The sequence below is a fragment of the Shewanella sp. Isolate7 genome, from assembly GCF_022398425.1.
Lineage (GTDB): Bacteria > Pseudomonadota > Gammaproteobacteria > Enterobacterales > Shewanellaceae > Shewanella.
The window spans coordinates 1-43,263 of record NZ_JAKEVJ010000031.1 but is presented as its reverse complement, the minus strand read 5'-3'; the positions used below and the strand labels follow the sequence as shown (position 1 = coordinate 43,263).

Annotated in this window: 29 protein-coding genes and 3 pseudogenes; 10 read left to right on the top strand and 22 right to left on the bottom strand. The window is 53.3% G+C overall.

Annotated features, from left to right (window positions below; translation table 11 throughout):
• Positions 1-232: pseudogene (locus L1D47_RS09860) on the top strand (IS4 family transposase); the annotation flags it as partial.
• An 880-nt stretch (positions 233-1,112) separates the two neighbouring features.
• On the opposite strand, the gene L1D47_RS09855 reads toward L1D47_RS09860, so the two are convergent.
• The 13 genes and pseudogenes from L1D47_RS09855 to L1D47_RS09795 form a co-directional block, all read right to left on the bottom strand.
• The gene (locus L1D47_RS09855; protein ID WP_239884495.1) at positions 1,113-1,646 is read right to left on the bottom strand and encodes a cell division protein ZapC; all 534 of its coding nucleotides are present in this window, start codon (positions 1,644-1,646) and stop codon (positions 1,113-1,115) included.
• 158 nt (positions 1,647-1,804) lie between these two features.
• Positions 1,805-2,830 carry a quinone-dependent dihydroorotate dehydrogenase gene (gene pyrD / locus L1D47_RS09850; RefSeq protein WP_239884494.1) on the bottom strand — a complete coding sequence of 342 codons (1,026 nt, stop codon included), beginning with the start codon at positions 2,828-2,830 and terminating at the stop codon, positions 1,805-1,807.
• A gap of 62 nt (positions 2,831-2,892) precedes the next feature.
• Complete coding sequence (locus L1D47_RS09845; RefSeq protein ID WP_239884493.1) at positions 2,893-7,737, bottom strand: NAD-glutamate dehydrogenase; 4,845 nt, start codon at positions 7,735-7,737, stop codon at positions 2,893-2,895.
• Between the two features lie 264 nt (positions 7,738-8,001).
• Positions 8,002-10,305 (bottom strand): MMPL family transporter, encoded by a 2,304-nt coding sequence (locus L1D47_RS09840; protein WP_239884491.1) that lies wholly within the window; start codon positions 10,303-10,305, stop codon positions 8,002-8,004.
• A 12-nt stretch (positions 10,306-10,317) separates the two neighbouring features.
• Entirely contained in the window at positions 10,318-11,331 is a 1,014-nt protein-coding gene (locus tag L1D47_RS09835) for a hypothetical protein (protein ID WP_239884490.1), read from the bottom strand.
• 105 nt (positions 11,332-11,436) lie between these two features.
• The gene (locus tag L1D47_RS09830; RefSeq protein WP_041511392.1) at positions 11,437-12,801 is read right to left on the bottom strand and encodes a DUF1329 domain-containing protein; all 1,365 of its coding nucleotides are present in this window, start codon (positions 12,799-12,801) and stop codon (positions 11,437-11,439) included.
• An 18-nt stretch (positions 12,802-12,819) separates the two neighbouring features.
• Positions 12,820-14,868 (bottom strand): DUF1302 domain-containing protein, encoded by a 2,049-nt coding sequence (locus L1D47_RS09825; protein WP_239884488.1) that lies wholly within the window; start codon positions 14,866-14,868, stop codon positions 12,820-12,822.
• A 324-nt stretch (positions 14,869-15,192) separates the two neighbouring features.
• Entirely contained in the window at positions 15,193-15,408 is a 216-nt protein-coding gene (locus tag L1D47_RS09820; RefSeq protein ID WP_239884496.1) for a DUF2835 domain-containing protein, read from the bottom strand.
• Positions 15,409-15,524: 116 nt separating this feature from the next.
• Positions 15,525-18,086, bottom strand: a complete 2,562-nt coding sequence (gene pepN / locus L1D47_RS09815) for an aminopeptidase N (RefSeq protein ID WP_239884486.1) — start codon at positions 18,084-18,086, stop codon at positions 15,525-15,527.
• 72 nt (positions 18,087-18,158) lie between these two features.
• Positions 18,159-20,204 (bottom strand): carboxy terminal-processing peptidase, encoded by a 2,046-nt coding sequence (prc, locus tag L1D47_RS09810; protein ID WP_239884484.1) that lies wholly within the window; start codon positions 20,202-20,204, stop codon positions 18,159-18,161.
• Between the two features lie 31 nt (positions 20,205-20,235).
• On the bottom strand, positions 20,236-20,880 hold the full coding sequence (gene proQ / locus L1D47_RS09805) for an RNA chaperone ProQ (RefSeq protein WP_239884483.1): 645 nt from the start codon (positions 20,878-20,880) through the stop codon (positions 20,236-20,238).
• Positions 20,881-21,152: 272 nt separating this feature from the next.
• Positions 21,153-21,611 (bottom strand): annotated as a pseudogene (locus tag L1D47_RS09800) (GAF domain-containing protein).
• Between the two features lie 17 nt (positions 21,612-21,628).
• Positions 21,629-21,925 (bottom strand): YebG family protein, encoded by a 297-nt coding sequence (locus tag L1D47_RS09795; protein WP_239884482.1) that lies wholly within the window; start codon positions 21,923-21,925, stop codon positions 21,629-21,631.
• 244 nt (positions 21,926-22,169) lie between these two features.
• Here L1D47_RS09795 and L1D47_RS09790 point away from each other — a divergent pair, with 244 nt between their 5' ends.
• The 4 genes from L1D47_RS09790 to L1D47_RS09775 all read left to right on the top strand — a co-directional run bounded on the left by L1D47_RS09790 (position 22,170) and on the right by L1D47_RS09775 (position 27,208).
• The gene (locus L1D47_RS09790; protein ID WP_239884481.1) at positions 22,170-22,796 is read left to right on the top strand and encodes a paraquat-inducible protein A; all 627 of its coding nucleotides are present in this window, start codon (positions 22,170-22,172) and stop codon (positions 22,794-22,796) included.
• The gene (locus tag L1D47_RS09785; RefSeq protein WP_239884480.1) at positions 22,789-23,421 is read left to right on the top strand and encodes a paraquat-inducible protein A; all 633 of its coding nucleotides are present in this window, start codon (positions 22,789-22,791) and stop codon (positions 23,419-23,421) included. The genes L1D47_RS09790 and L1D47_RS09785 overlap by 8 nt, the downstream gene beginning before the upstream one ends.
• Positions 23,408-26,032, top strand: coding sequence for an MlaD family protein (locus L1D47_RS09780; protein ID WP_239884479.1), 2,625 nt, complete (start codon positions 23,408-23,410; stop codon positions 26,030-26,032). The genes L1D47_RS09785 and L1D47_RS09780 overlap by 14 nt, the downstream gene beginning before the upstream one ends.
• 156 nt (positions 26,033-26,188) lie before the next feature.
• Positions 26,189-27,208 (top strand): GGDEF domain-containing protein, encoded by a 1,020-nt coding sequence (locus L1D47_RS09775; RefSeq protein WP_239884478.1) that lies wholly within the window; start codon positions 26,189-26,191, stop codon positions 27,206-27,208.
• A 3-nt stretch (positions 27,209-27,211) separates the two neighbouring features.
• Here L1D47_RS09775 and L1D47_RS09770 read toward each other — a convergent pair whose 3' ends face one another.
• The 3 genes from L1D47_RS09770 to pdsO are packed head-to-tail and all read right to left on the bottom strand — an operon-like array spanning position 27,212 to position 30,972.
• Complete coding sequence (locus tag L1D47_RS09770; protein WP_239884477.1) at positions 27,212-27,886, bottom strand: class GN sortase; 675 nt, start codon at positions 27,884-27,886, stop codon at positions 27,212-27,214.
• Entirely contained in the window at positions 27,886-30,177 is a 2,292-nt protein-coding gene (locus L1D47_RS09765) for a marine proteobacterial sortase target protein (protein ID WP_239884476.1), read from the bottom strand. Before L1D47_RS09765 ends, L1D47_RS09770 begins: the two co-directional genes overlap by 1 nt.
• A 39-nt stretch (positions 30,178-30,216) precedes the next feature.
• Entirely contained in the window at positions 30,217-30,972 is a 756-nt protein-coding gene (pdsO, locus tag L1D47_RS09760) for a sortase-associated OmpA-like protein PdsO (protein WP_239884474.1), read from the bottom strand.
• A gap of 220 nt (positions 30,973-31,192) precedes the next feature.
• Between pdsO and pdsR the strand changes: the two genes are divergently transcribed.
• The 3 genes from pdsR (at position 31,193) to L1D47_RS09745 (ending at position 35,380) form a co-directional block, all read left to right on the top strand.
• Positions 31,193-31,885, top strand: a complete 693-nt coding sequence (gene pdsR, locus L1D47_RS09755; protein WP_011865589.1) for a proteobacterial dedicated sortase system response regulator — start codon at positions 31,193-31,195, stop codon at positions 31,883-31,885.
• A gap of 2 nt (positions 31,886-31,887) precedes the next feature.
• Complete coding sequence (gene pdsS, locus L1D47_RS09750; RefSeq protein ID WP_239884471.1) at positions 31,888-34,059, top strand: proteobacterial dedicated sortase system histidine kinase; 2,172 nt, start codon at positions 31,888-31,890, stop codon at positions 34,057-34,059.
• A gap of 118 nt (positions 34,060-34,177) precedes the next feature.
• Complete coding sequence (locus L1D47_RS09745; RefSeq protein WP_239884469.1) at positions 34,178-35,380, top strand: cystathionine beta-lyase; 1,203 nt, start codon at positions 34,178-34,180, stop codon at positions 35,378-35,380.
• 263 nt (positions 35,381-35,643) lie between these two features.
• On the opposite strand, the gene L1D47_RS09740 is transcribed toward L1D47_RS09745, so the two are convergent.
• Together L1D47_RS09740 and yegD are read right to left on the bottom strand one after the other, a co-directional pair.
• Positions 35,644-36,132: a CreA family protein gene (locus tag L1D47_RS09740; RefSeq protein ID WP_239884467.1), complete on the bottom strand. Its 489-nt coding sequence runs from the start codon at positions 36,130-36,132 to the stop codon at positions 35,644-35,646.
• 80 nt (positions 36,133-36,212) lie between these two features.
• Positions 36,213-37,595 carry a molecular chaperone gene (gene yegD / locus L1D47_RS09735; RefSeq protein ID WP_239884465.1) on the bottom strand — a complete coding sequence of 461 codons (1,383 nt, stop codon included), beginning with the start codon at positions 37,593-37,595 and terminating at the stop codon, positions 36,213-36,215.
• A 137-nt stretch (positions 37,596-37,732) separates the two neighbouring features.
• Between yegD and L1D47_RS09730 the strand changes: the two genes are divergently transcribed.
• A complete protein-coding gene (locus L1D47_RS09730) occupies positions 37,733-39,253 on the top strand; it encodes a nodulation protein NfeD (RefSeq protein ID WP_239884463.1) in 1,521 nt (506 codons plus the stop codon).
• Positions 39,254-39,262: 9 nt separating this feature from the next.
• A complete protein-coding gene (locus L1D47_RS09725) occupies positions 39,263-40,111 on the top strand; it encodes a slipin family protein (protein WP_239884460.1) in 849 nt (282 codons plus the stop codon).
• On the opposite strand, the gene L1D47_RS09720 is transcribed toward L1D47_RS09725, so the two are convergent.
• The 4 genes and pseudogenes from L1D47_RS09720 to L1D47_RS09705 form a co-directional block, all read right to left on the bottom strand.
• On the bottom strand, positions 40,077-41,105 hold the full coding sequence (locus tag L1D47_RS09720) for a DUF2955 domain-containing protein (protein ID WP_239884459.1): 1,029 nt from the start codon (positions 41,103-41,105) through the stop codon (positions 40,077-40,079). The genes L1D47_RS09725 and L1D47_RS09720 overlap by 35 nt on opposite strands.
• A 9-nt stretch (positions 41,106-41,114) precedes the next feature.
• The gene (locus tag L1D47_RS09715) at positions 41,115-42,173 is read right to left on the bottom strand and encodes an HlyD family secretion protein (RefSeq protein WP_239884457.1); all 1,059 of its coding nucleotides are present in this window, start codon (positions 42,171-42,173) and stop codon (positions 41,115-41,117) included.
• A 5-nt stretch (positions 42,174-42,178) separates the two neighbouring features.
• The gene (gene slyA / locus L1D47_RS09710; RefSeq protein ID WP_239884455.1) at positions 42,179-42,658 is read right to left on the bottom strand and encodes a transcriptional regulator SlyA; all 480 of its coding nucleotides are present in this window, start codon (positions 42,656-42,658) and stop codon (positions 42,179-42,181) included.
• 371 nt (positions 42,659-43,029) lie between these two features.
• Positions 43,030-43,263, bottom strand: a pseudogene (locus L1D47_RS09705) (IS4 family transposase); the annotation flags it as partial.

The window sequence follows — 43,263 nt, the reverse complement described above, 5'->3', positions numbered from 1 at the left end:
GGTGCAATTGGCATTTTGGTGGGTGGGACTCTTTGGTGAAGCGAAGCAATTGCAACGACATTTCCAGGCCAATACGGTGAAGAAACGTAATGTGTTATCGATAGTGCGGATGGGAAAAGAGCTGATGCGACGACGAGACAGATACCCAATGTCAGCCGATGACCTACTCCATGCTGCCAGGAAGCTGGCTGAGTTATCACTCATTTACGGCTGCTGGGGGTATGAATTATGAGGGGATCCTACAGTGCTCAGCGCATCTGGCTATGTTAGAAAAGCCAAGTTAACTTGGCGCGCCATGCTATCTAGAATTGCAAACTAGCATTTTAAATCAATAAACTTGTGACACCTGCAGTTAGGGAAGGTGCGAATAAGTCCCGTGCTTGCTCTGCGTGTGCTTAAAGTGGATAGATGCAAGGCACAGTTTGCAGCGAATGGCCCTAGTCCTTCGCAAGAACTGTAACGCAGCAAATACCGCTGTAAGCCTCGCCCTGCGGGGCTTTGATAGCAACACCATTTCGGCGTTATTCAACTTCAGCAGGCCTCGGCATGCCCTCAGTTGAATGCCTTGAACTGTCGCTGCTATCAAAGCCAGAGCTGTGCCGTGCTTGCTCTGCGTGTGCTTAAAGTGGATAGATGCAAGGCACAGTTTGCAGCGAATGGCCCTAGTCCTTCGCAAGAACTGTAACGCAGCAAATACCGCTGTAAGCCTCGCCCTGCGGGGCTTTGATAGCAACACCATTTCGGCGTTATTCAACTTCAGCAGGCCTCGGCATGCCCTCAGTTGAATGCCTTGAACTGTCGCTGCTATCAAAGCCAGAGCTGTGCGACGACTTGTTCGCACCTTCCTTAGGCCCACCTTACTCCCGCTAATTAATGAGATTTTATTTTAAGTTTTAATCTATCGATTCAAGACTCAACAAATGATCATAAAACAGACAGTTAAGTAGCAGTGATTAATAGGAGAAGAGATTAGAAAATAAAAGAGAGGCAAGCCTGATGGATCGAAAAAATGATTTACAGTCGATGATTGCAATAAAATAAATAGATCAAAAACATCAGCCATAAAAATAGGGAGCCTCTGCTCCCCATTCGATTAAATTTTGTCTTGCTTATTAAGCCGCAGCGATCTGACGATTCGCCTTTAAGGGATGTAATCTATCGTTCATCACCTTAATGCAATCGAATTGGCGCATCGCCTTGCTATCACTCAGGCGCAATTCGGGTGATAACAACATCACCAAGGAGGCCTGAATATTAGACTCAACCACCAGAACCTGCACGACTTCGCCTTGGCATTTCAACTGAAACACCTTGCCCAGTTCACTGTATACACAGACGGCAGAAGTCTCAAAAAACCACGACTTAGGCATCTGAGGCTTTAACAGAAAATGGGCCGCGGTAGCATTAAGTGCCAGCTGCACCCTTACCGCGTCGGCAATATTTAATGACTTACCAATACGCTCAATAAACTCAATATAGAATTTAGCGTGATCGACATTAAATTCCGTGGTTGCCAAGGCATCAGGAATAAGTGCTTTCGTTTTATAGGGAGTCAGAAATTCCATATCCGAACCTAACGAAACGCTTAAAACCCCATACGAATCGTTATATATCCATTGCCAATCCCTTTGTGGCATTAATAACATAACGTGTACCTATATACCTTAATACAGCTCGATAATAGATGATATTTCAGCCAATATCAAAAAAATATTACAAATATGATATAGATAACAACATGTTATTGCGATCAAACGCGATCTAATTAAGATCGCGCGATCGTTTTTAGATCTAAATTAAGATCTTATTTACTCTTGACGCGATATGCATCGACGATCTCTTTAATTAATTCTGGTCCACGATAAATAAACCCAGAATAAATTTGTACCATAGTTGCGCCCGCATCCAACTTATCTAACGCGTCGGCAGCACTACTAATACCGCCAACACCTATGATAGGCACCAGACCCTTCAAGCAATCGGCAAGCTGTTTAATCACTTTTGTTGACAATGAATTCAAAGGCTTACCGCTTAGTCCACCGGCCTCGTTAGAATTCACCAAGCCGCTCACCCCATCGCGCGTGAGTGTAGTATTGGTAGCGATAGCGCCATCGAACTCATTACGGATCAGAGACTCGGCAATCTTCTCTATCTCTTCTGGCTCAAGATCTGGCGCGATTTTCAACGCGATCGGCACATACTTACCGTGACGTTCGGCAAGATCTTTCTGCTTGGCTTTTAATGATCCCAATAGATCATCGAGTAAATCCCCATACTGCAAACTGCGCAGACCCGGAGTATTTGGTGAAGAGATATTTACCGCAATATAGGCGGCATAAGGGTAAACCTTTTCCATACAGATAAGGTAATCTTCTTTACCCTGCTCTACCGGCGTATCCTTGTTCTTGCCGATATTCACCCCAACCATGGCACCCGACTTAGCCGCCTTCAGGTTTGCCACCAGATTATCGACACCCTTATTGTTAAAGCCCATACGATTGATAATCGCCTTGGCGGGCTTTAAACGAAATAGGCGTGGCTGATCATTACCCGGCTGTGGACGCGGAGTCACAGTGCCCACTTCCACATGGCCAAAACCCATGGCGTGAAACGCATCGATACACTCGCCGTCCTTGTCCATACCGGCGGCTAGACCGACAGGATTAGGAAAGGTCAATCCCATAAACTCGACAGGGGCCGCTTGCAGCTTCTGTGCATAAAAGCAGTTTAATGGCGAATTCGCAGTTGATTTCAGACCGCCTATAGCAAGGTTATGCGCCTTCTCGGGATCCATCTGAAACATCACTTTCTGTGCGATTTTGTAAAACATGCATTCTCCTAGACCGAAAAAAGCCCCGGCGATTGCCAGGGCTCATAACTAATTTTTATTTTTTACGATTGACCTTCGCAATGAAGGATCAACAGATTCAGCTCACGTAGGGCGACTGAGAACTTCGCAAACTCGTGGGTCTGCGAGGTCTTAAAGTCTGCAAGCATGTGGAACCATCTCTCCAATAAGCCCTGATTGGATTCGACCCACTGATCGATAATGGCGTCAGCATCACAAACCGATGGGCAGGTACGTAGCACTGCAGAACTCAGTGAACGTTGTTGCCAATCGAGCTCTTCCCTAAATGCCGCTCTCGCCAGCGCTTGCCAGTGGTTCGCCACAGGCTGCGCACTGATCTGCTCGAGGAACCAGTGCAGGTCGATACGAGCACCTAACTTGTAGTAGGCCTCGGCAACCAAGGCCACAGGCTTGTCTTCCAGCTCGGCAATTTGCGAGATGTCCAGCGCCGAGAACAGTGTGCTCATGTTCACGACATCGGTCGCAACCTGATCTGGTACACCTTCTTTCACCAGCGCTGCAATCTCGGCACGGATGCCGTTGACTTCATCTTCCACCAGATACTGGTGAACATTCTGACGAAGCTCCTGGAACACTGGGCTAAAGAAGGCCACAACCTGCTCGATGCTTTGGTTACGGTTACGATGACGTAAGAACCAACGACACGCGCGGCGTAGATTACGACGCAACTGATGCAGCATCTCGCCTTGAACCACAGCAGGCACCACACCGTTTAACGCCGTGATCGATTTAGTTAAATCAGCTAAACCAAATACTTCACGGGCCATAGTGTAGCAGATAGCTGCTTCGGCGACTGAGGCACCTGTCTCATCTTGCATACGCTGAACGAAATTCAGCCCCATGTCGTTAACCAACTCGTTGGCCAGCGAGGTCGCGATGATCTCGGCGCGCAGCGGATGGTTAACCATACGCTCGCTGTACTTCTCTTGCAGTTGACGAGGGAAGTATTCGATCAGTAGCTGGCTTAGGAAAGTATCATCGGTAATTTCCGGCGTCAGCAGTTGCTCCTTCAATACCATCTTGGCGTAGGCCACCAGTACAGATAGCTCTGGGCGAGTCAGTGACTTCCCGTTTGCCAGGCGCTCTGCCAGCTCGTCATCACTTGGCAGGAACTCAAGTGCTCTGTCGAGCTTGTCTTCCTTCTCCAGATAATGGATGAAGCGGATCTGCTCTTTCAACTGCTCGGCGCCGCGCACCTGAGTCACAGAGATGGTGCGGGTCTGATCCTTACAGTCTTGCAGTACGATGCGGCTGACTTCGTCAGTCATCTCAACCAGCAGACGGTTACGTTGTTTAACTGTCATCTCACCTTCGGCCACCATGGCGTTAAGCAAGATCTTGATGTTAACTTCGTTGTCCGAACAATCCACACCACCAACGTTATCGACGAAGTCGGTGTTCATGCGGCCACCATTGGCAGCATATTCGATACGGCCAAGCTGGGTACAACCTAGGTTACCACCCTCACCTATGATGCGCGCCTGAACCTCGTTACCATTGACACGCAGTGCGTCGTTGGCGCGATCGCCCACCTCGGCATGAGTCTCGCTGGTCGCCTTGATGTAAGTACCGATACCACCGTTCCAGATCAGATCCACCTTCATCTTCAGCAGCTCTTTAAGCAGCTCGTTTGGTGTCATCGATGCCTTCTTGGTATCCAGCATCTTCTTCATTTCTGGCGTCAGTGTGATTGACTTGGCCGAGCGCAGGAATATTCCGCCGCCCTTAGAGATCAAGTCCTTGTTGTAATCTTCCCAGCTTGAACGTGGCATCTCGAACAGACGGGCACGCTCTTTATAGCTGCTGGCAGCATCAGGGTTCGGGTCGATAAAGATGTGCATATGGTTAAACGCAGTCACCAGACGGGTGTGCTCAGAGAGCAGCATACCGTTACCGAATACGTCACCGGCCATGTCACCAATTGCCAAACAGGTAAAATCTGTCGTCTGACAGTCGATACCAATTTCGCGGAAGTGACGCTTAACCGACTCCCATGCACCGCGGGCCGTGATACCCATCTTCTTGTGGTCGTAACCGTTACTACCACCCGATGCAAAAGCGTCGCCTAACCAGAAGCCGTACTCTTCAGAGATGGCGTTGGCGATGTCTGAGAAGGTCGCGGTGCCCTTATCGGCGGCCACAACCAGGTATGGATCGTCTTCATCGTGACGAACCACGTTCGCTGGAGGAACAATTTCGCCTTCGATGATGTTGTCAGAGATATCCAGCAGACCGCGGATAAACAGACGGTAGCACTCTTGACCTTCGGTGAAGAAGGCATCGCGGCCACCTTCGGTCGGCAATTGTTTACAGACGAAGCCACCCTTGGCGCCCACAGGTACAATTACAGTGTTCTTCACCTGCTGTGCTTTCACCAGACCCAGTACCTCGGTACGGAAGTCTTCACGACGATCGGACCAGCGCAGGCCACCACGGGCAACCTTGCCACCACGCAGATGTACACCCTCTACCCTTGGTGAATAGACGAAGATCTCAAACTTAGGCAGCGGACGCGGCATCTCAGGGATCTCTTCAGGTGAGAACTTGAATGACACGTAAGGCTTGTTGTTACCATCTGGCAGCACCTGATAGAAGTTGGTACGCAGAGTGGCGTTGATCAGATCCAGGTAACGACGGATGATACGGTCGTCATCCAGGCTAGACACCTCTTCCAGACGCATATCGATCTGTTCAACAAACTTTGACAGTGTGCGTGTCTTCAGCTTAGGGTTGAACTTACGGATAAACATCTTCACCAAGAGATCGGCAATTTGTGGATAGCTGCTGAAGGTCTCTTCGATATAGGCTTGACTGAAGGTCGCATCGATCTGACGCATATACTTAGCATAGGCACGCAGTACAGACACTTCGCGGCCAGAGAGGCCAGTTGCCAATACCAGACGGTTAAAGCCGTCATCTTCTAATTCTTTACGCCATACCTGAGACAGGGCCGTCTGGAATCTGTCTTGGCTATCGGCCAGATTATCAACCGCGGCGCCTTGTACTGTCATCAAGAAGTCTAAGATCCAGAAGGTTGAACCATCGGCGGTCATCACTTCATAGGGACGCTCGTTGATCACACGCAGACCGAAGTTTTCCAGCATAGGCAATACATCTGACAGATGAATTGGCTCATCCTTGTGGAAGAGTTTCAGGCGTACTTTATTGTCTTTTAAAGCCGTTTCCTGTGGCTGATAGAAGAGCATGCCAAGCTTGTGATCGTCATCTAATGCTTCCAGATGCTCGATATCGACGACGGCAGAGCTAGGCAACACATCTTCTTTATAGCTGCGAGGGAAGGCATTCACATAACGTTTAACCAAACGGTTACCCGACTCTTCGCCCTGGGCAGTGATAAGCGCTGTGTTTAACTTGTCTTCCCATGAACGCGCAGCTTCAATTAGATTGTTTTCGATGGCAGCCACATCTACATCCGTAATATTATTATCGACTTTAACTATATAGTGAGTACGCGCGAGCGTAGACTCAGAGAAATAAGTTGTAAATTCAACATCTTCTTTAGTGTTGAAGTGTTGCGCCAAAATACGTTGAGTATCTTCACGCAGCTTAGTGTTGTATCTGTCTTTAGAGACGTAAACCAGGCAAGAGAGGAAGCGACCGAAGCCATCCTTGCGCACAAACAGCTTAAGTTTGTCGCGATCTTGCATCTCCAGAACACCGTGAGCCATGCTGGCCAATTCTGATTCACGCGCCTGAACCAGCTCATCGCGTGGCAAGGTTTCCAGAATGTGCATCAAGGCCTTGTAGTCGTGCGAGTGCGGCGTCAGGCCTGAATCGTCCAGTACACGCTGCAGCTTCTCTGCCAGCAGCGGGATCTCACGAGGGCTGCGGTTATAAAGGTTTGAGGCATACAGACCGATGAATCTGTCTTCACCGATCACGTTACCCTGCTCGTCGAAACGCTTGATGCCGATATAGTCGACATAGGCTGGGCGATGTACACGGCTCTTCTCTGTGCTCTTGGTCAGAATAAGCAGGCTGTTGTCGAGCGCTTCTTTACGTGCGGTATCTGACAGGCTAGAGAGCATGAGTCCCTTAGAACTCTTAGGCTTACCCGGTACATTCATCAGACCAAGGCTGGTCTCGTTAACTGGCAACAACTCGAGATCACCTTCGACCTTGTGCAGGTCATAACGGCGGTAGCCCAGCAGGGTGAAATGATGGTTGTTGAGATAGGTCAGGAAGTTGATGGCCTCATCCAGATCACGCTTCTTACCCGGGAAAGGACGGTCGGCCAGCTCGGCGATGGTCTCGCTTAGCTTATTAGACATCGCCTGCCAGTCATTGACCGATGCAGCCACATCACCCAATACAGATTGGATCTCTTTCTCTAGGCTCTTGATATCGGCATCGCTGCTCAGTCTGTCGACTTCGATCAGGAACACGGCAACCTTGTCGTTGCTCTCATCCTTATCGTCGTTGTAGCTAACACCAGTGATCACGCCCTGATCACGCTTCACGGTTAACGGCGTGTGCAACATCATGTGAGTGGTGATGCCCATGCGGTTAAGCGCCATGCCTACAGAGTCAACAAGGAAAGGCATATCTGGTTGAATCACCTCGATGATTGAGTGGGATGATTTCCAACCATGCTTAGATTGACTCGGATTAAACACGCGAATATGGGTCTCGCCAACAGGCGTCTTGTTCGCGGCATTCCAAAGGCTGAGGACGGCGCCGTAAAGATCACTGTCATTGCGGTGCTGCAAGTCATCTTTCGACATATGGGCATAAATACAAGTTGCGAACTGTTCAACTTGTTTGGCTTGTGTATTGGGAACTTTCGAATGAATTAGGCTGACTACGTTCTCGAGTAGTACTGAAGGCATTGCATCTTTCAAGGCCATGTTGCTGTTTCCTTTAGGGTCTATGGCAGCGTTTTTGTAATTTTATGGATGCTTGAGCATATGACAGGCCAAATCTAATTATGTGACCTAAGTCATAGCGCGAAGTTTATTACTAAATGTGCCAATTTTCGAGAACTATTTTAGTGGTAGATCCTCATCCCTCGGGGTTTTGCGGCCATATCGGAGTGCATGATGAAAAAACAATCGTAAAGTGAGCGTAACTATGCAAAAAAAGAGAGAGCCAATGCTCTCTCTTTCAGTCTGCTATCGCGGCTTACGCCAGAAAATAGCGCCTATCGCAGGCAAAATAATTATTGCCCCCAACATATTCACCAAAAACATGAAAGTTAACAGTATGCCCATGTCCATTTGGAACTTAAGCGCTGAGAAGAACCAGGTACTGACACCAATCGCCAGTGTCAGGCCAGTGAAGATCACCGCACTGCCCCGCTCAATCAGCGCCTGATGATAGGCTGTCTGCACCGGCATACCGTCTCTGAGCTTAACCGCCATGGTCGACAGGATGTAGATACCATAGTCGACGCCGATACCGACGCCCAAGGCGATCACCGGCAGCGTACTCACCGCCAGGCCGATATCGAGCTGGGTCATCAGCGCCTGTGCCAGGGTCGATACCACATACAGGGGCAGGATAACGGCCACAGTCGCGCGAATCGATCTGAAGCTGATGAGACAGAGGACAAACACGGCGCCATAGACATAGAGCATCATAGGCAGCTGTGCCTCGGCAACCGCCTCGTTGGTCGCCGCCATTACCCCAACCGGGCCAGAAGCCAGCTTGAACTTGAGCTTGTCGTTATCCATCTTGGCAGACAGCGTCTTGACCTTATCGATCACCAGCTCAATGGTCTCCGCCTTATGATCTTTAAGGAACAGATAGACAGGCATCACAGAGCAGTTACCGTCTAGCAAACCCGAGGTGGTCGGGATCTGCCCTACCGCCTGCACCAGACTTGCGGTGGTGCGTGGCAGCACCTGCCACTTAGGGTTGCCTTCGTTGAAACCTGCGTTAACCCGCTTGGCGATAGACGCCAAGCTGGCGGTCGACTCGACACCTGGGGTATTAGCCACCTGCCATTCGAACTCATCGATTTGTGTCAACACATCATGGTAGGTACAGGCCTCGGGAAAGGCCTCGACGATCACCGTCATCACGTCCGTCGTAATAGAGAAGTGATCGGTAATATAGAAGGTGTCCTGGTTGTAGCGACTGTCGAAATGCAGAGCCGGCGCCCCACCCTGCAGATCGCCAATCTTCATCTTGCTTGCCTGCTGTAGCCCTAAGCCGTAGAGGGCAACGGTGGCAATCAACACGACCATCGCATACTTAGGTGTCGCGAAATGGGACAGCTTACGCCAAAGCGCATCCACCTTGCCGTTCGACTTCGTCGGCAGCGCCTTAACCTCGGTAAAGGAGATCAGCAAAGGCAGAAGCACTAGGTTGGTCAGGATGATGACCGCCACACCCAGAGATGCCGAGATCGCCAGCTCGCGGATAATGCCGATGTCAATAGCCAGCAGCGTCATGAAGCCCACGGTATCTGAGAGCAGCGCGACCCCACCAGGGATCAGCAGGCTACGGAAGGCGAGCGCGGCGGCCGCCTTAGTCGTTTCCCCCTCACCCACGCGGCGTCTGACGGCGTTGATCATCTGTACCCCGTGACTCACCCCGATGGCAAACACCAGGAAGGGGATGAGAATCGACATGGGATCCAGGCCAAAGCCAACCACGGTCAACAAGCCCAGCTGCCAGACCACGGCCACCAAACTACACACCAGCGGCAGCAGGGTCAGCTTGATCGAATGCGAGAAGAGATACACCATCACGGCGGTCACTAAGATGGCGATGGCAAAGAAGAGCACGACCCCCTTGGCCCCCTCGGCGACGTCACCGGCCATCTTGGCAAAGCCAATGATATGAACCTTTATCTTGTCATTTTCATATTGGCCCCGCAGCTCCTTCTCGAGCTGACTGGCAAAGGCCAAGGTATCGAGTGGCTCACCGGTTTGCGGATCGAAATCCATCAGCTGAGCAGTCACCATGGCCGCCGAGTAATCTTCGGCGATAAGACGCCCGACGATACCCGCCTTCTCGATATTACTGCGCACCACCTCAAACCCGGCAGGCGTGGTAGAGAAATCAGCCGGGATCACGGGGCCGCCTGCGAAGCCATCTTCCACCACCTCGGTAAATCGGGTCGATGGCGAATAGAGTGATTTAACCTGGGCACGATCGACACCTGGAATGAAGAACAGCTGGTCGTGTACCTGCTTTAAGGTATCGAAAAAGTTGGGGTTAAAGATGTTGCCACTGGTATCTTCCACCGCCACCATGATGCTATTTGCGCCGCCAAACTGCTTCTGATGCTTCAGATAAGTCTGCATATAGCTATGATTAAGCGGGATATTCTTAACGAACGCCGCATCCATCTTCAGATGGCTGGCCTGAAAGCCGAGAAACAGGGTTGCCAGCAAGAAGGCGAATATCACATAGGCCCGTTGCCGAAACAGGAAGGATTCTAATCCATTAACTAATTTATCTAACATGCCATGGCCTTATTATTTTTGTTGTAATGCAACTAAGCCTTTGGTACCGGCAATCCAAAGTGTACCTGACTTATCCTGGCCGATAGCCACCAGGTTTTCCCCCTGACGCTGGGTCACCATAGTCACGCCATCATCGGCGGTTACGTCGATCACCACGCCGCCATTGCCGACCAGCCTGACCTTATCGTCACTCAGCACTATTCCACCATTCAGCGTCGACTTGGAAGGCAGCTCAATCGCCTGCCACTGCTCTAGGTCGCCGGCGCTCTTAAACAGGTGCCCACGTAGACCAAGCACATAGATCCCCTGCTTGGCCACTAAGATATTAAACAGCGAGCCCTCATAGGGAAACTCGATGCGCTGCCAGCTAAGGCCATTGTCTTGTGACTCGGCCGCCAGACCAAGTTCACCCACCATCAACAGGCGGTCATCGGCTAGACGCACCACACGATTAAAGTGGGGTAATAAGGTACTGCGCTCTTTTAGATACAGGCTTTCATCTTCCGCCTTGAGTTCATCGAGATAGGCCTGATCCTCTTCGTATAAGAGCTCGGTATGAAACTCCTGCTGCCACTGATTACCGCCATCCTGGGTGCGATAGAAGAGTCCATAGGCGCCAATCGCTATGCCATGGTTGGCGTCGAAGAAGAACACATCCAAGAAAGGCTTTTCAATCTCGGGGGAACGCATCTGCTCCACCCAGCTCTTGCCCCCGTCCTGGGTATGTAAGATGGTGGCATCGTGACCCACTGCCCACCCCAGTTCTGGTGTCAGCAGCGTCGCTTTGGTCAGCAAGGCGCGACTCGGTGAGACCATCTGCTGCCAGCTGTCGGTAAAACGAAATAGATGACCACGATCGCCCACGGCAATCATAGTTTCTCCCTGCTTGGCAATATCCAATACCAGGGATTGTGTCGCCAGCGGCTGAATATCGGAAGATGCCACCTCGGTTGCCGCTTGGGCCCCGGCTAGCGTGACAAAACACAGAGAAGATAAAGCGACAAGCCGAAGCATGCTAAACCACATACAAACTTCCTTTCGTAAAATGAGGGGCCAACAGGCCCCTCTCCCCTAAGTTCTTAAAAAGTACTTAAAAATAAGTGCTTAAAAAAGTCCTTAACGAATGAGTGCTTAACGGATGCCAGCACGTCTCAATGCCGCTGGCGTAAAGTTCGCTTCGCTCAGCTTGGCATCGAAGTTATACATACGACCCTCATTATCCAGGCCCATGGCCAGGTAACGACGAGACTGCAGATCGTGGATCACTTCAAGTGTGGTCCAGTGAGTCGGCACTTCGTAGTAGTTGATGGCGTGTGCCACGGCTACACGATAAAGCTCATCACGGTTGTCATACATGTCCGCCATAGCCACCTGCCAAGAGTCCTCATCAAGATAGAAGACGCGGGTCTTGTAGATGTGACGCATACCATCCTTAAGCTGTGCCTTAACTTCCCATACGCGGTGCTTTTCCCAGCGCACATAATCTGGGTTGATATGACCAGGCTTGAGGATCTGCTCATATTTCAGCTTGTCTGAGTGCAGCTTGTAGTCGTTGTAAGGAATGTAGATCTCCTTCTTACCCACAAGCTCCCAGTTGTATCGAACCGGTGAGCCGTTAAACATGTCGAAATCGTCTGTGGTGCGCAGACCATCAGATACGGTGCCCGGCGTGTCGAAGGCAACGTTTGGCGCCTTGCGAACGCGGCGCTGTCCTGTGTTATAGGTCCAGGCCTGACGTGGCAGTGCTTCCTGATCCATGGTTTCTTTAACCAGTAGCGCAGTACCCGCAAGACGTGCTGGCTGAGTCACCACCTGCTTAAAGTAGAACAGGGTATTAGACTCTTTTAACTTATCCAGCGTCATCTCAGGGCGCGAATATTGAAAGCGGATCTCTTCGGCAGTTTCCACCAGGGTGTAACCACCAGATGCCGTTGGTGCCGCCTGACTACGGGCCGTCTCGACGTCTACGCCACGGAAACGCAGCACATGGTTCCAGATGGCTTCAAGACCATTTTGTGGCACCGGGAAAGGCACGCCAATTGAGGCACCAGAGATGCCGTTGCCGTCTGCCACTAGCTCTGCACGTGTGGCGTTGGCCTTGGTTGCGTCGTAGACAAACTGAGGTACAGAAGCGGTACGACGTGTCTGATAGACATTCATCTTGTAGGTATCAGGGTACAGTTCGAACAACTTCATCTGACCTGGGGTCAGGTAGTCTTTGTACTGCGCCTTGTTAGCATTGGTAATGGTAAATTCAATCTTGTCGTTCGGGAAAGGATCGGGATGATGCATTCCCTTCTCGTAGCCGGCGACAGGCTTGGTGATACCACCATCCCAAGCCGGAATAGAACCATCGGCGTTGCCCGCCTTTTCACCACCAAGTGGCGTGAGTTCGGTGCCAAGCTTGGCCGCCTGCGCCTCTGAAACTTTCGCAAAGGCAGTTGGAGCGGTCAATGCGACAATCACAGCTGCCGACAATAGTGTTAGTTTTTTCATTCTTATTGTCCTTGTGAATTAGATTGAATACTTGATGTTAAACGACACATAATCGCGATCTGACATCAGATTCGTCGTGCCGACACCACCGAAGAAGGAGTTGTATGAGAAATCTGCGCCCCAACGACTCTGATAATCGAAGTTCACGCCGATAGCGACGGACTTCTTACCTTCGGTGAACAGGAACATAGGATCTGGGGTGATCCCGTCAACATCATGGGAGAAGATGATGCGAGGCGACATGTTTACACCGGCAAATAGGTTGTTGTAATCGGCCTTAGCCACTAAACGATAACCCCAGGCAAAATCCGTTGGGAAAGGATTCGTTTCAGGGCCGTTATGAACAGCCTCGATGATACCTGGCATATCTGGGTTACCACCCGAACGCGCCGTGCCAGGACCATTGAGACGCAGCTCGTCGAAGCCTGGCATGTCATGGATCCACACGCCACCAACTTCGGCCAGCATCACTAGGTTATCCATGCCCAGTGTCGGACCAAACAGATGGGTAAAGGTTACCTGTGCCTGAGTGGTATCGCGGCGGATATAGCCTTCTGCGGCTTCACCTGAACCAATACCCTTCACCTGTGAGATACCGTCTAGATCTGGACGAAGCCCGGCATTTGCCAGCTGCTGTGGCATAGCAGCAAACAGGAGTTCAACGTCATCAATCTGCAGTGGCTCATCCTGACGATGGGCAATTTCACCGGCAACGGAGGTATCGCCGATCAGGGTATTGAAGCTAAAGCCGTATAGCTTGATATCTTCTGGGTATTCGATCTGCGCCTTGGAGAAGGTTTCCAGACCCAGCAAGGTTTGACGATCCACAGTGCCGCCGGTTGCCCCAAGGGCTGCTAGGGTCGCTAAGTCTTGACCAATCGCTTCCTGGGTAAAGTTCGCCGCTGTGCCGCTGATCAGCGGACGACGGCTATGATAGTTCATGTAGTAGAAGCCAAACTCAGTCTCGCCCAGCTCAGGTGCGTAATAACCCAGCTTGATACCGTACTGACCCGAATCGCTGGCGCTCGCCTGATCTTGCATCAGGGTCACCTTAGTCGGGTAGGCTAACGCCAATGAACCCAGTGTCGCCGCGTCATACTGACCCGATGCCACCATGGTCGCCAGCTTCTGATACTCGTCTATCAGGAACTCTAGGTTGATGTCAGGGTTGGCATTAAAGCCGAGCTGGGCATTTTGTGCATAGCCGCCGTAACCGGCAAAATCGTTGGTCGAGAAGTATGAGCCTGGGGTTGGCACCCAAACTGGCTCCCAATCATATTGATAGAAGGCTTCGACAGAAAGAGACTCTGTTACACCCAGTGACGCCCAAATCATGCCTTGTGGCCTAAAGGCTTCTTTAAGCTCGGCACCCGGCGCATTGAGGATGTTAAGATCGACCGGGTTGATCACCCCTATACCGTGCGGAATTAATGTGCTTTCGCCCCATGACACCACCTGGTTACCGATACGAACGCTCAGTGGGTTAGCACCGTCGTTGAAATCGAAATCGCCATAGATGAAGGCATCTAACAGGCGCACATCTTTACACTGTACCTCAGAGGCTTCCGAGTCGGCGCAAGGATCATACTCCTTGCCGGTTATCGGGTCGCTGTAGCCATAACTGCCGTTGTTGGCCTTCTGATCGTAGAAGTACATGCCACGGGCAAACAGACCGAAATTTTCATACTTAAGTGACAGTTCATGCAATCCCTTGAACACCATTGAGGTTACGTCACCCTGAGAATAGAGCATGTTACTCAAGTCACCGTTGCTCGAGTAAGAACCCGGCTGAGCCCAAATCTCGGCCGAAGTATATTTAGTGTTACCGAATGCAGAATAATTTGACCAGTCGAAGCGCGGGTGATTCACCTTACCAATCTGATTATCCCAGTCTCGCTCCTCAACACGCCAGCTTGCACCGGCACTGAATGTTGAATCGAACGAGCCTTGCACTTCTCCCCAATCGAACGACACGGCTTGCACGCCTGATGTCGCTCCAATACTCAACGCTGCGACGATCCCCAAAGCTAGCGCTGACTTGTTAAAGCCATTTTTAACGTTTTTCATTTTAGCTCTTCTCCGTAACCTGCTGGATTCTTTGTTATAGGAATGGTGGCCAACATCTTGTTAGCGTACAGGTAACACCATTGTTACAGCATTTAGGGGTGATGAGCAAGGCGAAAAAACAGAAAATTACCTTGATATTTGTACACTTAAGCTAAAGGGCTTACATTAATTCAAACACACGATTTAAATCCTTTATAACAAGTCGTACCAGATGAAAAACGTCCGTTGAAAAAGCAAGCATAAACAGGTAATTAAACTTGTATCCTAGTGAGCTAAGGCAGAGATGAAACGAAATCACTCGTTTGAAGTATATACTCTAAAACCTTAAAGTTGGGTGAGGGAAACGAGTTGACCCTCATCATCGAGTTGTAGACGAAAGTACCCCCTGATACCGGAAGTTGTCAGAAAGGGTCTGAAGTGACGGGCGTGGATCCACAGTGTCTTACCAGAACTGTCTTTCACCTCAATCTTATCGATACTGCCTTGATAATAATTGAGAAACTCCTGGTAACTCACCTGCATGGGAAAGGTAAATATCATCATAATCTATCATCTAACAGTAAAGGGGGCGAGATGCCAAGCACCCCGCCCTCTCTATCTTAGGCCAATCGCTAACGCATAGGCTAGGCGCTTATCTAGCACCGTAATCTAAGGTCTTAAGCTAGCGCCTTAGACACCTTCTCATAGAGGTCTTTCGACAGATCCGGCAAGGCCAAAATCTCTTCCAGGGCTGCTCGCATCAGCTTCTGGCGCTGCTCATCAAACTTCTTAAACTGAATAAGTGGTGTGATGATGCGTGCCGCTACCTGAGGGTTCAGGGTATTGAGCTTGATGATCGCCTCGGTCAGGAAACGATAGCCGCTGCCGTCGATGCGATGGAACACCTCAGGATTGGCCGCCGCAAAGGCGCCTATCAAGGAGCGCACCCGGTTTGGATTGGCAAAGCTAAAGGCACTGTGTTGAGTAAGCTCTCGCAGCGCATCGCAGCGATCTTCACCCGGACAGCACGCCTCCAGCGTCAGCCATTTATCCATTACCAAGGGGGTGTCGGCCCATTTTTGCTGAAAATCTTGCAGCAGGCTGGTACGCAACTCAGACTGTTCGAGATTAAGCGCAGCCAGCGCGCCCAAGCTATCTGTCATGTTAGCTGCCTGCTCATATTGATGCTGCGCCAGGCTCTGATGCGCATCCGAGGTCTGTAGCAATAATCCCAGACAAGCATTCTTAAGGGCCCTTGCTCCGGCGCTGTAAAAAGATAAGAGCTCACGATAACGTGCCAGCAACTCATCTTCACAACCAGAGGCGATCTCCTCCAGCATAAATTCGCGGGCCGATGCCAGGGCATCGAGATCCACTCGGCTCACCTGCTCTACCAGGGTATTCAGGCTTGGGAACTTAAGTACCTCGGCGAGCAGCGCCTGATCCAGTTGCTCGTCTAGCAGCAAACCTTTGACGCCATCGACCAAACGAGGGTCGACGTACATCGCCTTTTGCGCCTTAAGGTGCGCCACATTCTGCCAAACCGCCTGACTAAAGAGTGCCGCCGAGGCCTCCCACTTAGCCACCTCGCTGCTGGCGTAACGCATCAAGTGGATAAGTTGATCCACGCAATAGTCGAAGTTGAGCCTCACCGGCGCAGAGAAGTTTTGCAGCAGCGAAGGCACAGGTTGCTCGCTCATGTCACTAAACACCAACTCTTGCTCTGCCTCTGTGATACTAAAGACCTGGCTAAGGAGCGAGCGGCCATCGCTGCCGATAAGCTCGAGATCGAGCGGAATATGCAGCGGCAACTTCTCACTCTGCTCCGGCGTCGGTGGCGTGTGTTGACGCAGACTCAGGCGATATTCCTGTTTTTCGGCATCATAGCGCTCCTCAACCGTGAGTTCTGGAGTACCAGACTGACTATACCAGCGTCTGAACTGAGTCAGATCCACACCGCTGGCATCTTCCATCGCCGCCACGAAATCATCACAGGTGACCGCCTGACCATCGTGGCGCTCAAAGTAACACTTCATTCCGGCCTGGAAGCCCTGCTCACCCAAGAGGGTATGCATCATGCGGATCACTTCTGCGCCCTTGTTATACACAGTGACGGTATAGAAGTTATTCATCTCAATCACAGATTCGGGACGAATCGCGTGGGCCATAGGGCCGCTATCTTCGGCAAACTGCTGGTTCTTTATGACCTTAATGGCGTGGATACGGTTGACCGCCCTTGAGCCCACGTCTGAGCTAAACTCCTGATCGCGAAATACCGTCAGGCCCTCTTTCAGGCTCAACTGGAACCAGTCACGGCAGGTGACACGGTTACCCGTCCAGTTATGGAAATACTCGTGCCCCACTACCGACTCGATGCCGTGGTAATCTTCGTCCGTTGCCGAGTCTTTGTCCGCCAACACATATTTAGTGTTGAACACGTTGAGGCCCTTATTCTCCATGGCGCCCATGTTGAAGAAGTCCACCGCGACTATCATGTAGATATCCAGATCGTATTCGAGATCGAAGCGGCTCTCGTCCCAGGCCATCGACTTCTTCAGCGAAGCCATGGCATGGTGCGCCTTGTGCAGGTTGCCTTTGTCGACGAAGACCTGCAGGGCCACCTCGCGGCCACTCTTGGTGGTAAAGCTATCGTCGAGCAGATCGAAGTCCCCAGCTACCAAGGCAAACAGGTATGCCGGTTTCGGGAAAGGATCTTCCCAGCAAACAAAGTGACGCCCACCTTCAAGATCGCCACGGTCGACGCGGTTACCGTTACTCAAGAGATAAGGAAACGCCGCCTTGTCGGCTTCGATACGCACCTTGTAGACCGCCAGTACATCGGGGCGATCCAGGAAATAGGTGATGCGTCTGAAACCCTCTGCCTCACACTGAGTACAATAGGCGCCATCAGACATGTATAAACCTTCTAACGCCTGGTTAGCCTGGGGATCCAGCTTAGTCACTATGGTCAGTTCGAAGTCAGCTAAGTCGGTTTCTATGCTTAACTGGCCATCGGTGACGCGATAATCATAAGTCTTACCATTAAGCAGTAGCTGGTTCACGCTCAGCCCTTCACCATCAAGCTCTAACGTCTGGGCGGCGTCGTTTAAACGCTTCACCTGACTCACCGCGGTGACCTGAGTATTGGCACCATCGAGCACGAAAGAGAGATCCACATGAGAAATCGTGAAATCTGGTGCGCGATAGTCTTTTAAATATTTGGCCTTAACCTGTGCCATTTAGATTCCCTCATCTGAAAAGATTATAAAAAAACGCGCCAATAGCGCGTTTTTAAAAAATTTGGCTCAATATTATTTCGCCTGGTTTTTAGCCACTCTTTCCATATCCACTAAATCCAGAGTGATATAGACTGTCTCGTCGAGAAATGCGTCCGGTGCCTTCACATCTTCTTCGGCATCATCCAGAGACTTAAGTGCCTCTAGCCCTGCCACCGCACGGCGCTCGTTGAGGCGAACAAGTTGTTTCTCATCGTTCGCTTCGCGCTCGGCCACGCGCTCTTTCTCTACCAGAGAGACGCTGGTTTCTTTGTGGCTCTTCTTAAACTCGGCAATATCTTGATCGATATAGCCAAATTCAACATCTTTCTTGATACGTTGCTGGTGACGCGAATCGAGGTTGGTCACTAGCTCGGGGGTGATATCCCCAAGCGTACCGTATTGAGCCACAGGCACCTTATCCCAAGGCAAGGCGTTGGCTTCCTCGGCTTCACCGTATTCACCCGGCTCGAGTGCACTCGGGAACGGAATATCCGGTGTCACACCTTTGAGCTGAGTGCTACCGCCGTTGATACGATAAAACTTGGCGATGGTGTACTGCACATGGCCGATAGGCTTGTCATACATATCATAGATGCGACCCAGGCTCTTATGCTGCTGCACTGTGCCCTTACCAAAGGTCGACTCACCCACGATAAGCGCGCGATCATAGTCTTGCAACGCGGCGGCGAAGATCTCTGACGCCGAGGCGCTGTAACGGTCTACCATCACGGTCAACGGACCGGAATAGGTCACACGGCCGTCGTTGTCGCGATTTTGCGACACCTTACCGTTAGCATCACGGATCTGCACCACTGGGCCTTGCTCGATAAACAGGCCTGTTAACAGCGTCGCTTCGGTTAATGCACCGCCGCCATTACCGCGCAGGTCGATAACAACACCTTCAACCTTGGCCTCTTTGAGTTTGACTAACTCTTTGGTGACATCTTGAGACAGATTCATGTAGAAACCTGGGATCTTAATCACCCCGACCTTGCGGCCGGCATAATTACCGGTTTCCGGCTCGATCACCTCAGAGGTCGCGGCGCGATCTTCTAAACGGATCTTGTCACGTACTATGGTCACATCGATTGGTTTGGCAGAAGAGCCGCCCTTCTTAGGCAGGATCTGCAGAATAACCTTACTGCCCTTAGGCCCTTTGATCAGCTCGACCACGTCATCCAGTCGCCAACCAATCACATCGACAATCTCTTTACCTTCCTGGCCGACACCCACGATGCGATCTTCCGGTGACAATTTTTCACTGTTGGCCGCAGGGCCGCCAGCCACCAGGCTCTTGATCACTGTGTAATCGTCATCCATCTGCAACACGGCGCCTATGCCTTCGAGGCTCAGGTTCATCTCCATCTGGAAACGTTCGGCGTTGCGTGGCGACAGGTAACTGGTGTGCGGCTCGACGCTGCGAGAGAAGGCGTTCATCACACCTTGGAAGACATCTTCACTCTTGGTCTGGCTAAGACGCTTGATAGCATTGTTATAGCGCTTCTCGAGCACCTTAACGATCTCATCCCAGTTTTTACTGGTCAGCTTAAGGTTTAAGGCATCGTACTTGACGCGTTGACGCCACAACTCATTAAGCTCGGCCTCATCTTTAGGCCATGCAGCATCCTCTCTATCATACTGATAGCTGTCACCTGGGGCGTTGAAGTCCATCTCCTTATCAAGCAAAGATAATGCGTAGGCAAAACGGTCATAACGGCGCTGTTGCACTATGTCGAACATCTTATAGGCGGCGGTGAGATCGCCGCTTTTCAGCATGTCGTCAAATTGAGTGGCGTAAGGCTTGAAACTGTCGATATCACTCTGAAGTAAAACATTACGGCGGTAATCGAGCTGCTTAAGATAACGCTCAAACACCTGCTCGGAGAAGGCATCGTCCAGATCGAATCTATGGTAATGAGAGCGAGTATACTTATCAGTTACTCGCTTGCTCGCTACTTTATGTTGCGGCTCTTGCGTTAGAGAGGGCAACTCGCTAGATGGAATACTGGGCGTCAGTGCCCATGCCGAGAATCCTACAAAGATGCTGGCAATGGATGCTGCCAGAGTGAGTTTTCGCATCAACAAGTTACTCCTTTTAAACGATGAACAGTTATAACAGGATATGCTCTACCGGGACTTTTACCGTCAATCCTGAATCTAACTGTACTTGAACATCTTCTTTCTTGATGTCCAGGACAACACCTGCAACAGGTGATTTACCTAGTTTGACACTCACACGTTGATTTGGTTTCAACTCGGTCAGTGTTGCCGGGGTTAAATCCTTGGCTTCAACCTGTGGCTTAGCCGCTTTAGGCGCTGGTTTGCTGCTGCGCTTAGGCTGTGGCTTCTTGAAGGCTTTCTTCTCAGACTTAGGACCAGGCTTCTCAGCCTTTTCTGCCGCCACTTTCGCTGCACGCTTTGCCTTAGCCTTCTCTTGACTCTCCTTCAGTGTAGCCTGTGCATGGTCAATATGCTCTTGCTCAAGCTCGCCACACTCATTGCCGTCGAGATCGACACGCTGTGCCCCAGCCTTAACCCCTTTCAGGTAACGCCAGCTACTGGTGTAACGGCGTAAGGCGATTCTTAATTGCGTTTTACTGACTTTAGAATCATCAGCTAACCTTTCAGCCAAGTCTTGAAACAATCCTATTTTTAGAGGCTTAGTTTCACCTTCAGCGATAAAGCATAAAGGAAATGTTTCATATAAATACGCAAGAATTGCGTTGGTGTCGGTCAACTTTTCTGTTGATTCCATCATTACTTCCACAGTTTAAAAGGGACTATCACCTCGCCGGGTTAACGTCGGCACTGGCGTGTCGTTCATATTGGTTAGACATCGGGTCGCTTATATGCCACTAGGCGGCGACCACGCAATCCAACATACCTTATCAATTACAGTCAATAAACGCCATGTATTCATTTCAACTAATGAAAATTCTCACGGCGTGTTTTTGAATTCATCAAGCGGCCTATTATAAGGGCGCGCCAGACGAAAGCGACCATCAATTGTGCAAAATTGGTTGTAGTTTAAGCAAATAAAGCCTTTTCCAGACTTTTTACGCAGGACTCTAGCCCCAATTGATCCGCCTCGTCGAAACGAGAGAAGGAGGGGCTATCGATATCGAGCACGCCGATCACCTGACCGTCACGGCGCAGTGGGATCACAATTTCCGAGTTACTGGCGGCATCACAGGCGATGTGGCCATCGAACGCATGGACATCTTCGATGCGCTAAGTGGTATCACTCTGGGCCGCCGTGCCACATACCCCCTTCCCCATCGGAATACGGGTACAAGCCACTTTGCCTTGGAAGGGGCCCAGCACCAGCTGATCACCTTGCAGCAGATAGAAGCCGACCCAGTTAATATCATCCAGATGCTCGTTGAGCAGCGCCGAGAAGTTTGCCATCGCCGCGACGAGGTTATCTTCGCCGCTAAACAGGGCTTCAACTTGACGGGTAAGCGTCGTGTAACAAGGTGTACTCATACAAATTTCCTAACAATTTATGTTTTCGTTTCAGCTTTCGTTTCTGCTTTCTTGGCGGGTTTCTTTGCCGGTGCAGCCTTAGTTGCGGGGCCGCCTTTCAAGAGTCCCATGAGCTGATCTTTATGTTCTGCCATGTAGAAACAAAGTTGTTCTAATGCATTTTCATCTAAGCCTAAATCAACTTGCTCAATAAAAGGAAGAAGATTATCCGCGATATCGAGCATCTTATCGTAGGCATCCGCCTCCTTCTTAGATGTGAATGTCATCTTCTCCACCCCTTCTCTGACTACGACAAATTTCGTTATAACTGCCATATTCGCCCTCGCACTGTTTTTATATACAGTTGTAGAATCTCATAAATACAACTTCTTATGCAAGTCTCAAACTTTATCTGTTAGAATCTGCGCAACTATTGGCGCCGGATTTAGGCGCCACCTTATTAGGTATTTCAATAGATTGACTATAGTAATATCTTATAGGCAATAGATTACTGGTCTATATCAAGAAATTCTCACTATTGATATAGCCTTAGATGACAGGAAGCGCCCCAGAACAGATATGAAAACAGAGGTGTTAGATAAGAGTATCGTTCTTTGCCGTGCTTGCGATCTGGTCGTGAGAAAACGCGCCTTGCCAACTGGGGGGCGGGCTCTCTGCCCACGCTGCCATACCAATCTCTATGATACCCCCTACTGCTCCGTCAATGGCATGTTAGCCCTGTGTATCACTGCGCTGGTGCTCTATTTCCCCGCCAACTTTTTTCCTGTGCTTGAGATGCATTTTCTCGGCAGCATTCGCACCACCACCATAGCCGGAGGCGCCATGGCCGTGGCCGCTCAGGGCTATTGGGTCGTGGGCATTGCCGTATTGGTGGCGGCGGTGATCGCCCCTGGCCTGCTTATCCTATCGATACTCACCCAGGTGCTGATCGTCAAATACCGACTCAAGATCCCTTTCTTTCGCAATATCTATAAGAAGCTGCTGAAGCAGCACAGTTTATTGGCGCAACTCTCCATGCTTGAGATCTACATGATCAGCATCTTCGTCTCGGTATTTCAGCTCTCAGATTACACCGACCTCTATTTCGGAGTAGGCACCTTCTGTTTCACCATGTTGTTTATCATGGTGATCTTCATGCAGCGGGAATATGACATAGAACATATGTGGAGCGTGCTGGATGAGTAAGCACAGCAGGCCTCCCCAGGGCGAATCATTGGGGCTGACCAACTGCCCTACCTGTAAGTTTCTGTGCCATCTCGATCAGGGCAGCTGTCCACGCTGCGGACAGGCGGTGCAGAGCCGGGATCGCACCAGTGTGCAGAAGAGCTGGGCGCTGCTGATCACCGCCGCCATCTTGCTGTTTCCGGCGAACCTCTACCCCATCACCATCATGACCAGTCAGGGGCAGGTACGCCAGGACACCATCTTCAGCGGCATCAACCACCTGGTGCACCTAGACCTTTTACCTATTGCCATTATTCTGTTTACCGCCAGTATCTTAGTGCCCATGTTGAAAATTTTTGGCCTGGCACTTTACCTGACGGCGATCAGCTATCGCCTGCCGATCTCGAAAAAAACGCTCATGGCAGGCTTTCATATCATCGAATGGATAGGTCGCTGGTCCATGCTGGATCTGTTTGTGATCTCCATTACCGCGGCGCTCATTAACATGGGACAGATTTGGGATGCCAAGCCGGCGCCGGCGGCCACCGCCTTCGCCTTGGTGATTCTGCTAACACAGCTGGCCGCAAAAGTATTAGACACGCGTTTACTCTGGGACCGATTGGAATCGAAAGATGACACAAATTGAAACACCAAAAGTCGTTAAGAAAAAACTCTTCTCTCCCATCTGGCTACTTCCTCTGATCGCTCTGGCCCTGGGAGCTTGGCTCGGGATCAAGAGCATTCGCGAGTCTGGCGTCGAGGTGCGCATCCATTTTCCCAGCGCCACGGGGATAGACGTGGGTAAGACGCTGGTCAGATACCAGGGCTTAACCGTGGGTAAGGTGGTTGATATCAGTATCGACGATCAACTCCAGGGCGTTTATGTGGATCTGCTGATGGATTACCGCTCGACCCCGTTCCTGCGTGATGAGACCAAGTTCTGGCTGGTGACCCCTAAGGCATCGATCACGGGTGTAGAAGGGCTAGACGCCCTCTTCTCGGGTAACTATATCGCCATCCAGCCAGGCGAAGGCGATTACAAGAACGAGTTTACCGCCGAAGATCAGGCCCCGCCGGTGGCGCCGGGCTCAGATGGTTTAATGATCGAACTCACCAGCCCTTCCCTCGGCTCTTTGGATGTGGGCTCACAGGTGTTTTACCGTCAGATCCCGGTCGGCAAAATAGTCAGCTATCGCTTGGTGAACGACGACAGCATCCTCTTTAACGCATACATAGAGAAGAAGTATGCCCACCTGGTAAAACAGGACTCACGCTTCTGGAATGTCTCCGGGCTGGCGCTGGACGCGTCACTATCTGGCATCAAGGTCAAGACTGAGAGCCTCTCGGCCATCCTCGCCGGTGGCGTCAGCTTCTCTTCACAAAGTAGCAGCGAGCAGGCGAACGTCAATCAGACCTTCACCATCTTCGAGGATAAAGAGCATGCCCTGGGCGGCATTAGCTTCAGCCTCACGGCCAATGACGCAGATAACCTAAGCACAGGCGCCGACATCGTCTATCGCGGCATCACCATAGGCCAGATCACCCATACCCAGCTGACCGAGTCGGGCGTGACCTTCGAAGCAAATATCGCCACCCAATATGCCGAGCTTCTCGGCACAGACAGTCAATTCTGGCTCGAAGGCGCCGATCTATCGCTTAGCGGCATCAAACATGCCAGCCGACTGGTTACCGGGAATGTGGTAGCCTTCATGCCCGGCAGCGGCGAACATCAGGCCAGCTACCCACTGCTGACCAAGGCCCCGCAGCACACACAGCCGCCGCTGTTGCTCAGCCTTAGCGCCGAGGAAAACCCAGGGATCAGCGCAGGCGCCGAGGTGCGCTACAAACAACTGCCCATAGGTCAGGTCGACGGCGTCGAGTTTAAACCTGACTTTTCCGGCCTGGCCTACCGCATCCAGATCTGGCCCGAATTTGCCAAGCTGATCCATCAGGGGAGCTACTTCGTTGCCGAATCGGCGCTGGCGATCGATGCCTCCCTGGACGGCATCAACGTCAATACCCGGGATCTGTCCACCCTCACCAAAGGCGCCATCAGCCTGATGCAGGGCCGCAGTAAGAAATTAGTCAATCCTAAGAGATCACTGCCGCTGTTTGCCAATGCCAAGCAGGCCGAGGGGTATCTGGCTAAGCAGAATCGCCTCAAGATAGTGCTTACCAGTCCGGATGGTGCCGGTCTCGCCGCCCACTCCCCTATCTACTATAAGAAGATGCAGATCGGTGAGGTGCAAGGAGTCAACTGGCGCGCCAGCAGCGAAGACTTTGCCATCGAACTGGGTATCGACAAGCAGTTTGCCTCGCTGGTTAAGCCAAGCACCATCTTCTGGCGTAACAGTGCCCTGAGCGTCGATGCCAGCCTAAATGGCGTCAAGCTGGATGTGGCGCCGCTAGAGGGCGCATTAAAGGGCAGCGTATCCCTTGGGCTACTGGACAAAGACGATATCGGGAACCAGAGCCACCTCTATGGCTCAGAGACCTTGGCCCGCGCTAAGGCAACCCCCATCAGCATAGTGTTCGATGCCAGCACACGCCTGAGTGCCCACGCGCCGATCCGCTATCAGGGCCATCAGATAGGGCAAGTCGAGAGGGTTAAACTATCCCAAGACTTGCACAGTGTCAGCGTCGACGCCTACCTCTATGGCGACTACGCAGCGCCTTTCCTGGCCGACGATGCCCAATACTTTATCGTCGACGCCAATATCTCCCTCTCAGGCATCACGGCCGCCGAGACCCTAATTACCGGCCCCTACGTGTTCGTGCTACCGGGTGAGAGTGGCAACACAGTGCATGACTTTATGGGCAGCGTCGAGTCCCCGGCATTACTCGCCCAAGACGCACTCACCTTCACTCTGGTGGATGACAACCTGGGCTCGGTTAAGATAGGCACCCCTATCATCTTCCGCGGTATCAAGATAGGCGAAGTCAAGCAGGTACAACTATCCGCCACTGGCACCCAGGTCGAGATGACAGCCCAGGTGGCAAGCGGGTATCGTCACTTGATCAATCAGAGCAGTCAGTTCTGGGCTCTGTCGGGAATCAAGGTCGATCTCGGCCTCTTCTCCGGCGCACAGATCGAAACCGGCTCACTGGAGACCATCATCGCCGGTGGTATTGGCGTGGCCACACAATCGGCGACCACAGAGCAAAATCGCATCGGTCAGCATCAGATCTTTAGCCTGCAGCCCAAAGTGGATCCCGATTGGTTAAAATGGGCGCCAAATCAACAAAGTCTGCATTAAGGCTCACGAGTATAGAAAGGCAGGGAGTCGACTTGGTAGCTATGCTTTACATAGCCACCCTTTAAGAAAACGACCTGCCAACTTGCGCCCTAAGGCTTGTTTTGCAGCGCCGAAACCTGTATGGCGCCGCCGAGATCACCTTATCCTGGAGTCGAAATGAGCAAAGATTTGCTACGCGAAGCCGCTATCAACCTTAAGAAAGCGGTCCCCTTGATGCTCAAGCATCAGATCCCGACGACCCCCACCAACTATGCCCTGTGGTATGCCTACGTCGGCCAGCAAAACCCCGAACTCATCACCAAGATGGATAAGATAGTCAATGAACACAACACCTGCCCGCCGGTCACTGCCGAGCTGCTCTACCGAGAGCATATTGCCGATCCCAGCGAGGTTAACGTGCTCAACATGCGCCAGAATCTGGAGGCCATGACCATAGAGCTGTCACAGTCGATCAAGGATACCAACCAAGACGCCACCGCGTTTCAGCAGAAGGTCGACAGCAACTTCAATCGTCTCAATCGCATCGAGGAAGAAGGCCTGAGCCTGGAGAAGGTATTGGGGCTGGTACGGGATCTGGTGAAAGAATCCGATGATATACGCCAAAGTACAGAGTATTTTACCGGTCGCCTAGACAAGGCCCAGGAAGAGATCGCCGCCCTGAGAGAAGCTCTGAAACAATCGGAACAAGACGTTTACCATGACGCCCTCACAGGCGCGCTCAACCGCCGCGCCTTCGATCAGGATCTTAAGGGCGTACTGGCTCAGAGCCCTGAAGGCACCTGCCTGATCTTGGCCGATGTGGACCATTTCAAGAGTTTCAACGACACCTATGGCCACCATCTCGGCGACAAGGTGTTACAAGCGGTGGCCAAGCGCTTAGGTGAATCCTGCCGTGACGGGGTCAAATTATATCGCTATGGCGGCGAAGAATTTGCCCTCATAGTGCCTAACAGCCATCAACGCAAGGCCCGCCATCTGGCCGATGCCATGCGCCGAGCCCTGGAGAAGATCTCCCTCAAGGACAGACGCAAGAATCAGACAATCGATAAGATTAGCGCCTCTTTCGGGGTCAGCGAATGGCAGCCAAATGACACCTTCGAATCGCTTATCGAGCGCACTGATAGTTTCCTCTATGACGCCAAAAAACTGGGCCGAAATCGGGTAATGCCCCTCTAGTGCCTACGATTGGAGTCGACCCGATGACTGGGTTGGCTCTGATGATGCGGGTAAACGCGTCGCCAGCGCCTCCTCCCCCGCCATAGGCTCGGCAATCACCACGAAACGCTGGCGGCTCTGCCCGCCTAAGCTATCGAAGGGGTAGCAGGTCACTAAGGTTAGGCGCAGGGCATCTTCCTGAGCCAGCAGCGCCGTATCTTGCTCATCCACCACCTGAGTCCCCAGCACGCGATAATTCACTACCTGCGCCGAGGCATCCTGCAGGGTGATCACCTGCCCCGGGTAGATCCCCTCGAGCCTGGCGAAATGGGTATCCCTGTGACCGGCAATGACCGTATTGCCCCAGTGATTGATCTGATTATCCGCCAGGATCGCGGCAGGCCCGAAGGCCAGATTGCGCCCCGAGGCGCCTGCCAACACGTAGAGGGGCGCACCACGGCGCCGCCCCTGCTCGTCGGCAAAATGCAATTTAGCTATCGGGTAGGTATCGGCCCAGCTCCATGGCTTGTGGGCTTTACGATCCGCTAGGGTTCTATCCCATGCCCGCTCAATCAAGAACTGAGCAAAATGTGCCTTGGCTTGCATATAACCTCCTTTAAAGATCAGTGTCATGGCCGCCATCAGTGCGGTCAACAGCAGGACATGCCTGAGTCCCAGGCGTCTGCGACGATTCATCATCAGGCCTCCTGGCGTCTGCGCCACAGCCCCTGCAAGCAGGGAAGATAACTCACCCAATAGGCGCCGATAAGCAGCAACATCATGGCCCCCAGCGCCAGATAGAGACGGCTCTCGGTAGCGGTTTGTGGCCACTGAGATTGCACAGGCATAGGCGCGGGTTTAAACAGCTCCAAGGCGTCCATCGCTTCGGGGCGTGAAGGGGTTTTATCCACCGCCACCAGGCTGGTGTAGGGGCTGACCAGGTGATAATCCATCGCCAGTCGGGTGACACGCTCTTTTATTGCGGCTTGGTTCTGCACATTTTTGCTCAGTTGCAGGCTGGCAATTTGATTGCGCGCCCAGATAAGATCGATTCCCCTTGGCTTCTCGCCCCCCACCAAGGCCAAGCGACGCTGCCAGTGCTTGCCATCGAGATCGCCCGAGATGATCAGGGCATCGCTTCGGGCTCGCTCCGCAGGGGTTAGCCTCATCGCTACCATGATGGGCTCATGGGCATAGAGATCGCCAATCTGTACCGGCCAGTAGTCGGGAATAGAGCCATCATCCAGGGTCAGTGTCACATCGCTTATTTGAGGCGATTCAATTTTTTCCAGCAGTTCGCCTATCTTGGCGTCCACCTCACTGATCTTGCCCACATAGGTATAGGTGCCACGTCCCGCCCTGGCGGCACGCTCCATGAAGTAGCCATTCGGCGCCGAGCCTATCCCTACGGTAAACAGACGCTGATGTCCGATATTGGCGGCGATAAGTGCAAACAGCGACGCCTCGTTGCCCACGGCGCCATCGGTAATAAACACCACCTGCTTCAACCGCTCGGCTCTCCCCGAAGAAGCAATGGCCGAAACGCCTGTATCCGGCTGACTCAGTGCCCGCAGCAGCGCAGGCGCCATCTCGGTGCCGCCATCGGCCTCAAGACTCTGCACGAACAGGTTGGCCTTGCCCAGGTTTGCGGCGGTGGCCGCAAGCGCCACCGGCGACAGGCTACGCACGCTGCTGTCAAAGGCGATCACATTGAAGGTGTCCTGACTACTCAACCCGGCTAAGGCATTTAAGATAGCCGACTTGGCCTGAGCGATAGAGTCGCCGGTCATGGAGCCCGAGGTGTCGATAACCAAAGTTAACTCTCTTGGTAGACGCAGGCGTGCCTTATCCTGAGGCGGCATCAGCATGACCAGGGCGTAGCTGTTTTTCTGAGCAAGTTTTTGCATGCCTTGTTCATCGCTCTGCGCCTCATCATTACCAGCGGTAGAAACGGCTAGCTGCCGATGTGTCTTGCCCAGCTGAGCAAACATCACGGCGCTCGGCTGCTCAGCAAGCTGTGGGCGCCACTTGAGCAGAAAATCTCTGTCAGGCCTGAGGCTAGAGGTGAGATTCAGGCCTATCTTGGTGCCGCCAAGCTGGGTCTGGCGCATCTGATGATAAGGGGTCTCCAGACGACCGATCGCCATGCCGGCATCCAGCACCACATCTAGATAGAGCTTCTGCTCGTCAGGTGCCGTGCTCACAGAAGTTGCCAAATGCGGCCGTTCCTCATTAACGACGCCTGACTCATGGTCCAAGTTTTGCGCCTTACCCTTGGGGAAGTATCTCGGGATGATGGCCGTTGGGAAACGCAGGCTAAACTCGCCATCTTGATAGCGCACCTGCTGTTGATAGGCGATCTCAACGACCAACGCCTCTCCCGGCCCGAGATTAGCCACCTCAGAGGTGAAGATATTGGGCCTTTGCTGGCTCACCAAGCTCGCCTTCTTGCCCTCTACTTTGGCCTGCTCGAAGGTTTGTCTGGCCACCTCCTTGGGCTGGATCTCACCGACGATCACCCGCTGGCCAATATGCAACTTGAGACTGTCGACCGCCGCATCATGGGGGAGCGGGAACTGATAACGGCCGTTAAGCCAGTGGGCAGTGTCGTTGACAAACACCTGCTTCACCGACACCCGGTTGATCCAGCCGGAGATGTTCATCTGCACCTGGGTATCCACCGCCAGCGCCGTCGCCGGCAGATCACTGCCCAATTGAACGCCATTTAGACGATACTCGAGCACGCCCTGCCCCAGAGTAGGTTCGTCGGCTGCCGGCAGGTCAAAATGATGCAGCTGCTCGTCAAATCTGGCGCCATGCACATTAGGTTCGGATAGCTGACTCATGCGCCCAAAGGCAGGCGCCGCCGAGCCGAGCGCAGTAACACTTAACACCAAGGCGGCAAGTACCAGACGCTGGCGAGAAAAAAACGCCCCCCTCGGGGGGCAAAGGTCGGTCTGGTTCATCCTGAGATACGGGCGTGGCAACATCTTATTTCTCCTTTTACGCGTTGCTTCATGGTGCAAAATCTAGTTTGAAGCCAGGGCGGTATCGCCAGGCAGCAACTTGATGGTCACGCGGCGATCGAAGAAATCATTTTCGAAACTCTGCTCATCCTTGACCGGTGCGCTGGCACCATAGGCCTTGGCATCGAGCCTGGCCTCATCCACGCCTTTAGATACCAGGTAACTTCTTACCTCGGCGACGCGCTGCTCAGACAACGCCTGGTTATAGCTGCTGTCGCCGCGTCTATCGGCGTAACCAGTCAGATCCAGCTTGAGCTGGGGCGAGATTGCCATGGCATCGGCCACCTCATCGAGCTGCCCCTTAAAGTGAGGCTCGACGGTAGAAGAGCCTGTCTTAAACTGCACATTGAGGCCTAGGGCCAGCTCTTCCAGGCGAGTGCCCTGATGTTGTCTGAGCTGAGCCAGTTCTACCTTGGCCTCTTGATACTCCTGCTGCACCGTCAGCAACGCCTCGTTTTGCTGCTTGAGCGCCATCAGGCGACTCTCCTTCTCGGCCAAAGCGGCCTGCTGCTGCTTGATCTCGCTGTCGTTGGCCACCGTCTGGCCTATCATGCCACCGGTAAAGGCGCCGATAATCGCGCCCACAGGCCCGGCTACCACGGCGCCCAGCACTATGCCTGATCCGACACCGATAAGCGCCTCTTCATCTGTCGAGCTGCTGTCTGTCGTTTGCGTCGTTTGAGTTGCGGGGGCAGCGAAAGCCATTGAGCTGCCAAATAATGAAACACTGATTAATGCGGCGATGATCTGCTTCTTCATGGGAAAATCCTCAAGTTGACATGGATGGGTTTAATCAGAACCTTGTGGTTCCTGTCGATGAGGTCATTAAACATGAGTGAAATGGCAAGTCCGGGGTGCAAAAATGACGATGCGCAGACCAAATGTGGCAAGAAAATGGCATTTGTCCCGGGCCACTTTTCTCCCCGGCATTTTGCTGTATAGTCACACTCCAGAAACACTAAGCTGTAATGGATGGATCATGAAGCGTATTGCAATAGTTGAAGATGAGGCGGCTATCCGCGAAAACTACAAAGAGGTGCTGCAACAGCAAGGCTACTTTGTGCAGGCGTACGCCAATCGCCCCAGCGCCATGGAGGCCTTCAACACTCGTCTGCCTGACTTAGCGATCATCGATATTGGCCTGGAAGATGAGATAGACGGTGGCTTTACCCTGTGCCAGTCGCTCAGGGCCATGTCGAACACTTTGCCTATCATCTTTTTGACCGCCAGAGACAGTGACTTCGACACCGTCTGCGGCCTGAGACTGGGCGCCGATGACTACCTGAGCAAAGACGTCAGCTTCCCCCATCTGATCGCACGCCTGGCCGCGCTATTTAGGCGCTCGGACATCCAAAATGGCGCCAACCCGCAAGATGGCATGATAGAGCACGGCAACCTGACCATAGATGTCAACCGCATTCAGGTCTACTGGAAGCAGCAGCCTATCGAACTGACGGTCACCGAATTTTGGATGGTGCACGCCCTGGCCAAGCGCCCCGGCCACGTGCGTAGCCGCCAGGCATTGATGCAAGATGCCAAGATCTATGTGGATGACAGCACCATCACCTCCCATGTGAAGCGGATCCGCAAGAAATTTATCAGCCAAGACCCTGAGTTCGATTGCATCGATACCGTTTACGGCATGGGCTACCGCTGGGATACCCAAGACTAAGCATGTTTAATCTGCCCATCGGCCTGCGCACTAAGGTCGCCATACTCTCTCTCTTCCTGCTCTGCCTGCCCTGGCTTGGCTACCAATATGTGTGGGAGATGGAAAAATACCTGCGCCACGGTCAGGAGAAGACCCTGGAGGGCACGACCCAGGCGCTGGCCACCGCCCTGCATGAACGCCCTAAGCTGTTCGACAAGCAGGCGAGTTTTCTGTCACAGGTCAAGAAGGGACGGGATCTCTACGCCTACCCGTTAACCGGCCCTATCCATCTGGACGGCAAGCTGGGCGAATGGGCCGATAATCGTCACCGCGCCCTGACCTACGGCGCCGACCATCAGCTGTTTAAGGCAGATGACGGCAAGCCGCTCAACATCCGCTTTACCCACATGGTGGGTAAGTACGCCGGTTACCTCTATGGTTATTTCGAGGTGACAGATCCTAAGGTGATCTACCGCGGCACCAACAGCCTGCGCATCGACAACAACGATCATCTGGCCATCGCCACCCTGGCGCCCGATGGCCAATTTCGCCGCTATATCGTGGCCACCATACGCGACGGCTGGATAAGCGCCTTCGAGCTACCCGCCGATCCCCGTAAGTCACAGCCGGTCACCCCAGAGGTGCGCATCCAGGGCAAGTGGCTAAAAACCGACAAAGGCTACAATATCGAGCTGAGGATGCCGCTGGAGATGGTGGGCAGCAAGCTGGGCTTTGCCATCGTCGATGTCAACGACAGAAAGAAACGTAATGTCGAGGCGATAGTCGGCACCTCGGCCACAGATGATGTCAGCAAGCTAGGTACTGTGCTCGTGCCCTCGCCTGAGATCGAGAGCATCATCAAGGGGATGAGCCATAACAGCTCACGGATCTGGGTGGTGGACCGCCACGGCCGGGTATTGGCAAAGTCAGGCGACATCTACAGCAGCACCAACGTATGGGCGCAGACGGCGACCGAGCAGACGCCGGATACCTTCTGGGGCCGCTTTAAGCAGCAGTTCCTGCACCCGCTCTACTATCGTATTCTGACCACACCGCCTAAGCATTTCGTCGACTCGCTCAAGGACTCTACCGTGCTCGAGGGCAGCCATATCCGCAAGGCCCTAGCCGGCCAATTTGGCTCCACCTGGCGCCTAACCCCGGACGGCAAGGCGGTGATCCTGGCCGCCGCCAGCCCTATCTGGATAGACGATGACGTGATGGGCGTGGTGATCGCCGAAGAGACCACCCACGGCATCCGCACCCTGCGTAACAAGGCGCTGGAGAAGCTGTTCAACGTCATCTTGACCATTATGAGCATGGGCACCCTGGCCCTCTTCTTCTTCGCCTCCAGCATCTCTAGCCGTATTCGTAAGCTGAGAGACGATGCGGAGCAGGCCATCGACAGCCAAGGCAGGATCAGAAAGGCGATCGTCGGCTCCAAGGTGCGCGATGAAATCGGCGATCTCAGCCGTAGCTTTGCCAGCATAGTCGGGCGTCTGAGCCAATATACCCACTATCTGGAGAATATGTCTTCACGCCTGGGCCATGAGCTGCGTACCCCTGTGGCCGTGGTGCGCTCGTCCCTCGAGCATCTCAACAGCCAGGATCTGCCGCCCCAGCATCAAAAGTATGTGGACAGAGCCCACGAAGGGGTGAGCCGACTCAACATGATCCTCAACAACATGAGCGAGGCCACCCGCCTCGAAGAGGCACTGACCGATGCCGAGGTGGACAACTTCCCCCTCTCCAAGGTGGTCGCCGGTTGCATGCAGGGCTATCAGATGACCTATGCCAATCAGGTATTCGAATTGGAGATCGACAAGGAACCCATGACCATGCGCGGCGTTCCCGAATATATCGCCCAGCTGATGGATAAGCTGATCGCCAACGCCATCGAGTTCAGCCAGAGCGATACGCCGATCAAGGTGTCACTCAAGGCCAAGGGCAGACAGGCGCTACTGAGTGTCAGCAATCAGGGGCCATCATTGCCTGCCAACATGGGCGAGCAGATCTTCGAGTCTATGGTATCTGTACGTGCCCAGAAGGCGCAGGACAAGCCTCACCTTGGACTCGGCCTCTATATCGCCCGCTTGGTCACCGACTTCCACAACGGCACCATTCGCGCCGAAAACCTGATGCAGGATAATCAGGCCGTCGGGGTGGTTATCCATGTCCGTCTGCCGCTAGAGGCCTAATAAGGGGCAGGACTAATAAGGCTCAGGAAAAGCGGAAACGACTCCAATAAATCTCACTTTCATTTAGCCGTATAGATGTTAAGATGGCTACACTTAGTTGCCAACACGAGAGTATGGGATGAAAAGAGAGACCAAGATAGTCAGCGTCGGCCGCGACAAGAAATGGAGTAAGGGGGTGATCAACCCGCCAGTGTTTCGCGCCTCCACCGTGGTGTTCGACACCATAGAAGAGATGCGCCACGCCACCAAGCATCGCGCCAACGGCGAGATGTTTTATGGTCGCCGCGGTACCCCTACCCACTTCGCCTTTCAGGCGGCGATTGCCGAACTCGAAGGTGGCGTCGGCACCGCCCTCTATCCCTCTGGCTCGGCGGCCATCTCAGGCGCCCTGCTCTCCTTCCTCAAGGCGGGCGATCATCTCTTGATGGTCGACACCGCCTATGAACCCACGCGGGATCTATGCGACAAGCTGCTCAAGGGCTTCGGCATAGAAACGACTTACTATGATCCCCTCATCGGCGACGGCATCGAGGCGCTTATCCGCCCCAACACCAAGGTGCTGTTTCTCGAGTCTCCAGGCTCCATCACCCTGGAGGTGCAGGATGTGCCGACCCTGAGCGCCATAGCCCATAAACATAACCTGGTGGTGATGCTGGACAACACCTGGGCATCGCCCATCAATTGTCGTCCCTTCGAGCTGGGCGTCGATATCTCGATTCAGGCGGCGACCAAGTATATCGTCGGTCACTCGGATGTGATGCTGGGCACGGCCACCGCCAACCAGGCCCATTGGGACCAGCTGAGGGAAAACAGCTACCTGATGGGACAATGCACCTCGGCGGACGATATCTATCTCGCCAGCCGTGGTCTGCGTACCCTGGGCGTACGTATGGCACAGCATGAGAAGAATGGCCTCGAGGTCGCCAACTGGCTGGCCACGCGCCCCGAGGTGGATCATCTGCGTCACCCCGCCTTCGACTCCTGCCCTGGACATGAATTTTTTAAGCGGGATTTCAGCGCCTCAAATGGACTCTTCTCCTTCGTGCTCAAGCGCGGCAACATCAAGGCGATCACCGCCTTCGTAGAAAACATGCAGCACTTCAAGATGGGCTTCTCCTGGGGCGGTTACGAGAGCCTGATCCTGGGCGTCTTCGGCATCGATAAGTTGCGCACCGCCACCCAGTGGGACAGTAGCAAGCCATTGATTCGATTGCATGTTGGCCTGGAAAACCCTGAAGATCTCATCAAAGATCTCGAGGCCGGTTTTGCCCGCTACAATGCGGTTTTGCAAGGCACTGCCAGTGAAGGACCATCTGCTTAAGCCCGGTCTGAACCTAGCCCGAACCCAGCTTGAATTCATAAAAAAACGCCGTCAGAAATGACGGCGTTTTTCTTCGATTAATATTGCTTGCTAATACAATTTATACCAATCACAGTAAACATGTGATCAGAAATAGCGCAGGAAAAACGCTTGAGAACAAAACAGGATTTTTAGATAAGTAGTTATTCTACAATTAAAAATACTAATACAGTTATCGAGCGTTTTAACAAGCTAGCATGATCAATTATTTATTACGATTGGTATTAGTTAGGCGCTTGCGCCGCAGGACTTGCTGCGGGCGCCTGCCAGGACTTGGTGCCATAGAGCGGCACGGTTGACAGGCTGTGCTTATGGCTGCCATCTGTCTCCTTGGTGGAATAGGAGAGATAGATCAGCGTCTGATTGTCGGCATCATAGATGCGTCTCACCTTAAGCGACTTAAATAAGATACTCAGGGAGGCCTTAAACACCACCTCACCGCCTTGACTCTTGTCTATGTTGGCGAGATCCGCTGGCAGAATAGGCCCTGTCTGGCGACAGGCGATGCCCATATCCGACGGGTCGGCAAAATCCAGGTTTGCCTCGATACGGCTGATATGACAGGTCACCCCGGGGATCTTAGGATCTTGCCTGGCCTCGATGATCACATCTTTAGTAGTAAAGACCCCTAGACTCACCTTGCCCACGTCATCGCCGCAGCCTGTAAGCAGGGTTATTGCCGCAACACCCATCATGCCAATCCAAGCTTTCATCTTCACTCCTTGTTGCCTTTTGTCTTTTTACCTTTTTGCCTTTTTACCTTAACGCCTTCACGGCTTCACGGCTTCACGGCTTAGCCAAACACCTTCTGCGCCCAGCGAGTCAGTCCGGCGGTCACACTACCAAAGTGATCGCCGACCACTATCTCAGTATCAGGATACATCTGCGCAATCTTCTGGTAAATCGCCGGGCTCTTAGCCGTACCACCGGTCACATAGATGATGTCCGCCTGTGACTGGGTTAATTCGCCCTGGGCCTGCGCCATCGCCTCGGCCATCAAGGACTGAATCAGGCTTACAGGCTGGGCGATCGCATCAACGAAGCCTTGCTGGTCTACCTCGGCGCTTAGCGCCACATCGACATACTCCAGGCTCGTCTGGGTGGCCGCACTGTCCGACAGGGCAATTTTGGCGCCCTCTGCGCTGCGCACCAAGCGATAGCCGAGCTGGTCGCGCTGCACCTTGAGCAAACGCGACAGCAGATCCGAGCGCTCGGCATCTTTAATCAGCTCCTCGAGCATCTTACGGGTCGTCAGACTGGCAAAGTCGCGCTGGGCACTGATGTCGTTGACCGCCACCGCATTCCAAAAGGGCTGACTGGGTACCGGCAGGCCATTAACCATCTGAGAGCCCAGTCCCAAATAGGGCATAAAGGCCTTCATGGCCAGGGCGATATCCAAGTCGTTACCGCCTATACGCTGCCCGCTGTGGCCGAGAAAATCCGCGCTGCGATCGGCCTTTGCCATATGGGACGGCCCCATCTTCACCACAGAGCAGTCAGTGGTACCGCCGCCCACATCCACCACAAGTACCGTCTTATCCTGGGTCAGGCTGGCCTCGAAATCCATTCCCGCCGCCAGGGGCTCAAACAGGAAACTCACCTCATTGAAACCTGCGCGTCTGGCGGCCAGTGCTAGGATGGCTTCGGCCTGGCGATTGCTCTCCTCACCGCCTATCCCCTGGAAGTTCACCGGGCGGCCGATCACCGCGTGGGTGGCGCCCCCCTTGGCACCCAGTTGTTTATCCGCTAAGGCCTTGATATGCATCATCATCAGGGTAACGATATCTTCGAACAGGGCTATTTGATCCGCTCGCAAACCCGTCGCACCGAGGAAAGACTTGGGCGAGCGAACATAGAAACCCTCTTCCGGCATCTCCAGATAGTGCTGCACCGCCTGCTCGCCGACGAATACTGCCTGTTCATCGCTGTCCAGATCCAGCGCCTGACGGGCATGACGGGCACGGCTTAGCTGGGCCGAGCGCAGCTTGCCATACTCGGCCTTTAAGTCGCTATGTAGCTGCTGATAGACGGCCTCGGCGATCAGCTCTCTATCGAAGGCATACAGGGTCGATACCAGGTAGTGAGAATCTCCCGACAGGGGCAAGAGGCGTACCTTGTCCCCTTCCATAGTGCCGACGGCGCAGTTGGCGCTGCCATAATCGAATCCAACAAACATGCTAAGCGCTCCCGCCCATGAAAAAAGCCGAGAAAAATAACACACTCAGCATAAAAGACAAGCCGCCAAATCAAATATCACCAAGAATTATCGCCAATGGGAAATCGTCTAAACTTAAAGGGATATTGGGAGTCGTTATGCAGTATTTAAACTTGCGTCTACTGAGTTTTATCCTCCTGCTCTTGCTGATCCTGCTGAGCCAGGGAACGGCCGTGTCTAAGGCAGAAACTGCCGCGCAGCAAAATGACGCGCCCGCTACGGAAATCACGCCCCAGCCGCTCCCCCTGCTGCAATTTAGCGGCGCCATAGGCCCGGCCATAGGCGAGTATCTCAGCGACGAAATTGACCAGGCCAACCGCCTGCCAAGAGACCAGAGACCGCCGCTGATCATGATAGTATTAGACACCCCGGGCGGGCTGGTCACCAGTCTGAGAAGCATCAATCAGGCGATCCTTGCATCCGAGATCCCTATCGCCTGTCTGGTGGCGCCGCCGGGTGCCAGGGCGATGAGCGCCGGCACCTACATGCTCTACGCCTGCCATATCGCCGCCATGGCACCGGCCACCACACTTGGCGCCGCCACACCCGTGCAGCTGGGTATGCCCTCCTCGCCTCAAGACTCTGGTCCGGATTCAGGCTCAGGTTCAAGTGCTAAGGAGCGTGGCTCATCAGAAAAAGCCAGCCAAAAGCAAGGGGCGCAAGAGGATGACACCGGCGAGTCCACGCCACAGGCAACCCCCAGGGACAACCAAGATGCCATGGCCCATAAGGTGCTCAACGATGCCGTGGCCTATATTCGCTCTCTCGCCAAACTCAGAAACCGCAACGTCGAGTTTGCTGAGAAAGCCGTCATCGACGCCGCCACCCTCACCTCAGATGAGGCGCTCGCCCAGAATGTGATAGAGCTGATCGCCGCCGATCCCGAAGAACTCGTGGCGAAACTCGACGGCTTTAACCTGGTGATAGACGGCGAGACTCAATCCCTGTCGCTGGCCGGAGCCAAATTAGTGCCCCACCAGCAGAGCTGGCGCAACCGTGTCATAGCGACCATTACCGATCCCAACATCGCCTATATCCTGATGCTAATCGGCATCTATGGCCTGCTGCTGGAGTTTTACAGCCCGGGCATAGGCGTTGCTGGCGTCACGGGCGGTATCGCCCTCTTAGTCGCCCTCTACGCCTTTCAGCTGCTACCGGTTAACTATGCCGGACTCGGGCTCATCCTGCTGGGCATAGCGCTTATCATTGCCGAGTCCATGGTGCCCAGCTTCGGTATTCTGGGCCTTGGCGGCATCGCGGCCTTCGCCCTGGGCTCACTGTTTCTTATCGATGCACAGGCCGGCGATCTCGCCATCTCGCTGCCGCTCATCGCTGCGGTGACCGTCACCGCCTCGGGCTTCTCCCTCTGGGTTCTCTCCAGCCTGTGGAAGGCCCGCAAGGCCGCCAACGTCAGCGGTGACGATCTGCTCATCGGCGCCAGTGCCCGGGTCGTCAAGGGCTTTGAGAAGTACGGCCTGGTTACCCTGGGCGGCGAATGTTGGCAGGCCAGATCCGACACCCAGACCCAGACCGGAGAAACGGTGCGGGTGCTTGGGCGCGACAAGCTCACCCTGATCGTCTCACCAAAGGCGACCCAGCCCGATTCAGACAAACCTTAGGAGGTAACCATGGAAGCCTTAGCCTACAATACCCAGCTCTTCTTCGTCGCCCTTATCTTCCTGCTGGTGTCACTGCTTATCAGCACCTTCAAGATATTGCGCGAATATGAGCGCGGGGTGATCTTCATGTTGGGACGCTTCTACCGGGTCAAGGGCCCTGGCCTCATCATAGTGATCCCCTTGATACAACAAATGGTGCGCGTGGATCTGCGCACCGTGGTGATGGATGTGCCGACTCAGGATGTGATCAGTCGCGACAACGTCTCGGTACAGGTCAATGCGGTGATCTACTTTCGGGTGATCGATGCCCAGAAGGCGATCATCAACGTGGAAGATTATCTGCAGGCCACCTCGCAGCTGGCACAGACCACGTTACGATCTGTACTTGGGCAACATGAGCTCGATGAGATGCTGGCCAATCGAGACATGCTCAACACCGACATCCAGTCTATCCTAGATAGCCGCACCGACGGCTGGGGGATCAAGGTCTCTAATGTCGAGATAAAACATGTGGATCTCAACGAGACCATGGTGCGCGCCATCGCCAAACAAGCCGAAGCCGAGCGGATCAGACGCGCCAAGGTGATCCATGCCTCGGGGGAAATGGAAGCCTCAACCAAGCTAGTGGAAGCGGCGCAGAACCTGAAAAAATCCCCCAACGCCATCTTGCTGCGTTACCTGCAGACCCTCACAGAGATCGCCGGCGAGAAGAACTCGACCATCCTCTTCCCGCTGCCGATGGATCTGCTCAAGGGGGTACTCGGCCGGGCTAGCGAACAGGAGCAGTCATCGGCTAAGAAAGCCGAAGACTCGTGGCCGAGGATTAATGGCCGAAGCGGGTCGCCTCAAATCGATTAAGCAGCAGGAGCACCAGATAACAGGCCATCAGGGTCAAGACGATGGCGCCTAAGATACTCGAGGCGCGATAGAAGCTGCTATAGATCAGATCGTTATTCGGTGTCAGATTTTGCCCATAGAGGGTGCCCAAGGTGGTCATGGCACCAAATCCGACACCGGAACCCATCGCCTCGGTCACGTGAGCCTGACTAAACAACAGAGTCACCAACCAGAACAGCGGCAGCAAGAGCACCAGCTCATGGGCCCAGGTATAAAGCAGCAACTGCATCAAGACACCACAACTCACCCCCAGCACAGTCCCAATGGCGCGGCGTCTGGCGTACCCCAGGGCGCCGTTCCAGTGCATGGGAAAGAGCAGCAACAGGGTCGTCGCCTGAGCCGCCAGGGAATCACGCAGATCAAACACCTGAAACACCACAAAGGAGATGGTGGCGATGGTTGCGCCCATCAGCGCCTCGTGACGCATGCGATGGGGCGCCTTAGGCATGGCAGCCATAGGCGCCCGTGCATCGACGTCGGGAAACAGATACATCATCAGGTAGGCGATCAAAATCGAAAACGCACAGCCCATAAAGTTATTGTTTGCCAGCTCAACCACATCGGTATCCGGATAACTGGCAAAATGCAGCATGATACTCAGGCTGATCACCCCAGTGGCGCCGAACAGAAACAGGCTGCCGCGTGACATGCAGGCGAAACGATAGAGAAACAGTAAGAAGGCCACCATGGCCATCAACAAGGGGTAAGACTCCAGATACTCGGCCAGCAGCGCCACCTCCAAGATGGCGATGACAGAGGAGGCCATTACCTGACGAACCACATGCATCGACATCTTGGGCAAAATGCCAAGTAGCAACATGGGTAGCACGGTAAAGAAGACCCCGTAGTTGAACTCCAGCACCTTACAGCTGAGAAAGCCCAGGGTGGCACCTGTGGCAATACGCAAACACTGGCGCAGGTCGTTACGGCTAAGCGCATGATGACGAACTAACACAAGGCGCCCCTAGTAGATGTAGTGCAGCAGGCTGATGAACTTGATCTGCATCTTCGCCAGCAACTCATAAACAGCATTGTTAGACTGTAGCTGCACGGTCGCCTTAGCCCCCGCCGGTAGAGTGATTTGCACATCGGGCGCTAACTCGAGGTGGAGACGAAAACGCTGGGCATCACGCACCCAACGATTTGACTGGGCTGGCGTGGCCAGACGCCCGTTGGCATCGAACTGGGCCTGACTCACACCGGCATCGACACTGCTTACGCTGGCGCTGAACAACTCGCCGGGACGACCATCGAAGGCCACCAGCGCGGTGGCCCCTGGGGTGATATGACGCAGGTTCTTCTCACGAAAGTCGGCAATCACATCGACATTGTCCAGCAGCAGCGCCATGACAGGCGTCGACTGATTAACCATGTTGCCCGAGGCCAGCTGCACATTGGTCACCACACCGTCATGCTGCGCACGTATCTGGGTATAGCTCAGCGCCAGTCTCGCCTGAGACAGACGGTTCTTGGCCTGACGCAACTTGAGGTTGTCTTCACCTGGCAAGCCTCTGAGTGTCTGCACCTTGGTAAGCTGTGCCTTGGCGGCCAAGAGCTGAGAGCGGCTTGCCTTCACCTCTGTCTGCGCCTGATCGATCATCTGCTGAGACACACTCTGGTTAGCATAGAGGGACTGAATACGCTTAGCCTCTCGCTGCTTAAGCGCATAGGCAATCTCCTTGGCATTCACCTCAGCACTGGCGGCGGCAATGGCCGCATCCAACTCGGCGTTATTTTGTCTCGCCTGCTCCAGGGCCAGCTCGGCCTGTTCTTGGGCCAGCAGAAAGGGGGTGGCATCCAGACTAAACAGTAGATCGCCTTGCTTCACCTTCTGGTTGTTGCTGACCTCTACCGACACGACCCGGCCACTCACCTGAGGGGCAACCTGGGTAATGGTGCGGGTCGCCATCGCCTGGGTGGTCAGGGGCATCTTAAGATCGGCTACCAGGAAATAACCAAACAACAGGATGAAGCCAATACTGGCAAACTTAACTAAACGGGCAAATTGCTGATCCGGTGTCATGCTGACTACTTTTCCTCTTTATCTATGGCGGTTGGATGTAATTTATTGAAGGCGTTATCTGTGATGCGATTGAGTACCGACTCGAACACCTTTAACTCTTCGGCGCCGATTCCGGCATAGAGCTCGGCGCGCAGGTCGATAATGCGCTGTCGAATGAAGGCCAGCATTTCCTGTCCGGACTGAGTGAGCGACACGCGTCTCACCCGCTTGTCATGCTCGCAGCTATGACGCTCGACAAGAGACTGCTGCTCTAACTGGCTCAGGGTGCGCATCAGGGAGGCAAGCTCTATCTCAAGCGCCTCGGCCAACGCCTTCTGGCTGGTTTCCTGCCCCATGCGATAGAGTTTCCACAGCACGACCCAACGGCTATGGGTCAGCCCCAGGGGCGCAAGCTCTGCATCGGCGACCATGCGCCATAAACGCGCCAGCCTGGCCACACGCTCCGCATTGGATGACTCGGCCCTGTCTCGATTTTCCTCTGTCATCTCGCCCCTCCTCGTTAGGCTAGTGATACCTGGCAAATTACTTAGCAAGCTAAGCATTATATTTATTTAGCAGGCTAAGTAAATGGTGAGATGAAAATAAATTACATCTAGGAGGCGGTGCCTTAGCCCCCTCACCCCTTTAAGGCGCTTAGAAATAACAACTTAGCTGGGCATTGGCCGAAGCCTAATAAGAGAGAGGTGGGATCAGCAAGCGGGCAAGCAGTTAGTCTGTGATGCAAAAGAAGTGAAATAGTCGTCAGGCAACTTATAACCTGTTGCAAATTGGCGAGATAAGTCTATTGGATGCGATATTTTGTCGAATGGTAAAGAGGCTAATAGCCGACGAGCACGCCGAGCTCTGTAGGATCCCCTCATAATTCATACCCCCAGCAGCCGTAAATGAGTGATAACTCAGCCAGCTTCCTGGCAGCATGGAGTAGGTCATCGGCTGACATTGGGTATCTGTCTCGTCGTCGCATCAGCTCTTTTCCCATCCGCACTATCGATAACACATTACGTTTCTTCACCGTATTGGCCTGGAAATGTCGTTGCAATTGCTTCGCTTCACCAAAGAGTCCCACCCACCAAAATGCCAATTGCACCAA

What these genes read in the sequence shown, in the direction of transcription:
- yegD (WP_239884465.1), bottom strand. Translation starts at nt 37,595, where the DNA reads ATGTTTGTTGGATTCGATTATGGCAGCGCCAACTGCGCCGTCGGCACT.
- L1D47_RS09820 (WP_239884496.1), bottom strand. Translation starts at nt 15,408, where the DNA reads ATGATATTTACCTTTCCCATGCAGGTGAGTTACCAGGAGTTTCTCAAT.
- pdsR (WP_011865589.1), top strand. Translation starts at nt 31,193, where the DNA reads ATGAAGCGTATTGCAATAGTTGAAGATGAGGCGGCTATCCGCGAAAAC.
- prc (WP_239884484.1), bottom strand. Translation starts at nt 20,204, where the DNA reads ATGCGAAAACTCACTCTGGCAGCATCCATTGCCAGCATCTTTGTAGGA.
- L1D47_RS09790 (WP_239884481.1), top strand. Translation starts at nt 22,170, where the DNA reads ATGAAAACAGAGGTGTTAGATAAGAGTATCGTTCTTTGCCGTGCTTGC.
- L1D47_RS09725 (WP_239884460.1), top strand. Translation starts at nt 39,263, where the DNA reads ATGGAAGCCTTAGCCTACAATACCCAGCTCTTCTTCGTCGCCCTTATC.
- L1D47_RS09835 (WP_239884490.1), bottom strand. Translation starts at nt 11,331, where the DNA reads ATGTGGTTTAGCATGCTTCGGCTTGTCGCTTTATCTTCTCTGTGTTTT.
- L1D47_RS09845 (WP_239884493.1), bottom strand. Translation starts at nt 7,737, where the DNA reads ATGGCCTTGAAAGATGCAATGCCTTCAGTACTACTCGAGAACGTAGTC.
- L1D47_RS09795 (WP_239884482.1), bottom strand. Translation starts at nt 21,925, where the DNA reads ATGGCAGTTATAACGAAATTTGTCGTAGTCAGAGAAGGGGTGGAGAAG.
- L1D47_RS09740 (WP_239884467.1), bottom strand. Translation starts at nt 36,132, where the DNA reads ATGAAAGCTTGGATTGGCATGATGGGTGTTGCGGCAATAACCCTGCTT.
- pdsO (WP_239884474.1), bottom strand. Translation starts at nt 30,972, where the DNA reads ATGAAGAAGCAGATCATCGCCGCATTAATCAGTGTTTCATTATTTGGC.
- L1D47_RS09780 (WP_239884479.1), top strand. Translation starts at nt 23,408, where the DNA reads ATGACACAAATTGAAACACCAAAAGTCGTTAAGAAAAAACTCTTCTCT.
- L1D47_RS09825 (WP_239884488.1), bottom strand. Translation starts at nt 14,868, where the DNA reads ATGAAAAACGTTAAAAATGGCTTTAACAAGTCAGCGCTAGCTTTGGGG.
- proQ (WP_239884483.1), bottom strand. Translation starts at nt 20,880, where the DNA reads ATGGAATCAACAGAAAAGTTGACCGACACCAACGCAATTCTTGCGTAT.
- L1D47_RS09715 (WP_239884457.1), bottom strand. Translation starts at nt 42,173, where the DNA reads ATGACACCGGATCAGCAATTTGCCCGTTTAGTTAAGTTTGCCAGTATT.
- L1D47_RS09730 (WP_239884463.1), top strand. Translation starts at nt 37,733, where the DNA reads ATGCAGTATTTAAACTTGCGTCTACTGAGTTTTATCCTCCTGCTCTTG.
- L1D47_RS09775 (WP_239884478.1), top strand. Translation starts at nt 26,189, where the DNA reads ATGAGCAAAGATTTGCTACGCGAAGCCGCTATCAACCTTAAGAAAGCG.
- pdsS (WP_239884471.1), top strand. Translation starts at nt 31,888, where the DNA reads ATGTTTAATCTGCCCATCGGCCTGCGCACTAAGGTCGCCATACTCTCT.
- L1D47_RS09745 (WP_239884469.1), top strand. Translation starts at nt 34,178, where the DNA reads ATGAAAAGAGAGACCAAGATAGTCAGCGTCGGCCGCGACAAGAAATGG.
- L1D47_RS09840 (WP_239884491.1), bottom strand. Translation starts at nt 10,305, where the DNA reads ATGTTAGATAAATTAGTTAATGGATTAGAATCCTTCCTGTTTCGGCAA.
- L1D47_RS09765 (WP_239884476.1), bottom strand. Translation starts at nt 30,177, where the DNA reads ATGTTGCCACGCCCGTATCTCAGGATGAACCAGACCGACCTTTGCCCC.
- L1D47_RS09785 (WP_239884480.1), top strand. Translation starts at nt 22,789, where the DNA reads ATGAGTAAGCACAGCAGGCCTCCCCAGGGCGAATCATTGGGGCTGACC.
- pyrD (WP_239884494.1), bottom strand. Translation starts at nt 2,830, where the DNA reads ATGTTTTACAAAATCGCACAGAAAGTGATGTTTCAGATGGATCCCGAG.
- L1D47_RS09855 (WP_239884495.1), bottom strand. Translation starts at nt 1,646, where the DNA reads ATGTTATTAATGCCACAAAGGGATTGGCAATGGATATATAACGATTCG.
- slyA (WP_239884455.1), bottom strand. Translation starts at nt 42,658, where the DNA reads ATGACAGAGGAAAATCGAGACAGGGCCGAGTCATCCAATGCGGAGCGT.
- L1D47_RS09770 (WP_239884477.1), bottom strand. Translation starts at nt 27,886, where the DNA reads ATGATGAATCGTCGCAGACGCCTGGGACTCAGGCATGTCCTGCTGTTG.
- L1D47_RS09830 (WP_041511392.1), bottom strand. Translation starts at nt 12,801, where the DNA reads ATGAAAAAACTAACACTATTGTCGGCAGCTGTGATTGTCGCATTGACC.
- pepN (WP_239884486.1), bottom strand. Translation starts at nt 18,086, where the DNA reads ATGGCACAGGTTAAGGCCAAATATTTAAAAGACTATCGCGCACCAGAT.